This is a genomic window from Rhizobium sp. BK456 (genome assembly GCF_014194045.1).
GTDB lineage: Bacteria > Pseudomonadota > Alphaproteobacteria > Rhizobiales > Rhizobiaceae > Rhizobium > Rhizobium redzepovicii.
Window position 1 is genome coordinate 1 of sequence record NZ_JACIAO010000001.1, and the last position, 53,954, is coordinate 53,954.

The 53,954-nt window shown below is 61.9% G+C and carries 66 protein-coding genes (1 of these 66 running past the window's edge); 28 read left to right on the top strand and 38 right to left on the bottom strand.

The features are described 5' to 3' along the window. The 5 genes from ccmI to FHX03_RS00025 form a co-directional block, all read right to left on the bottom strand. Window positions 1-997: c-type cytochrome biogenesis protein CcmI (ccmI, locus tag FHX03_RS00005; RefSeq protein ID WP_183851886.1), on the bottom strand; the 997-nt coding region annotated here is incomplete at its 3' end. Between the two features lie 90 nt (window positions 998-1,087). Then, the gene (locus FHX03_RS00010; RefSeq protein WP_097627748.1) at window positions 1,088-1,513 is read right to left on the bottom strand and encodes a hypothetical protein; all 426 of its coding nucleotides are present in this window, start codon (window positions 1,511-1,513) and stop codon (window positions 1,088-1,090) included. Between the two features lie 118 nt (window positions 1,514-1,631). Beyond that, window positions 1,632-3,035: a sensor histidine kinase gene (locus FHX03_RS00015; protein WP_097627747.1), complete on the bottom strand. Its 1,404-nt coding sequence runs from the start codon at window positions 3,033-3,035 to the stop codon at window positions 1,632-1,634. Beyond that, on the bottom strand, window positions 3,025-3,696 hold the full coding sequence (locus FHX03_RS00020; RefSeq protein ID WP_003569356.1) for a response regulator transcription factor: 672 nt from the start codon (window positions 3,694-3,696) through the stop codon (window positions 3,025-3,027). Before FHX03_RS00020 ends, FHX03_RS00015 begins: the two co-directional genes overlap by 11 nt. A 53-nt stretch (window positions 3,697-3,749) precedes the next feature. Continuing rightward, window positions 3,750-3,998: a hypothetical protein gene (locus FHX03_RS00025; protein WP_003587696.1), complete on the bottom strand. Its 249-nt coding sequence runs from the start codon at window positions 3,996-3,998 to the stop codon at window positions 3,750-3,752. A 318-nt stretch (window positions 3,999-4,316) separates the two neighbouring features. Here FHX03_RS00025 and FHX03_RS00030 point away from each other — a divergent pair, with 318 nt between their 5' ends. Next, entirely contained in the window at window positions 4,317-5,540 is a 1,224-nt protein-coding gene (locus tag FHX03_RS00030; RefSeq protein WP_183851889.1) for an MFS transporter, read from the top strand. Between the two features lie 291 nt (window positions 5,541-5,831). Here the strand turns inward: FHX03_RS00030 and FHX03_RS00035 are convergent, their stop codons facing one another. Together FHX03_RS00035 and FHX03_RS00040 are read right to left on the bottom strand one after the other, a co-directional pair. Then, entirely contained in the window at window positions 5,832-6,137 is a 306-nt protein-coding gene (locus tag FHX03_RS00035) for a Dabb family protein (RefSeq protein WP_097627741.1), read from the bottom strand. Between the two features lie 19 nt (window positions 6,138-6,156). Next, complete coding sequence (locus FHX03_RS00040) at window positions 6,157-6,843, bottom strand: hypothetical protein (protein ID WP_183851891.1); 687 nt, start codon at window positions 6,841-6,843, stop codon at window positions 6,157-6,159. Window positions 6,844-7,000: 157 nt separating this feature from the next. Here FHX03_RS00040 and FHX03_RS34875 point away from each other — a divergent pair, with 157 nt between their 5' ends. After that, window positions 7,001-7,132, top strand: coding sequence for a hypothetical protein (locus tag FHX03_RS34875; RefSeq protein ID WP_003587702.1), 132 nt, complete (start codon window positions 7,001-7,003; stop codon window positions 7,130-7,132). Window positions 7,133-7,170: 38 nt separating this feature from the next. On the opposite strand, the gene FHX03_RS00045 is transcribed toward FHX03_RS34875, so the two are convergent. The 4 genes from FHX03_RS00045 to FHX03_RS00060 form a co-directional block, all read right to left on the bottom strand. Then, on the bottom strand, window positions 7,171-7,731 hold the full coding sequence (locus FHX03_RS00045) for a TetR/AcrR family transcriptional regulator (RefSeq protein ID WP_183851893.1): 561 nt from the start codon (window positions 7,729-7,731) through the stop codon (window positions 7,171-7,173). Window positions 7,732-7,759: 28 nt separating this feature from the next. Further along, window positions 7,760-8,221: a DUF1348 family protein gene (locus tag FHX03_RS00050; RefSeq protein ID WP_183851894.1), complete on the bottom strand. Its 462-nt coding sequence runs from the start codon at window positions 8,219-8,221 to the stop codon at window positions 7,760-7,762. Window positions 8,222-8,304: 83 nt separating this feature from the next. Continuing rightward, on the bottom strand, window positions 8,305-9,258 hold the full coding sequence (locus FHX03_RS00055) for a pyridoxamine 5'-phosphate oxidase family protein (RefSeq protein ID WP_183851896.1): 954 nt from the start codon (window positions 9,256-9,258) through the stop codon (window positions 8,305-8,307). A gap of 60 nt (window positions 9,259-9,318) precedes the next feature. After that, on the bottom strand, window positions 9,319-9,930 hold the full coding sequence (locus tag FHX03_RS00060; RefSeq protein ID WP_097627735.1) for a glutathione S-transferase family protein: 612 nt from the start codon (window positions 9,928-9,930) through the stop codon (window positions 9,319-9,321). 142 nt (window positions 9,931-10,072) lie between these two features. Between FHX03_RS00060 and FHX03_RS00065 the strand changes: the two genes are divergently transcribed. Beyond that, window positions 10,073-10,999 carry a LysR family transcriptional regulator gene (locus tag FHX03_RS00065; RefSeq protein ID WP_183851898.1) on the top strand — a complete coding sequence of 309 codons (927 nt, stop codon included), beginning with the start codon at window positions 10,073-10,075 and terminating at the stop codon, window positions 10,997-10,999. Here the strand turns inward: FHX03_RS00065 and FHX03_RS00070 are convergent. Beyond that, window positions 10,969-11,337, bottom strand: a complete 369-nt coding sequence (locus FHX03_RS00070; protein WP_097627773.1) for a DUF983 domain-containing protein — start codon at window positions 11,335-11,337, stop codon at window positions 10,969-10,971. The two genes, FHX03_RS00065 and FHX03_RS00070, sit on opposite strands and share 31 nt — an antisense overlap. Before the next feature lie 173 nt (window positions 11,338-11,510). Beyond that, window positions 11,511-12,914, bottom strand: a complete 1,404-nt coding sequence (locus FHX03_RS00075; protein ID WP_183851900.1) for a PLP-dependent aminotransferase family protein — start codon at window positions 12,912-12,914, stop codon at window positions 11,511-11,513. Window positions 12,915-13,155: 241 nt separating this feature from the next. On the opposite strand from FHX03_RS00075, the gene FHX03_RS00080 reads away from it, so the two are divergent. Continuing rightward, a complete protein-coding gene (locus tag FHX03_RS00080) occupies window positions 13,156-14,061 on the top strand; it encodes a S1C family serine protease (protein ID WP_097627729.1) in 906 nt (301 codons plus the stop codon). A gap of 42 nt (window positions 14,062-14,103) precedes the next feature. Here FHX03_RS00080 and FHX03_RS34960 read toward each other — a convergent pair whose 3' ends face one another. Beyond that, window positions 14,104-14,991 carry a LysR family transcriptional regulator gene (locus FHX03_RS34960; RefSeq protein ID WP_097627727.1) on the bottom strand — a complete coding sequence of 296 codons (888 nt, stop codon included), beginning with the start codon at window positions 14,989-14,991 and terminating at the stop codon, window positions 14,104-14,106. A 102-nt stretch (window positions 14,992-15,093) separates the two neighbouring features. On the opposite strand from FHX03_RS34960, the gene FHX03_RS00090 reads away from it, so the two are divergent. Next, entirely contained in the window at window positions 15,094-15,711 is a 618-nt protein-coding gene (locus FHX03_RS00090) for an NADPH-dependent F420 reductase (RefSeq protein WP_097627772.1), read from the top strand. A gap of 276 nt (window positions 15,712-15,987) precedes the next feature. Here FHX03_RS00090 and FHX03_RS00095 read toward each other — a convergent pair whose 3' ends face one another. From FHX03_RS00095 to groES, 4 genes are all read right to left on the bottom strand, one after another. Continuing rightward, a complete protein-coding gene (locus FHX03_RS00095) occupies window positions 15,988-16,167 on the bottom strand; it encodes a hypothetical protein (RefSeq protein ID WP_097627725.1) in 180 nt (59 codons plus the stop codon). A 65-nt stretch (window positions 16,168-16,232) separates the two neighbouring features. Further along, window positions 16,233-16,625 (bottom strand): hypothetical protein, encoded by a 393-nt coding sequence (locus tag FHX03_RS00100; protein ID WP_097627723.1) that lies wholly within the window; start codon window positions 16,623-16,625, stop codon window positions 16,233-16,235. A gap of 66 nt (window positions 16,626-16,691) precedes the next feature. Further along, window positions 16,692-18,326, bottom strand: a complete 1,635-nt coding sequence (groL, locus tag FHX03_RS00105; protein ID WP_183851902.1) for a chaperonin GroEL — start codon at window positions 18,324-18,326, stop codon at window positions 16,692-16,694. A 49-nt stretch (window positions 18,327-18,375) separates the two neighbouring features. Then, the gene (gene groES / locus FHX03_RS00110; protein ID WP_064654061.1) at window positions 18,376-18,693 is read right to left on the bottom strand and encodes a co-chaperone GroES; all 318 of its coding nucleotides are present in this window, start codon (window positions 18,691-18,693) and stop codon (window positions 18,376-18,378) included. 511 nt (window positions 18,694-19,204) lie between these two features. Between groES and FHX03_RS00115 the strand changes: the two genes are divergently transcribed. From FHX03_RS00115 to FHX03_RS00135, 6 genes are all read left to right on the top strand, one after another. Then, window positions 19,205-19,468, top strand: coding sequence for a hypothetical protein (locus FHX03_RS00115; RefSeq protein WP_097627771.1), 264 nt, complete (start codon window positions 19,205-19,207; stop codon window positions 19,466-19,468). Next, entirely contained in the window at window positions 19,465-19,800 is a 336-nt protein-coding gene (locus FHX03_RS00120; RefSeq protein WP_097627717.1) for a hypothetical protein, read from the top strand. Before FHX03_RS00115 ends, FHX03_RS00120 begins: the two co-directional genes overlap by 4 nt. Further along, complete coding sequence (locus tag FHX03_RS34965) at window positions 19,797-20,093, top strand: hypothetical protein (protein WP_097627716.1); 297 nt, start codon at window positions 19,797-19,799, stop codon at window positions 20,091-20,093. The genes FHX03_RS00120 and FHX03_RS34965 overlap by 4 nt, the downstream gene beginning before the upstream one ends. Next, the gene (locus FHX03_RS00125; RefSeq protein ID WP_097627714.1) at window positions 20,084-20,359 is read left to right on the top strand and encodes a DUF1488 domain-containing protein; all 276 of its coding nucleotides are present in this window, start codon (window positions 20,084-20,086) and stop codon (window positions 20,357-20,359) included. Before FHX03_RS34965 ends, FHX03_RS00125 begins: the two co-directional genes overlap by 10 nt. A gap of 27 nt (window positions 20,360-20,386) precedes the next feature. After that, window positions 20,387-21,229, top strand: a complete 843-nt coding sequence (locus FHX03_RS00130; protein ID WP_183851904.1) for a transglutaminase-like domain-containing protein — start codon at window positions 20,387-20,389, stop codon at window positions 21,227-21,229. 230 nt (window positions 21,230-21,459) lie between these two features. After that, window positions 21,460-21,840 (top strand): VOC family protein, encoded by a 381-nt coding sequence (locus FHX03_RS00135; RefSeq protein ID WP_183851906.1) that lies wholly within the window; start codon window positions 21,460-21,462, stop codon window positions 21,838-21,840. 62 nt (window positions 21,841-21,902) lie between these two features. Here the strand turns inward: FHX03_RS00135 and FHX03_RS00140 are convergent, their stop codons facing one another. Further along, window positions 21,903-22,865: a LysR family transcriptional regulator gene (locus FHX03_RS00140; protein WP_097627770.1), complete on the bottom strand. Its 963-nt coding sequence runs from the start codon at window positions 22,863-22,865 to the stop codon at window positions 21,903-21,905. Window positions 22,866-22,988: 123 nt separating this feature from the next. On the opposite strand from FHX03_RS00140, the gene FHX03_RS00145 reads away from it, so the two are divergent. From FHX03_RS00145 to FHX03_RS00165, 5 genes are all read left to right on the top strand, one after another. Further along, on the top strand, window positions 22,989-24,389 hold the full coding sequence (locus FHX03_RS00145) for an MFS transporter (protein ID WP_183851908.1): 1,401 nt from the start codon (window positions 22,989-22,991) through the stop codon (window positions 24,387-24,389). Between the two features lie 174 nt (window positions 24,390-24,563). Beyond that, on the top strand, window positions 24,564-24,860 hold the full coding sequence (locus tag FHX03_RS00150; RefSeq protein WP_097627706.1) for a hypothetical protein: 297 nt from the start codon (window positions 24,564-24,566) through the stop codon (window positions 24,858-24,860). A gap of 48 nt (window positions 24,861-24,908) precedes the next feature. After that, window positions 24,909-25,244 (top strand): hypothetical protein, encoded by a 336-nt coding sequence (locus tag FHX03_RS00155; RefSeq protein ID WP_097627769.1) that lies wholly within the window; start codon window positions 24,909-24,911, stop codon window positions 25,242-25,244. A gap of 371 nt (window positions 25,245-25,615) precedes the next feature. Further along, the gene (locus FHX03_RS00160) at window positions 25,616-25,759 is read left to right on the top strand and encodes a hypothetical protein (protein ID WP_003587729.1); all 144 of its coding nucleotides are present in this window, start codon (window positions 25,616-25,618) and stop codon (window positions 25,757-25,759) included. A 328-nt stretch (window positions 25,760-26,087) separates the two neighbouring features. Then, window positions 26,088-27,149 carry a fatty acid desaturase gene (locus FHX03_RS00165; protein WP_183777468.1) on the top strand — a complete coding sequence of 354 codons (1,062 nt, stop codon included), beginning with the start codon at window positions 26,088-26,090 and terminating at the stop codon, window positions 27,147-27,149. A 93-nt stretch (window positions 27,150-27,242) separates the two neighbouring features. Here the strand turns inward: FHX03_RS00165 and FHX03_RS00170 are convergent, their stop codons facing one another. After that, a complete protein-coding gene (locus FHX03_RS00170) occupies window positions 27,243-28,157 on the bottom strand; it encodes an SDR family oxidoreductase (RefSeq protein WP_183777467.1) in 915 nt (304 codons plus the stop codon). Between the two features lie 90 nt (window positions 28,158-28,247). On the opposite strand from FHX03_RS00170, the gene FHX03_RS00175 reads away from it, so the two are divergent. After that, window positions 28,248-28,808, top strand: coding sequence for a TetR family transcriptional regulator (locus FHX03_RS00175; RefSeq protein WP_097627700.1), 561 nt, complete (start codon window positions 28,248-28,250; stop codon window positions 28,806-28,808). Between the two features lie 5 nt (window positions 28,809-28,813). Here the strand turns inward: FHX03_RS00175 and FHX03_RS00180 are convergent, their stop codons facing one another. Beyond that, a complete protein-coding gene (locus tag FHX03_RS00180; protein ID WP_012557045.1) occupies window positions 28,814-29,296 on the bottom strand; it encodes a YcgN family cysteine cluster protein in 483 nt (160 codons plus the stop codon). 195 nt (window positions 29,297-29,491) lie between these two features. On the opposite strand from FHX03_RS00180, the gene FHX03_RS00185 reads away from it, so the two are divergent. The 3 genes from FHX03_RS00185 (at window position 29,492) to FHX03_RS00195 (ending at window position 33,001) form a co-directional block, all read left to right on the top strand. Further along, entirely contained in the window at window positions 29,492-31,678 is a 2,187-nt protein-coding gene (locus FHX03_RS00185) for a transglycosylase domain-containing protein (protein ID WP_183851910.1), read from the top strand. 194 nt (window positions 31,679-31,872) lie between these two features. Beyond that, window positions 31,873-32,460 carry a DUF1214 domain-containing protein gene (locus FHX03_RS00190; protein ID WP_097627696.1) on the top strand — a complete coding sequence of 196 codons (588 nt, stop codon included), beginning with the start codon at window positions 31,873-31,875 and terminating at the stop codon, window positions 32,458-32,460. Then, a complete protein-coding gene (locus FHX03_RS00195) occupies window positions 32,453-33,001 on the top strand; it encodes a membrane protein (RefSeq protein WP_003587740.1) in 549 nt (182 codons plus the stop codon). The genes FHX03_RS00190 and FHX03_RS00195 overlap by 8 nt, the downstream gene beginning before the upstream one ends. 13 nt (window positions 33,002-33,014) lie before the next feature. Here the strand turns inward: FHX03_RS00195 and FHX03_RS00200 are convergent, their stop codons facing one another. Then, window positions 33,015-33,182 carry a hypothetical protein gene (locus FHX03_RS00200; RefSeq protein WP_165503950.1) on the bottom strand — a complete coding sequence of 56 codons (168 nt, stop codon included), beginning with the start codon at window positions 33,180-33,182 and terminating at the stop codon, window positions 33,015-33,017. A gap of 539 nt (window positions 33,183-33,721) precedes the next feature. Here FHX03_RS00200 and FHX03_RS00205 point away from each other — a divergent pair. Together FHX03_RS00205 and FHX03_RS00210 are read left to right on the top strand one after the other, a co-directional pair. Further along, a complete protein-coding gene (locus FHX03_RS00205) occupies window positions 33,722-33,928 on the top strand; it encodes a hypothetical protein (RefSeq protein ID WP_183851912.1) in 207 nt (68 codons plus the stop codon). Window positions 33,929-34,177: 249 nt separating this feature from the next. After that, complete coding sequence (locus FHX03_RS00210; protein WP_097627692.1) at window positions 34,178-35,227, top strand: DUF2336 domain-containing protein; 1,050 nt, start codon at window positions 34,178-34,180, stop codon at window positions 35,225-35,227. 21 nt (window positions 35,228-35,248) lie between these two features. Here the strand turns inward: FHX03_RS00210 and FHX03_RS00215 are convergent, their stop codons facing one another. The 3 genes from FHX03_RS00215 to FHX03_RS00225 form a co-directional block, all read right to left on the bottom strand. Then, complete coding sequence (locus FHX03_RS00215) at window positions 35,249-35,593, bottom strand: DUF1491 family protein (protein ID WP_183851914.1); 345 nt, start codon at window positions 35,591-35,593, stop codon at window positions 35,249-35,251. 176 nt (window positions 35,594-35,769) lie between these two features. Next, window positions 35,770-36,693, bottom strand: a complete 924-nt coding sequence (locus FHX03_RS00220; RefSeq protein ID WP_183851916.1) for a peptidoglycan-binding protein — start codon at window positions 36,691-36,693, stop codon at window positions 35,770-35,772. Next, window positions 36,665-38,206, bottom strand: a complete 1,542-nt coding sequence (locus tag FHX03_RS00225; protein ID WP_097627685.1) for a sensor histidine kinase — start codon at window positions 38,204-38,206, stop codon at window positions 36,665-36,667. Before FHX03_RS00225 ends, FHX03_RS00220 begins: the two co-directional genes overlap by 29 nt. 452 nt (window positions 38,207-38,658) lie before the next feature. Between FHX03_RS00225 and FHX03_RS00230 the strand changes: the two genes are divergently transcribed. Together FHX03_RS00230 and FHX03_RS00235 are read left to right on the top strand one after the other, a co-directional pair. Next, window positions 38,659-39,153: a DUF5330 domain-containing protein gene (locus FHX03_RS00230; protein ID WP_097627683.1), complete on the top strand. Its 495-nt coding sequence runs from the start codon at window positions 38,659-38,661 to the stop codon at window positions 39,151-39,153. Window positions 39,154-39,442: 289 nt separating this feature from the next. After that, a complete protein-coding gene (locus FHX03_RS00235; protein WP_003587751.1) occupies window positions 39,443-39,865 on the top strand; it encodes a SufE family protein in 423 nt (140 codons plus the stop codon). A gap of 213 nt (window positions 39,866-40,078) precedes the next feature. On the opposite strand, the gene FHX03_RS00240 is transcribed toward FHX03_RS00235, so the two are convergent. The 9 genes from FHX03_RS00240 to FHX03_RS00280 form a co-directional block, all read right to left on the bottom strand. Continuing rightward, window positions 40,079-40,510, bottom strand: a complete 432-nt coding sequence (locus tag FHX03_RS00240; protein WP_003569414.1) for a MucR family transcriptional regulator — start codon at window positions 40,508-40,510, stop codon at window positions 40,079-40,081. Window positions 40,511-40,950: 440 nt separating this feature from the next. Then, entirely contained in the window at window positions 40,951-41,283 is a 333-nt protein-coding gene (mnhG, locus tag FHX03_RS00245; protein WP_097627681.1) for a monovalent cation/H(+) antiporter subunit G, read from the bottom strand. Continuing rightward, complete coding sequence (locus FHX03_RS00250) at window positions 41,280-41,630, bottom strand: cation:proton antiporter (protein WP_097627679.1); 351 nt, start codon at window positions 41,628-41,630, stop codon at window positions 41,280-41,282. Before FHX03_RS00250 ends, mnhG begins: the two co-directional genes overlap by 4 nt. Beyond that, window positions 41,627-42,100, bottom strand: coding sequence for a Na+/H+ antiporter subunit E (locus FHX03_RS00255; protein ID WP_131711496.1), 474 nt, complete (start codon window positions 42,098-42,100; stop codon window positions 41,627-41,629). The genes FHX03_RS00250 and FHX03_RS00255 overlap by 4 nt, the downstream gene beginning before the upstream one ends. Beyond that, complete coding sequence (locus tag FHX03_RS00260; protein ID WP_183851918.1) at window positions 42,097-43,650, bottom strand: Na+/H+ antiporter subunit D; 1,554 nt, start codon at window positions 43,648-43,650, stop codon at window positions 42,097-42,099. Before FHX03_RS00260 ends, FHX03_RS00255 begins: the two co-directional genes overlap by 4 nt. A 250-nt stretch (window positions 43,651-43,900) precedes the next feature. Next, on the bottom strand, window positions 43,901-44,278 hold the full coding sequence (locus FHX03_RS00265; RefSeq protein ID WP_097627671.1) for a Na+/H+ antiporter subunit C: 378 nt from the start codon (window positions 44,276-44,278) through the stop codon (window positions 43,901-43,903). Beyond that, window positions 44,278-44,697, bottom strand: coding sequence for a Na(+)/H(+) antiporter subunit B (locus FHX03_RS00270; RefSeq protein ID WP_097627669.1), 420 nt, complete (start codon window positions 44,695-44,697; stop codon window positions 44,278-44,280). The genes FHX03_RS00265 and FHX03_RS00270 overlap by 1 nt, the downstream gene beginning before the upstream one ends. Beyond that, complete coding sequence (locus FHX03_RS00275) at window positions 44,697-47,057, bottom strand: putative monovalent cation/H+ antiporter subunit A (RefSeq protein ID WP_183851919.1); 2,361 nt, start codon at window positions 47,055-47,057, stop codon at window positions 44,697-44,699. Before FHX03_RS00275 ends, FHX03_RS00270 begins: the two co-directional genes overlap by 1 nt. A 115-nt stretch (window positions 47,058-47,172) precedes the next feature. After that, complete coding sequence (locus FHX03_RS00280; protein WP_097627665.1) at window positions 47,173-47,388, bottom strand: hypothetical protein; 216 nt, start codon at window positions 47,386-47,388, stop codon at window positions 47,173-47,175. Window positions 47,389-47,577: 189 nt separating this feature from the next. Here FHX03_RS00280 and msrB point away from each other — a divergent pair, with 189 nt between their 5' ends. Further along, window positions 47,578-47,991, top strand: coding sequence for a peptide-methionine (R)-S-oxide reductase MsrB (msrB, locus tag FHX03_RS00285; RefSeq protein WP_097627663.1), 414 nt, complete (start codon window positions 47,578-47,580; stop codon window positions 47,989-47,991). A 184-nt stretch (window positions 47,992-48,175) separates the two neighbouring features. Here msrB and FHX03_RS00290 read toward each other — a convergent pair whose 3' ends face one another. The 4 genes from FHX03_RS00290 to FHX03_RS00305 all read right to left on the bottom strand — a co-directional run bounded on the left by FHX03_RS00290 (window position 48,176) and on the right by FHX03_RS00305 (window position 50,840). Then, on the bottom strand, window positions 48,176-48,877 hold the full coding sequence (locus tag FHX03_RS00290) for a pentapeptide repeat-containing protein (RefSeq protein WP_183851921.1): 702 nt from the start codon (window positions 48,875-48,877) through the stop codon (window positions 48,176-48,178). A 139-nt stretch (window positions 48,878-49,016) separates the two neighbouring features. Then, window positions 49,017-49,526 carry a GNAT family N-acetyltransferase gene (locus FHX03_RS00295; RefSeq protein WP_183851923.1) on the bottom strand — a complete coding sequence of 170 codons (510 nt, stop codon included), beginning with the start codon at window positions 49,524-49,526 and terminating at the stop codon, window positions 49,017-49,019. A 99-nt stretch (window positions 49,527-49,625) separates the two neighbouring features. Beyond that, window positions 49,626-50,294, bottom strand: coding sequence for a PAQR family membrane homeostasis protein TrhA (gene trhA, locus FHX03_RS00300; protein WP_183851925.1), 669 nt, complete (start codon window positions 50,292-50,294; stop codon window positions 49,626-49,628). A gap of 126 nt (window positions 50,295-50,420) precedes the next feature. Continuing rightward, complete coding sequence (locus FHX03_RS00305; RefSeq protein ID WP_097627655.1) at window positions 50,421-50,840, bottom strand: universal stress protein; 420 nt, start codon at window positions 50,838-50,840, stop codon at window positions 50,421-50,423. Between the two features lie 293 nt (window positions 50,841-51,133). Between FHX03_RS00305 and FHX03_RS00310 the strand changes: the two genes are divergently transcribed. From FHX03_RS00310 to FHX03_RS00320, 3 genes are all read left to right on the top strand, one after another. Continuing rightward, the gene (locus FHX03_RS00310; RefSeq protein ID WP_183851927.1) at window positions 51,134-51,994 is read left to right on the top strand and encodes a VOC family protein; all 861 of its coding nucleotides are present in this window, start codon (window positions 51,134-51,136) and stop codon (window positions 51,992-51,994) included. 175 nt (window positions 51,995-52,169) lie between these two features. Continuing rightward, window positions 52,170-53,336, top strand: coding sequence for an AI-2E family transporter (locus FHX03_RS00315; RefSeq protein WP_183851929.1), 1,167 nt, complete (start codon window positions 52,170-52,172; stop codon window positions 53,334-53,336). An 18-nt stretch (window positions 53,337-53,354) separates the two neighbouring features. Continuing rightward, window positions 53,355-53,954, top strand: partial view of an NAD(P)/FAD-dependent oxidoreductase gene (locus tag FHX03_RS00320; RefSeq protein ID WP_183851931.1) — the 5' portion only. It continues 693 nt past the right edge of the window; only the first 600 of its 1,293 coding nucleotides appear in the window; its start codon is at window positions 53,355-53,357; its stop codon lies beyond the right edge, outside the window.

Consider the following 53,954-nt stretch of genomic DNA (forward strand, 5'->3'; position numbering starts at 1 on the left):
CCCATCCCTCGAAATTGTTCGGATCGGCGCTGAGCTTGGCGTCGAGGCTCGCGACCATGCCGCGGATCATCTGCTGACGGTCGCCGGCATTCATGTTTTCGGCCGCCGCCACATCCTGCTGCGTGGGATTGCCGGGGGCAGCCTGATTGGCGCCCGGGGGAGCCTGATCGGCGCCTCCCGGCGCACTGCCATTCATGGCGATATGCTGGTTGACCAGCGGCAGCCAGGGCGCATCGGCCGGAGATTGTTTCGCCAGCGCTTCGAAGGCCTGGCGCGCCTCGTCGCGTCGTCCTGCCTGCTCCATGCTGAGGGCGACGTAGAAGCGAGCGCGCGGATTGTCGGGTTCCAGCGTCAGCGACTGTTCCAGCACCTGCCGCGTCTCCTCCGTCACCACGCCGTCGGAGACCGCCATCAGCGTTTCGGCAAGGCCGTCGAGCCGAGCCGGGCTTGGGCCGAGCAGCCGGATGGCATTGCGGTAGGCCAGTTGCGCGTCGTTCACCCGCATGGTGCGCAGATAGATCGGCGCCAGCACGTCCCAGCCCTTGCCGTCATCGGGGCTCTCGGCCAGGTGCCGTTCCGCCTTGACGATCAGCACCGCCATGTCGTTGCCGGGATTTTCCAGCCGCGCTTCCAGCGGCTGCGAGGGCAGGTCCGGCCTGCCCGTCGTCAAGTAAAGACAGAGGCCGAGAAGCGGCAGCACCAGCAGCACGAAGGCCTCAGTGAAACGGTGATGCCGTGCAGGTTTCGGCGCCTCTTCCGGCCCGCAGGCGGAAACGGCGATCAGCCGACGGCCGATTTCGGCCCTGGCATAATCGGCTTCCTCAGGCGTGATCAGCCCGCCGTTGAGATCGCGGTCGAGTTCGCGCAGCTGGTCGCGATAGACCGCCGCCTCACCCGCACGGATATTCTCCGCCGCCTTCGCACCGCGCAGAAGGGGGTAGAGCAGGACGGCAGCGACGACTGCCGTCAGAACGGCAACGAGAATCCAGAACAGCATATCGGCCCAAATACGTGAAGCCGGCCGCCATTCCAACTGCCAAAGCCGGAATGACGAAGATTTGAGGCTATAAGCCGCAATTCACCTGATTTAGCCGAGCGGGGACCAGCTGCCATCCTCGTTGCGGCAGGCGGCACCCCGCACCACGGTGTCCTTGCCGTCGACGGTCAGTGTATGGGTATATTGCCGGCAGTTTTGCGAACCGACCTGATAGGGTGCGGCGGCGACCACCTTGCCGGTGACGTCCTTGCCGGTCCACAGCATCGGCTGCCCGACGGCAGCACCCTCCAGCGCCCGATATTCGGCCTCGAGTGCCCGCTGCTTGTCGCTATCACCAAGCGTCACGCCGCTGCGGCCGACAAGGCCGCCCTGCAGCGCGGTGAGGAAGGCGGCCGAGGCCGAGGGCTTGCTCGAAAAAATGCCGCGTGAAGCAGCACCCTTCGTCGTCGTGCAGCCGGTGAGCGCGACGGCGACGAGAAGAGCAGAAGCGATCATGCCTTGCGAGCGTAAAATCATTGCGTCGAACCACGATCAGGGGTCAATTTCAGCCGATCGAAGTGCAGCGTCCCCGTGTCAGCATTAAGGCAAAGCATGCTATACATTTGCCAGTATCTTTGTGACATCAAGCAGTTGCTCATGCAACATCCTTTGTGATGCCGGGCAGGATAAGCTTTGCCTTGAGCCCGCCCCATTCGCCGCGGGAAAGCTCGAGCCGTCCTTGATACTCACTTGATATCTCGGTGACGATCGACAGGCCAAGCCCGGTTCCGGGCTTGCTCTCATCGAGCCTGCGGCCGCGCTTCAGTGCCTCGCGGATCTGATCGGGCTCCAGGCCCGGCCCGTCATCCTCGACGGCGAGTTCCACCCAGTGGCGGCGGGCGCTTGCCTCGGCGCCCCTGACGTCCTCGCCGGCCTCGACGGCGGAAAGCCGGACCTTGCTCTTGGCAAAACGGGCCGCATTCTCCAGGAGGTTGCCGACGGTCTCCTCGAGATCCTGCTGCTCCATGGCGACGGCCAGGTGCGGTGGCGAGACGACGAGATCGAATTCGGTATCGACGTTCAGCCGGCGCATGACGCGCACCAGCCGCTCCAGCGCCGGCTCGGCATCGGTGCGGGCGAGCACGGATTCGCGCTGCGCGGCGATGCGGGCCCGGTTGAGATAGGACTGCACCTGGCCCTGCATCGATTCCGCCTGGCTGCGCACCAGTTCGCCGTGGGATTTTTCGAGCACGCGCGCCTCATTGAGGAGAACGGCGATCGGCGTCTTCAGCGAATGGGCGAGATTGCCGACCTGCATGCGGGCCCGCTCGACGATGCGGCGGTTGCTGTCGATCAGCGCGTTGACCTCATTGGCAAGCGGCAGAATCTCGCGCGGGAAGTCACCCTTCAGCTGCTCGCTCTCGCCGGCGCGGATGCGCTCCAAGGCGGCACGCGCCTTGTCGAGCGGCTTCAGGCCATAGAGAATCGCCAGCGCATTGACGATCAGGCTGCCGACGCCGAAGCCGGCAAGCGCCAGATAGAGGCTGTGGGAAAAGGTACGCACGTCGTCCTCGACGACATCGACATTGCCGGTGACGCGGACGCGCGCCGCGCGCCCGTCGGTGTCGAGCACGACTTCGGTTTCGGCCACCTGCACGCGGTTCCCGGAGGCATCCGTCACCTGGTAGTAGCGTTCGTAATTCTTGTCGAAGGGCGCCTCGACGACCGAGGGCACCGGAATGAGCGCCGAGCCGAGCGAGGGCGACACCAGCGGCGCTGTCGTATAGGTGCCGAGCGGCTCCACCACCCAATACCAACCGGTCTTCGGCTGGGCAAAACGCAGGTCGCCGAGCTGCGGGCTGCCGCTGAGCGCGCCCTGATCGCCTATCGTCACCGAGTTGATGACGTTATAGAGCTGCGCCCGCAAGAGATCCTGGAAACCGCGCTCGGCGCTCTTGCGGTAAAGCGTGGAGATCAACAGGCCGATCACGACAAGCGCCACCGTCGACCAGACCGTGGTCAGCAGCAAGACACGTGCGGTGAGCGACTTAATTCGCATGTTTCGGCGCTTGAATGCGGTAACCGAGACCGCGCACCGTTTCGATCAGATCGACGCCCATCTTCTTGCGCAAACGGCCGACAAAGACCTCGATCGTGTTGGAATCGCGGTCGAAATCCTGGTCGTACATGTGCTCGACCAGTTCGGTGCGCGAGACGACCTCGCCCATGTGGTGCATGAGATAGGCAAGCAGGCGGTATTCGTGCGAGGTCAGCTTCAGCGTCGTACCGTTGACCGTCGCCTTCGAGGATTTTGTATCGAGCCGCACCGGGCCGCAGATGATCTCGGAAGAGGAATGCCCGGCCGCACGCCGGATCAGCGCCCGAATGCGCGCCAGCACTTCCTCGACATGGAAGGGTTTGGTGACGTAGTCGTCGGCGCCTGCGTCGATGCCGGCGACCTTGTCGCTCCAGCGGTCGCGCGCCGTCAGAATCAGCACCGGCACGCCGCGCCCGGCGCCGCGCCATTTTTCAAGAACGGTCACTCCATCCAACTCCGGCAGGCCGATATCGAGAATGATGGCGTCATAAGGTTCGGTATCGCCGAGGAAATGGCCTTCCTCGCCGTCGAACGCCTGGTCGACGACATAGCCCGCCTCCTTCAGCGTGTCGGCCAGCTGCCGGTTCAGATTGACGTCGTCTTCGACTACCAGAATACGCATCGGTCCGCCTTCGTCCGCTTCAAATCGATCTGTCCTGAATAGACCGATTCCGCCTACATCGGAACCTTTACCGTCACCTTGCGTGGACGCTGTCCGTTGCCCGATACCAGAACGGTGATGATGCAGGTATCGCCCACCGGCTGCACGGAGAGAAGCTGGCCGCCCGTCTGCTCGACGACCTGGGCTGCCGCGGCGCTGCAATCGCCTGCTACGCTATGAACGAGGGTGCCCGCGCCATCCGGTGAAGGCGCCGATACCACCAATCCGGCGGCCAATGCTGCGACGCTCAGAGGAAAGGCCATGTGCTATGCTTTCAAGGTAATGCCAACGTGGCCCGAATATGTACTCACGCGACCTGAATGGCAAATGAATGCGCTGTAATGCAGGGCATTTAGAACCATTCTCGACTGCTGGCGGCAGCGGCTGAAACCCGCCGCCGCGCCCGGCTTCGGCAGCCTACTTCGCGTGGGAAAAGTCTGCAGCGCTAGGCACGCACGGAGTGCCGAGCGTGGACAAATAGCTGGGCGCCGCGGACCGCCGGGATTGCGATCGCAGCTTTTGCCGACCGGTCGAAGCTGTTATGTCCTTGCTGTTTCCGCATTCAGGTCATTTCAGCACCAATGCCAAATTCTTTCCGCTTCCGCTCGGCGCAGACGGTCACCGTGCTTGCCATCACCCAGGTGATCGGCTGGGGCACGACGTTCGATATGCTCGGGGTGATGGGCCGCATCGTGGCGCCCGCTCTCGGTCTGCCGAACGAGGTGGTGTTTGCCGGCCTGACCATCATGATGATGATCAGCGCTTTCGTTGGTCCCGCGACCGGACGCTGGCTCGCCCGCTATGGCGCCGCCCGTGTGCTTTCGGCCTCATCGCTCATCTTTGCGCTCGGCTTGCTTCTGCTTTCAGCCGCAAACGGCATCATGCTTTATGCCGCCGCCTGGGTCGTCATCGGCATCGGCGGCGCCTGCGGCCTTTCGGCACCGGCCTATACGGCCGTCGTCGAGCGCGAAGGGGCGAACGGCAAACGCGTCATTGCCATCCTCATGCTGTTCACCGGGCTGTCGAGCACCGTCTTCTGGCCGATCCTCAGCCTGCTGAACGAAACCGTGGGATGGCGCATCACCTTCCTCATCTGTGCCGGCCTACAATTCTTCGTCTGCCTGCCGCTGCATCTTTTCGCCCTGCCGAAACCGATCGTAACGCATATCGAAAGCGGCGCGGCAGACATTGGCCCGGTTGCGCTGTCGAAGGCGGGACGGCGCAAAGCCTTCCTGCTGATTGCGGCGGCGACGACGATCTCGACCTTCATTACCTTCGGCATCTCGCCATCGCTGCTCGAAATCTTCCGCCAGTCCGGCCCTTCGCCGGCCTTCGCGCTGCAGCTCGGCGCTGCACGCGGCGTGCTCGGCATCTCGGCGCGTTTCCTCGACATGCTGCTCGGCCGGCGCGGCAACCCCATGCTGAGCGCGGTCATGGGCATCGGCTTGATGATGGTCAGTTTCCCGATCATGCTGGTCGCCGGTTCGTCGACACCGCTGCTCGTCACCTTCGTTCTGCTCTACGGCTTCGGCGCCGGCGTCATGACCGTCGCCCGCGCGCTTCTGCCGCTGGCCTTGTTTTCACCTGCCGAATACGGCCTGCAATCGGCCCGGCTGTCGCTGCCGCAAAACCTCGCCAACGCCATCGCTCCAGTCATCTTCACCGCCATCCTCGACCGCGCCGGCGCCGGGCCGGCCCTCATCGCCTGCGCCGTTCTCGCAGCCTTGTCGCTGACCTTCGTGCTGATATTGATGGCGATGGTGCGCGGCGCCCACGCATCGCAGCCGAGCCCCGTCGTTTCATAAGAGCCCGGCCAGCCTGCGGCGTTCTCTGTCAGCCATTCTTAAGGTGCCTTGCTTATCATCTATCCCTAGGCGGGCACGCCTTCGCGTCTAAGCGCGCCGCCACCAAGGCCGGAAGACGATCAATGAGCAGCCGTTTTTGGCGAATCTTTTGAATCGCTTGCAGCTTCTTTTTCGAAGGTTGAGTCCGGCGGCTCAGAAGTTGAGTCAGCTTTCGCGCGGTATCACCGCGGCAGATCACTTATCCATTTGAACTATGCAGAAATGTTGCTCGGCATCCCCAAGGCTTTAAGCTCACAGGGGCCGTTTCACTGCCGTGCGGCTGTCGTAGTCGGCGGCGATGCGCTTTTCACGAAGCGGCCGCACCCGCTCGATCGAGAGCTGATAATCCGGATGGGCCTTGTAGGCGGCAAGTGCTGCCTCGTCGTCAAATTCGCCGTAGACCACGAGGTCGATCTCGGTGCCCAGCTGATCGGTCTTCACATTGGTGCCGATTTCCAGGAGCCGCGCATGCGGAATGGCGGTCAGAATCGAAAGCCCGGCCCTCACCTCCTGCAAATGCTCCTCCTGCACTGTGAAGAAGACGATATGGCGGATCACGCGAAGCTCCTGTCAAGTTTCAGAGGGTCAGCCGCGCGATAACACGCAAGCCCCAGGCCTTCAACCGCGCGATCACGCCATGCGCAGCATTGGGACGCATCGCCGCATGGAAGGCCATGGCGTAACCCGCGAGCTTTTCCGCCCGGTCGGTGCCATTGACGATGCGCCGCGCGTTCACCCAGTCCTCGGTCGCCCCGTTCAGGTGATCGGCAAGCTTGTGGCCGGTAAAGCTGCCCTGCAGCATACCGTCGATCAGGATGGTCACCGCCGCATCCATCTCCATCGCCCGGTCGGGATCGGCAACGAGGTCGATACCCGTCAGCACGCTCATCGCCTCATAGTTCCGCTTGTGGGTGAGCTGCACCAGGCCGCGCCCGAGCCAGCTGCGGCCATCTTCATCGGGCCGCCAGTAGGGCGTCTTTACCCAGGAAAGCCGGCCTGCGGCAAAGGCCGTTTCCAGGATCTCGACGGCGCGGGCATCGCTTTGCGCCAGCGTCTCGCGAACCGGCTGCATCGTATAGGCGGTCTCATGATAGGCGGTGGCGAGGATATAGGCGAGCCACCGCCGGTCGGCATGCGGAAACCGCTCTTCCCAGGCGTCGAGAATCGCCGTGATGCCCACTACCTGAGGATGCGTCAGCTCTCCCTTGAAGAGTTCGCTCTTCACCGCATCGAAAAATAAACTTCGGTCCATGTGGACGACCATTCCGCGCTTCCCAGAAAACATCGTGGTTAAAACCGCCTTAATCGATTAAAATCCATTTAATCGTTTAAAGTCTTTAAGCCACTGATTTACACACCTTTTATCTTGTGCAATGCATCTTCTTGCCCTGAAGCCTTGCCGCGAAAAGAGGAGACTTCCGATGCAGACGCCTGCCACTCCGCAAACCACCATTCCCCAGCACCTCGTAGACCAGATGGAAAACGAATGGCGCCAGATTCGCCTTGAACGGGAAAATCCGCGCCCGGCCCAGCAGCCTCAACAGCAACGCTGAGAGATACAGGCAAAGCGGCGCGGATGTAAGGCCAGCCCTCATCGCGTCGCAGCCTCAAACCGCTTCGCCAGCGTTTCCAGCGAGCGGATAAAGATCCTTTCGTCTCCCAGCGCCCGCGCCAACACCAGCGCGCCTTGAATGCCGGCGACGCCCTCCTCGGCGAGCGCTTGCGCCTCGTCGTCAGAATAGCCTGCCCGGCTCAACGCCGAACGCAAGGCGCCGATCCAGCGGATGAAATAGTCGCCGATCGCCGCCGAAAACCGTTCCCTCGTGTCGTCAAGGGCGAAGGCGCCGACGAGGCAGATGCGGCGGCCGGATCTGAAGTAATCATTCACATTGACCCACATCGCCGCGATCGCCTGACGGGCGTCATCCTGTCTCAGCGGCCGATAGATCGCCTGCTCGAACCAGGCGTCGATTTCGGCAAGCACGGCGTTAGCCATCTCCTCCTTGCCGCCGGGAAAGAAGTGGTAAAGGCTCCCCTTGCCGAGGCCGGTGCGTTCGGTGATGCGGCTGAGAGACGTCCCCTCATAGCCGAGTTCGCGGAAGATTTCCGCCAGCAGCGGCACGATGTCGGCGCGTTCGTAGACGGTCTTCACCGGCGGAGTTTCCTTGGCCTCGCTTGCGTCAAAGGCCAAGCTCGGTCAGGCCGGGATGATCGTCCGGCCGCCGGCCGAGTGGCCAGTGGTACTTGCGCTCCGATTCTCGGATCGGCAGGTCGTTGATGCAGGCGAAGCGGCGCTGCATCAGGCCGGCGGCATCGAATTCCCAGTTCTCATTGCCATAGGAGCGGAACCAGTTGCCGCTGTCATCGTGCCATTCATAGGCGAAGCGCACGGCGATGCGATCGTCGGTGAAGGCCCAGATCTCCTTGATCAGCCGGTAATCCAACTCCTTCGCCCATTTGCGGGTGAGAAAGGCAGCGATCTCGGCGCGGCCGTTGACGAATTCGGCGCGGTTCCGCCAGCGGCTGTCCGGCGTGTAAACGAGCGAGACGCGCTCAGGATCGCGGCTGTTCCAGCCGTCCTCGGCAAGGCGGACTTTCCGGGTGGCGGTCTCAAGGGTGAAAGGCGGGACGAGGCTGGACATAGGCGCTCCTGTACTGAACGGCAATGATTGTACCGATTGGTACAATGATATGCAAGACGGCCGGGGCAGCGTTTTGCAGCTCCTCACCCGCGGGAGCGCCGCAGCAGATCGGCGCTCTCCTTTTTCCATCGCAGCGGCAAGGCATCCGGGCGCAGCACGATCTGTTCCGGCGTGAACCGCCACAGCCGTTCCGCCCGTTCAAAGCTGGCGACTTCGGGCGAATCCAGCAGCACCTCGACCTTTCCCGCCAGTTGCAGCATGTCGCCGGTTTCAAAATCGACGAAGACCAGCCCGGCCTTCGGGTTGACCAGAAAATTGCCGAGGGTGTTGAAGAACCGATTGCCGGAAAAATCGGGAACGGTCAGCACCCCATCGGCACCGACATGTACGAAGCCGACGTCGCCGCCGCGATGGGAAACGTCAACCTGCCGCTCGCCATTGTCGCGCTCGACATAGGAGGCGACGAAGAAGGTATCGGCGCCCTCGATCATCCCGCGCATGCGATGGTCGAGTTGACCGGGATGCAGCGGCACCACCTCTGTCGGCCTATCGGGATCGCGGACAAAGACGGAAGAGCGAGGCTGGATATATTGCGGGCAATTGCCGAAGCTCTGGCCGACGCGCAGGCGGAAGGCTTCGGCATCCGTTCGGCGAATGACGCCGTTCAGCCGGTTGCGCCGCCGGGTCTCGAGCTGGATGCCGAGCATGGCGATCGCGTCGCCATCCTCCATGCCGGCATCGACCGGATCGGCCGGATCGCGCGGCAGGTCGACATCGAGGCTCTCCGGATCCGGAGAGGACATGAAACCCGGTCGCGCAGCCCGCACCGTTGCCCAGACATCGCCTTTGGCATCGACAGCGCCGAGCACTATGAAGGGCAGCATCGGAAAAAATGCGCGGTGCTGTTCGGGCATCGCCTTGCGGACGAAATTCCGGCCGGGTCCATCCATGCGTTCGACGACCCCGACGCTGCGCTGCATGGCGAGTTCGCCCCGATGCCAGGGTGACGTCGCGTCGTCTCTTGTCTGCTCCAGCATGACGGCCTCCTTGCGGGCATAATTTGGGAAACCGGGACGGTGATCCGTCCCGGCGCAGTCTCACGCGGCAAGGCCGATCTTCGTCTTGCGAAAGCCGACGAAACCGGGCAGCGCCTCGATGCGGGCAAGCCAAGCGCGAACGCTTGGATAGGCCGAGATGTCGACATTGCCTTCTGGCGCATTGGCGATGTAGCTGTAGAGCGCGACGTCGGCGATGACAGGATTGTCGCCAAGCAGGAAAGTGCGGGCGGCGAGCTCTGCCTCGATCAGCGCCAGAATGCGATGCGCCCGGGCGATCACTTCATCGGTGCGGAAATCGGCGCCGAAAACGGTCACCAGGCGGGCGGCGCACGGTCCATAGGCGATCTCACCCGCAGCAACCGAGAGCCATTTCTGTATTCGCGCCGCGGCCAATGCCTGTTCCGGCAACCAGTCGGTGCGGCCATATTTGCGCGCGAGATAGACGAGGATGGCAGAGGAGTCGGCAATGACCGCTCCATCGTCGTCGAGGACCGGCACCTGGCCAAAGGGATTGAGCTTCAGAAATTCGGGCGCCTTGTGGGCGCCCGCCGCCAAGTCGACCTCGACCAGCTCGTAGGGCACGCCAAGCAGCGACAGAAAAAGGTGAACCCGGTGCGAATGGCCGGAAAGCGGGTGGTGGTAGAGTTTCATGATGGTTTCCTTTGGTCTTCCCCATCGACGGGGATTGAGGATGGCCGCCTGCGAACCATCTGCGGGGGAATGTATTGCCTTCCATTTGATTGCAGTAGAATGCTAATCTGGAAGGCATATTCCCAGTTTTCGGAAGGATAAAATGGACCGCCTCGACGCCATGACCGTGCTTCTCGCCGTTGTCGAACAGGGCAGCCTATCCGCCGCCGCCCGGCATTTGCGGTCGCCGCTCGCCACCGTCAGCCGCAAAATTTCCGAGCTGGAAGCCCATCTGAACGCCCAGTTGCTGCAGAGAAGCAACCGGAAGATCACGCTAACGGAGGCCGGCCGCTCCTATATGGAGGCGGCGCGGGAAATTCTCGATCGGGTGGAAGAGGCGGAACGGACGGCGGCGGGCGAATACAGCGTGCCGAAGGGCGAGTTGACGATGACCGCACCGATCGTCTTCGGGCGGCTGCATGTCCTGCCCGTGGTGGTGGACTTCCTCAAAGCCTATCCCGATATCAATCTGCGGCTGATGCTTGGCGACCGGCTGTCGAACCTCGTCGAGGATCACATCGATGTGGCGCTCCGGATCGGCAACCTGCCAGACAGCAACCTGATCGCCACTAGGCTCGGCGCGATGCGCCGGACGGTCTATGCCAGCCCGGATTATCTCGCACGGCAGGTCACACCTCGGCATCCGGGCGATCTCGCCGCGCATCACTGCATCACCTTCGACGGCATGGCCTCGACGCTGAACTGGACATTCACGGAGGGAAAACGCGATCTTACCGTGCCGATCCGCTCACGGCTTGCCGTCAACACCGCCGAGGCTGCGGTCGATGCGGCGGTCGCCGGCCTCGGGATCACCCGGGTCCTGTCCTATCAAGCCGCACGCGCTGAGACGGCCGGCCTGCTTACGCCACTGCTTGCCGATTTCGAACCGCCGCCGGCACCGGTGCATCTCGTCTATCCCGCGCAGGGATTGGTGCCCCTGAAATTGCGGGCGCTCATCGATTTCGCCACGCCGCGCCTGCGCGCCACGCTCAACAGATCTCAGGCTAGTTTACCCTCTTCCGCCTTGTAGAAATACTGGCTGGCGACCAGCCAGCCCTTCAGCGGCCGCAATGGCGGAATGCAGGTGGCGAGCATGAAGGGGCCGGTGACCAGAAGCTGCACCCAGATCGGCGCGGCAAACGCCACCTCCAGCCAGACGCCGAGCAGCACGCTCGGGATGCAGGCAAAGCAGATGACGAAAAAAGCCGGACCATCGGCCGGATCAGCAAAGGAATAATCGAGGCCGCAAGCCTCGCATTCCGGCTGCAGCGTCAGGAAGCCGTTGAACATATGGCCCTGGCCGCAGCGCGGGCAACGCCCCCTGATGCCGGTCTGCAGCGGAGGAAGCGGGGGATATTCGGTTTCCATGACGATCACACCTTGTTCTGCGCCGGCATCAAGCCAATCAATGCCGATAAATGTATGCATTCAATATAAATACATTTTTCGGACATTGCCAGTCAACTCGTCAGAATGTCGCAGAGTTCCGCAGGCCGGGCCGACCGCGTTTGTCTGAAGGGCTTAGCTGCGGCGTTTGCGGCTCAGAAGAACGAAGCCGCCATTTCCGGCGGCCCCTCCAACGCATGGGCCATGAAATCCAGTGCGCCTTGCAGCTTCTCCCGGCTGATCGGGCCGCCGAGGCAGACACGCACGGCCTCGGGCGCGGCGCCCTCGACCGTAAAGGCGTCGCTTGCCACGACGCCGATGCCGGCGGAGCGCATGTGGCTGCCGAAGGTGGAGCGGGTCCAGCCGTTGGAGAGCGGCAGCCAGATGTTGAAACTGAGCGGATCGGCGCGGTAGCTGCCTTCAGGCAGGAGGGCGGCGACCATCTGCTGACGGGCGGCGGCTTCCGTGCGGATGAAGCGCAGGATCGCATCGGCCGTGCCGTCTTCGATCCAGCGGGTGGCGAGCGCCAAGGTCAGCGGCGAGGCCATGACATTGTTGGCGCGCATGGCGCTGACGAAGGGCCACACGGCCTTGCTATCAGGCGCCACGACATAGGCAAGACGCAGGCCGGCACCGATGCATTTCGCCAGCCCGCCGATATGCCAGGTGAGATCTGGCGCCGTTGCCGCAAGCGGCGACGGACCTTCCAGCGGATTGAAGCCGTAGGCATCGTCTTCGACGATCGGCACGTGATATCTGCGGGCAACCGTAGCGATTTCTTCGCGGCGCCTAGCGGGGATGGTCAGCGTCGTCGGGTTTTGCAGCGTCGGATTGAGATAAAGCGCCTTCGGCTGCGACCGCTCGCAGGCTCTCGCAAAGGCGTCCGGCAGGATGCCGTCCTCGTCCATCGGCAGGCCGGTCAGATTGAGCCGCAGCTGGGCGGCGATCGAGCGCATGCCGGGATAGGTGATGATTTCCGAGAGCACGGTCTCGCCCGGTTTTGCCAGCAGGCCGAAGATCGCCAACAGGGCCGGATGGGCGCCAGGCGTGACGAAGATGCGCTCCTGCGAGGGCACCAGCCCGCGACGGCTGAGCCAGGAGGCAGCAGCCTCCTTGTCCATGCCGGAGCCGCCGAAACCCTGGTAGCGCAGGAGCGGAATGAGGTTCGCCGTCACCGCCGACATGCCCTCGCGCATGCGGGCGATCAGCTCGGGATCATCCGGTTCCGGCGGCATGTTCATCGAGAAATCGACGATGGAGGCGCGGCGAGGATCGGGCGCGGCGTCGGGCGCGAATCCCTGGCGCTCCTTGTCCGCGCCACCGGTGACGAAGGTGCCTCGGCCGACATGCGAATCGACAAGCCCGCGCTTCTGCGCCTCGACATACCCTCTCGCCACCGTGGTGAAATCGACATTCAGCCGCTTGGCGAGTTCGCGTTGCGGCGGCAGCCGGTCGCCGGCCACAAGGTGGCCGCTGCGCAGATCCATTTCGATCACATCGGCGATCGCCATATAACGCGGGCTGCTGCTTCGCCCGAGATCGGGATGCCAGTCTTTCATGTCGTCATCCGTGCAGCTTGAGTCTTGATGGGATTGACTGTATATTGTTGCACGATGACGCTGTCACGAAAAATGTCGTATGCAAGACTTCGGTACGGCGATGAATGGCGTGGCGCAGTCCCCAGGGGTTGGAAATTCCATCGGCCATAGCCTTGCCTCCGCCCGCCCATCTTCTTACCTATTCAAGACAGAGTGCGCGAGATTTCGGCCTTTCGCGCCGGCGCTCTGTCAGGATGAAAGCATGAATATCGATCCAATTTTGCGGTCACTCGTGGCCGTTCGTTCTTCCATCCCGGAAGATGCCTTCACAGCAGAGACGCTGGGCACTGTCCGGGAGGGCAGTGGCGTGGTCATTCGCGACAATGGGCTGGTGCTGACCATCGGTTATCTCATCACCGAGGCCGAAGAGGTCTGGCTGACCACCAATGACGGGCGTGTCGTTCCCGCTCATGCACTTGCTTACGATCAGGAAACCGGCTTCGGCCTGGTGCAGGCTCTCGGGGCTCTCAATGCGCCGGCGGTGGATCTCGGCGACGCGGCAAACGCCAAGGCCGGCGATGCCGTCGTGCTTGCCGACGGCATCGGAGAATTCGTCGAGGCAAACATCGTCGCCCGGCAGGAATTCGCCGGCTACTGGGAATATCTGCTTGATGAGGCGATTTTCACGGCGCCGGCACATCCCTCATGGGGCGGTGCGGCGCTGATCGGTTCGGACGGCAAGCTTCTAGGCATCGGTTCGCTTCGCCTGCAAATGAGCCAGGGCGACGAGGTCGCCGATATCAACATGATCGTGCCGATCGACCTTTTGACTCCGATCCTCGACGATCTGTTGAACCGCGGAAGCGTCAACAAACCGCCGCGGCCCTGGCTCGGCGCATTCTCCGCCGAGAGCAATGGCGGCGTGGTGGTGATGAGCGTTGCCGAAGGCGGCCCGGCCGCCCAGGCGGGCCTGCGGCAAGGCGATATCATCTCGGAGATCCGCGACGAAGAGGTCGATGGCCTGGCCGATTTCTACCGCAAGGTCTGGAGCAGCGGCCCGGCCGGCGCCGAGATTCCGATGCGGATTCTCAGGAACGGCCGGGAAGCCTGGCTGCGCATCAAGTCCGCCGACCGCAACAATTTCCTCAAGAAGCCGCAGCTGCAGTAGGTCGCCGACCGCCGCCAAATGCGCTTTCCGCTTGCGCGAATTCTACCGGCGGAGATCTCCGGTGATCCAGCCGATCGCGGCCTTCACCCGTCGCGGCACGAATTGCCGCGACGGGTGAACCGCATGGATCGGCAGGCTGTATTTTTCCCAATCGGCAAGCACTTCGGTCAGCCGCCCGGCGGCGATGTCTTCCTCTACCAGCACCAGCGGCGCATAGACGAGGCCGGCGTCTTCCACCGCGGCAACGCGCATGGCTTCGCCATTGTCGATACCGATATTGCTGTTGATCTTTGCCGCCAGTACCCGTCCATTTTGATCTTCGAAATGCCATTGATCGCGCGGGACGAGGTTGAGGCTTAGGATGCAGCGGTGCTCTTGCAACTGCTCGGGATGGGTCGGGGTGCCGTTCTTGCCGAGATAACCTGGAGAGGCGCAGCAGACGAAGCGATAGGTGCCGATCCTTCTTGCGATCAACGAAGATGGCCGCAGATGCGCCACTCGAATGGCAAGGTCATAGCCTTCGGCGATCAGATCGACGTTCCGGTCGGTCAGATTAAGCTCCAGACTGACCGCGGCATGCTGATTGGCAAAGCGAGCAATGGACGATGCCAAGCGCTTCACGCCGAGCGTCGTCGGTCCGCTGATGCGGAGGTGGCCGGATATTTCATGGTTGTCGGGGCCGGCAATATCGTTCAGCTGCTCCAACTCATCGATGACCCTGCTTGCTCTCTCCAGAAATCTCAGGCCGATCTCGGTGAGCCTCTGGGTTCGCGTGGTGCGCTCGATCAGCTTGACACCATAATCTGTTTCCAAAGCCTGAATGCGCCGGCCCACCATGGCGGGCGAAAGGTTGAGCCTGGCGGCAGCTTTGGCGAAACTGCCAGCCGTCGCCACGGCTACAAAGGTCTTCAAATTGGTGAGATCTGTCATTCGATACTTTTATGCAATTATATTCCGCCATTCAATGCCATTTATGATGTGATCGCGGTCGGATATATCGACGTCATTCAACTCGATGAAGGAACCGACCATATGAAAACCGCTATTATCGGAACTGGAAACATGGGTGCCGGCTTGGCGCGTCGCCTGGCAGGCAAGCGCGAGCTCATCCTCGCATCGCGCAATGAGGCCGCGGCAAAGTCGCTTTCCGAGGAGATCGGCGCGACGAGCGCATCGATCTCTTCCGCCGTGGCCGAAGCCGATGTTCTGGTCGTCGCGCTGCCTTATGCCGCGGCGCTCGAATTTGCCGAAACCGCAGCATTGCAGGGCAAGATCGTCATCGACATTACCAATCCGCTCAAGCCTGATTTCTCCGGCCTGCTGTTCGGTCACGACACGTCTGCAGCCGAAGAAATCCAGCACAGGGCCAAAGGCGCCAAGGTCGTGAAGGCCTTCAATACCATCTTTGCCGAGCTGTTTGCGGCTTCCCCAAAGCACAGCTCCACGATACCGGTCTTCCTGGCCGGGGACGACAATGCTGTCGAAACCGCCGCAGCGCTGGTGAAGGATGCCGACTTTGCTGTCGAGAAAACCGGCTCGCTCGATGCCGCTCGCCTGCTCGAACCCTTGGGGATGCTGAATATCCGCCTTGGTTACGGCCTGGGCCGCGGTACCGGGATCGCCCCGAAATGGGTCGCCATCGACGGCTGAGATCACGGCTGGTCTCCGCCCATGCGGGGCCAGTCATTCCTGCTTCCTGATTGAACGGCTGACCGAGTCGCTGAAAGGATCGCCTAAATCATTGAGCTGCCAAACCATATCGGCTAGACCCGTTCCTGACGTGAGACGGCGGTTGAAAGATGGTGGCGTCGTTCGAAGCCTGGGCAAACCTCTGTCGTCTGATTGGCTTCGCCATCGACAAACAGCGCGGCCTCGCCGCGGAAGATCGCGCCCTCTCCAGGCTGCGCCGGCGGCCTCTTTAGATCGTCAATGCACTGAGATAAGCGGATCGCCATCTGCCGCCTCCCGCGACGCGCGAGGACGCGTGCTGTCGTTGGCGACCTTCCTGTGCCCGTCGGCTGCAGCCTCGCGGATTTTCTGGAAGCGGTTGTCGCCAGCGTCTTCTGCGGCTGGCTGCGGGTCGCTCTTTTTTTTGAAACGGATCATCGATCATTCCTGCGTCAACAGAGGGAGCGCCCCGCACAGGTGGCGGAGCGCTCTCGAAAACAGTGTCAGGCGGCAAGCGTGGTGGCGCAGGCTTGAACACTCCGGCTGTCGGGTGAGGTCTGCCCAGGCATGGTGGCCCAGCCGCCGGCCTCAACGAACTGACGCTGCTTGTAGCCGTCGGTGATCGCCTTGAACTCGGTAAGCTTGGCGGCCGCATCCGGCGCTGCTTTGAACCGCTCGACGCAAATGGCCGACGCTAGATCTCCGCGTGCAACGTCGCCGGCGGCGGCTGCCGCTTTGCTTGACGTGCCGCCTGTTACCCAACCGCCCCAGCTGAAGCCGATAATCATCGTGGCGATCGCCGTGACGACGCAGGCCCAGACGAGAAGCGTCTTGGATGGCTGGTAACTGTCGAAACGCTGGGTGATCGATGTTTTACTGCTGCTCTGCACGGACATTGGAATTCTCCCCGTCTGTTGTTCAAGTTGCGCCGTCCGGCGATGCCGGACCGGTTCAGGCTGTTCTCAGTATCCCATATCGCCCATGCCGCCATTTCCGGCTGCAGGGGCGGAGTCTCTTGCGGGAATGTCGGCGATCATCACCTCGGCGGTGATCAGCAGCGCCGCAATCGAACCGGCGTCCTGCAGAGCAGTGCGCACGACCTTGGCAGGATCGACGATGCCGGCCTCGATCATATCGACATAGGTCTCCGTTTGGGCGTCGAAGCCCTGATTGTCATTATTACTGCCCGCGAGTTTGCCGACGACGATTGAGCCCTCGAACCCGGCATTGTCGGCGATCTGTCGGATCGGGGCTTCGAGCGCCCTGAGCACGATCGAGATGCCCGCCGTCACGTCGGCGTTCTCCCCGGTCAGGCCCGTCAGGGCCGACTTGGCGCGCAACAATGCCACGCCACCGCCGGGCACGATGCCCTCTTCGACCGCCGCACGGGTGGCGTTCAGCGCATCGTCGATGCGGTCCTTCTTTTCCTTGACCTCCGTCTCGGTCGCGCCGCCGACGCGGATGACCGCGACGCCGCCGGCGAGTTTCGCCAGGCGCTCCTGCAGCTTTTCCCTGTCGTAATCGGAAGTGGTCTCCTCGATCTGCGCCTTGATCTGCTGGATACGCGCATGGATGGCCGCTTTCTCGCCGGAGCCGTCGATGATCGTGGTGCTGTCTTTCTCGATCAGCACGCGCTTGGCGTGGCCGAGCATATCGAGCGTGACGTTGTCGAGCTTGATGCCGAGATCCTCGGAAATCATCTGGCCCGCCGTGAGCACGGCAATGTCTTCCAGCATTGCCTTACGGCGATCACCGAAACCCGGCGCCTTGACGGCTGCGACCTTCAGGCCGCCGCGCAGCTTGTTGACGACAAGCGTCGCCAGCGCTTCACCCTCGACGTCCTCCGAGATGAGGAGCAGCGGTTTGCCGGTCTGTACGACCGCTTCCAGGATCGGCAACATCGCCTGCAGGCTGCCGAGTTTCTTCTCGTGAATGAGGATATAGGGATCCTCCAGTTCCGCGCGCATCTTCTCGGCATTGGTGACGAAATATGGCGAGAGATAGCCGCGGTCGAACTGCATACCCTCGACGACATCGAGTTCGGTCTCGGCGGTTCGTGCCTCTTCGACCGTTATGACGCCCTCATTGCCGACCTTGTCCATCGCCTTGGCGATCATCTCGCCAATGGCGGCGTCGCCATTGGCGGCAATGGTGCCGACCTGGGCGATCTCGCCTGACGACTTGACCTTCATCGCCCGCGCCTTGATTTCCTTGACGACGGCGATAACGCCGAGATCGATGCCGCGCCTCAGATCCATCGGGTTCATCCCGGCAGCGACGAGCTTTGCGCCTTCGCGGAAAATGGAGGCGGCGAGAACAGTTGCCGTCGTCGTGCCGTCGCCGGCAAGATCATTGGTCTTCGAAGCCACCTCGCGCACCATTTGCGCGCCCATGTTCTCGAACTTGTCGGCGAGCTCGATCTCCTTGGCGACGCTAACGCCGTCTTTGGTGATGCGCGGTGCGCCATAGGCCTTGTCGATGACGACGTTGCGGCCCTTCGGGCCAAGCGTCACCTTGACGGCGTTGTTGAGCAATTCGACGCCGCGCAGCAGGCGGTCGCGCGCGTCGGTGGAGAACCTGATTTCCTTGGCAGACATGATATTTCTTCCCAGTTCGGTCTTGAGATGCTGGTCACAAATTCGACGCTCAGGCGGCTTTGTCGGCAGCCGCTTGGGTCTTTTCGACGATGCCCATGATGTCGGTCTCCTTCATGATCAGAAGGGTTTCGCCATCGATCGTGACCTCTGTCCCCGACCATTTTCCAAACAGGATGAGATCACCGACCTTGACATCAAGCGGGACCAGATTGCCGCTTTTGTCGCGGAGACCCGGGCCGACTGCGACCACTTCGCCTTGCTGGGGCTTCTCCTTGGCGGTGTCTGGAATGATGATCCCGCCCTTGGATTTGACATCGCCTTCCGCACGTCGGATGACGACGCGGTCGTGAAGTGAACGGAATTTCATAGAGGTCTTTCTGCTGCCGGCGCGTAGGGCGGCTGCAACTCATAAATAGCACTCGTGGCACTCGATTGATAGGAGTGCCAAGAAATATTATTCACGCAGGAATTTTTTTGAGATATTCAGGAAATCAATCCGACCGAATATTTTGTAATAATCGGGAAGTGAATAGAATTTTTTGCGCCATCGCGTCCGATTTTATTTGAATGAACAAAGAGTTAATTTGGCATTTTTCATAGAAAAATCAGATTTTATCTTGATTTAAACGCAATCGAGGCGCAATGATAGGTCTCGTCGATTTAGCCGACCTGGCTTCGCGGTGTCAGAGACCTACGACCCGCCATCACCACTGAATTCTCGACAGCGATCCATAACGTCGTTCCGGCGTTGAGTTCGCCTGTTCCGATCCGGAATGAGCTTGGCGCTGACCGCGGATGTACCGGCAGCCTCGAGTTCGTCCGGTTCGGATCTCAATGATACAGGAAACATATCGGTGTATCCTGCGGAGGCCTGAGCCGTGACAAGTCGCACCACACAAACCGTCGTCCGCTTTTCATCCCCATTCCGCCTGCCCGGTTTCGACAGAGCGCAGCCAGCCGGAGAATACCGCGTCGATTATGACGAGGAATTGATCGATGGCGTCTCCAGGCTTGCCTGGCGACGGGTCGGCGCCTTCATCCACCTGCCGGCGATAGCCGCCCAGAGTTCGACGCAGCAAATGATGCCTATCCACTTGTCAGATCTCGAAACCGTGCTCGAAAAGGACCAAAAACCGTCATGACCGCTACGCGCATCCCGCAACGCAATGGACGCTCCATCCGGCGCGAGGCAGCAACACATATCTTCACGGTGGGGCAGACCGTCCGGGTGAAGGACGGGTTCTTCGTCGTTCCCTCCAAGCTCCCCGAAACATACCGTGTTACCGCCACGCTGCCTCTCAGAGGAAATGTGCTGCAATACCGCATCCGCAGTGACGATGAACGTCATGAGCGGGTCGTGACGGAAGATAGCCTGGAATCGGTAAACCTATCGCCCGCCGGCAGCGGCGCAACACTGATCGAGAGGACGTTTGGCCAAGGCCGCGGCCCGAATGACGAAAGGTTGACATCGTGAACAGCCATGGAGACGAAGCCGAACGAAGACGGAATGCCTTTGCCGTCCACACATGGGAAGCGCCCGGCCGCTACTCCATGGAGACCAAACACGACGGCCGGATCGAATCCGCCCGTTCGTGGACCGTCTATCGTGTTTCTGCAAGCGTTCCCGTGCACGCCGGCCATACGGAAGCCGGGGAAGACATGATGTCCTTCAATCTCCTCAACATAGGATATCGGAAGGAATGGCTCAGGCTGTCGGGCACCGCTCGGAGTGCTCGGAAGAGCCCGCCGGTCCAACCATGGCGCTAGCTTTTCTGAACCTAAGCCGTAGCTTCGATCCGGCGAGAAATGCTGTGCGCTTCGTGGGCCATGACGGCATGTTCCAGGTGTTGTTCTTCATCGAGGTTGGCGCGCTGGCGAAATCCGACGCCGCATTGCAAAGAACCGAGCCTTCGGTAACGAGGTGGCTATCCTCCTTCGACGCCCTGCGCAACTCCATTCAGGAGGTGGCGCACAAAGCCTACTCCTACCGCCGCCGCGCCTTTTATACTCTAACTGCGGCGGATTTCCGCTAGACGGATCCGGACGCGCGAGAACGCTCCATGTTGATCCGTTACGGCTATGAAATGACGCTGACCTGCCCGCAGCCGACCGCATTGGTATGTCTGTTGTCGGTGCATGAGGATCGTGCGGCCGACATCAGAGTTCCGGAAACGGTATTCACCACGCCCAATGTTCCCACTTCGACTTATCGCGACCTCTTCGGCAACCGCTGCCTTCGGCTGGTCGCCCCGACGGGCGACCTGACCATATGGGGCGATGCGACGATCGAAGACGACGGCAAACCGGACAGGTCGCTGCCAGGCGCCAGGGAATTCCCGGTTTCGGAGTTGCCAGACGATTGCCTCGTCTACCTGATGGGCAGCCGCTATTGCGAAACGGATCGTCTCAGTCAGATTGCGTGGGATATGTTCGGCACCGTCGCACCCGGCTGGAGCCGCGTTCAGGCGATCTGCGACTTCGTTCACGGCCATATCCAATTCGACTACATGCAGGCGCGATCGACGCGGACAGCCTTCGAGGCGTTCCACGAACGCGTCGGCGTCTGTCGCGACTTTGCGCATCTGGCGGTGGCGTTGTGCCGTTGCCTCAACATTCCTGCCCGATATATCAATGGTCATCTCGGCGACATCGGCATTCCCGTCGTTGATCCAATGGACTTCAGCGCCTGGATCGAGGTCTTCCTTGACGGTGCATGGCATGCATTCGATCCGCGCAACAACACACCGCGGATCGGTCGCATCGTCGTCGCCCGCGGGCGCGACGCTGCCGACATACCGCTCATCAATTCCTTCGGACCGCATGTGCTGAAGGCGTTTCGAGTCTGGACCTATGAGATGACGGACCTGCAGCAGATGCAAAGCGTCTCCGAGGGCGCTGTTTAGAACGGATGCGGCAGCAGCCTCACCGCCCCGGAGCCGGACTCTGCCCTCCCCAAAACCACGTGACAGCGGCTGGGGAGAATCACCGGCCATGAATGAGCAGGCAAGCTGCGATGACGATGCAAGCCCATTCGTTGACTCGGGACGGCGGTTGAAAGATGTTGGCATCGTGCCATCTTGGGGATGAGCAATCCTTCGGGGATTGGCGAAAAAGGGAGGGAGTTTTGCGGCCCATGTTCGATCATGTCTCCATCGGCGTCAAAGACCTCGAAAGAGCCCGCCATTTCTATGATGCGGCGCTGGCGCCGCTCGGATATGAGCGCCTGTCCAATTCCGACACCATGATCGGCTATGGCCCGGAACGGGTCGGGCTCTGGGTGATGCAGGTCGAGCAGCCGGTTCTTGCCGATCTGCGATCCGGGCTGCATTTCTGCTTCGTCGCGCCTGATGAAGCCGCCGTCGATGCCTTTCACGCGGCAGCGGTCGCCTCCGGCGGCACTGATAATGGCGAACCCGGCATTCGGCCGAATTACGGGCAGTTCTATTATGCAGCCTTTATCATCGACCCGGACGGCTACCGTCTCGAAGCCTATTTCCATAAAGGCGAACTGTAATAGGCGCTAGCTCTGACGCAATTCCGGGCGGAAAATCGCTTCATACTTTTCCTGGAATTGCTCTACGCCGCAGCTCTCGATATCGAGACGCGGCAGCCGGAGGCGACGAGCGCCTCGCCGGCGACGTCGAGGAACAGGCGGCGGAACCAGCGCGCCCGGCCATCGGCCTGGTCGACGCGGCGATAGAGCATGGTTACCGGATCGGCCGGCAGCGAAAGCGGCGGCGCTGAGATCGTCAGTCCGTGCAATTGCGCCATGCAGCGTCCGATCGATTCCGGCACGATTGATATGGCCGGCATCGCCCGCAACGCCGTTGGCAGGGCGGAAAAGCGCGGCACCGTTGCCACCACACGCCTGACATGGCCGGTGCGGCTCAGCGCGGTGTCGATGCTGGTCGAGGCGTTGCCCTCGAACGAGACAGTGACATGGGCGACATCGGCGAAATCCTCAAGGCTCAGTGGCGCCTTCAGCTTGAGTTGAGCCTCATCGTAAATGCAGATCGATGCCTGATTGAACAGCGGCGCTCGGATGTGCCAGGAGGCTGGTTCGTCATGCACGGATACGCTGAAATCGAAGCCCCCCTCGTCCAGCCGGCGGGCGGCATCGCGCTTTTCGGAAGCGATGCCGATCAGCCGGGCGCCGGGTGAAAGCTGCAGCAGTCGGGCGGCAAGCGGGCCAAAAAAGGCCGATTCGAGATTGTCGCACATGCCGATGCGGAACTCGCCCTGCCAGCTTCCCGGATCGAAGTCGGCCTGCGGGCGAATAGCGCGCTCGATGCCCGAGAGCGCATCCTCGATTGCCGGAGCAATGGAAAGGGCGCGGGGCGTCGGCTGCAGGCCGCGACCGACACGCACGAACAGTTCGTCATCAAGTGTCTCGCGCAGCCGTCGCAAAGCGGCCGACAGGCCCGGCTGGCCGAGCAGCAACCGCTCGGCGGCGCGGCTGACATTGCGCTCCTGCATCAGCACCGAAAAGGCCAGCAGAAGGTTCAGGTCGATTTTGCGAAGTGTGGCATCATTCATCATCATGAGTAATACCTGGCATGGCTACTATCAATTTGCAATGAGGTAGGAAGATGTACATTTTTTCGTTCCCTGCCGTCCGCGCAACCTCCCTCGACGAGGCGGCAGCAAAAAAGGAACGTATCGATGACACTTTCCAAATCGAAAAGCGGAGCGGGGCTGGCATTGCTGCTGCTCTGCGCCGCCAATTTTCTCGACGCCATGGACGTCTCCACCATCGGTGTCGCGCTGCCCGCCATCCAGGCTGAACTGGGCATGGAAGCGACGTCGCTGCAATGGGCCGTCAGCGCTTATGTGCTCGGCTATGGCGGCTTTCTGCTGCTCGGCGGCCGGGTCGCCGACGTCTTTGGCCACCGCCGCGTCTTCCTCTGGTCGCTGGCGATTTTTGCCGCCGCCAGCATCGCCGGCGGCTTCGTCGACAGCGGCCCGACTCTGATCGCCGCCCGATTGATCAAGGGCATTGCGGCGGCCTTCACCGCGCCGGCAGCGCTTGCGCTGCTGCTCTCCGTCTTTGGCGAAGGAACTGCACGGGCAAAGGCGCTCGGCGTCTTCGCCTCGACCGGCGCCACAGGGTTCGTGCTCGGCATGGTGCTCGGCGGTGCTGCGACCATCTTCAACTGGCGGGCAACGCTGGTCGTGGGTGCGCCGGTCGCCATCCTGACGCTCTTTCTTGCGCCGCTGGCGCTGCCGGCAGACCCGAAAAGGACGGGGCCGCGGCCCGCTTTCGACTGGACCGGCGCGCTGACGATCACCCCCGGGCTGCTGCTCTTTGTTTTCGGCATCACCAATGCCGCGGCCGCCGGCTGGCAGGCTTTTGCGACCTGGGGCTCGCTGCTGGCATCGCTGGCGCTGATCCTGCTCTTCCTCGCAGTCGAAGCGCGCCACCCCGATCCAATGGTGCCGCTCGGCATGTTCCGCCGGGCGAAACTTCGGCACGCCAATGCGATTGCCGCCCTCTTCCAGGGCGCCTATGTCGGCTTCCAGTTCCTGGCGACGCTCTATTACCAAAACGTCCTCGGCTGGTCGGCCTTCACCACCGGCTTCTGCTTTGCGCTTGGCGGCGTCTTCGTGATGTTCCTGGCGCCCCGTTTTGCAAGCCTTGCACAAAATCGCGGCGCTACCAGGCTGATGGCGGCAGGTGTCGGCCTGCAGGCCTTCAGCTACGTCTTCTGGGTGACCGCACTCGGGCATGTCGACGCGATCCTGCTCGTGCTGTTTTCGCAGATCCCGCTCGGCCTCGGTTATGCACTGACCTACCCTTCGGTGCAGGTCGCAGCCCTTTCTGACGTCGAGGATGACAAATCGGGGCTCGCTTCCGGACTGCTCTTCGCCTCCTTCCAGATCGGCGGCGGCATTGTGCTCGCAGCCGCTTCGGCAGTATTCGGCGCCGCACCGCATTTCGGCTGGGATCCTTATGTCGCCGGTATCGCCTTCGTGGCGCTGCTTGCGGTCGCGATCACCCTGCTTGCCGCCGCCGGTCCGCGGACATCGGCCGCCCGGACTTCGGCCTATCAGGCCGCGGAATGACCGTTGCGCCCGCACCCTGACCGGTGCGGGCGCTTCATAAGATAAAGCGAATATTAGCAACAGAATCCCATTGCCTTGCCTCGGCGAAAGGCGCATGGTCTCGCCTTCGGCAGCCATTGTACGGGCGCTGCCGACTGAGGGTTTCATCCCCTCGCCCCGACGAAAGGAGGGCCTATGTCTTCCACTTCCGAAAAGCCGCATCTGACCTCGTCCGATCTCGACATGCTTCAAGGCGTGCTCGACGACGCCGGCTACGACGCCAGAATCCTGATCGATGACCAACGCGTGTTCAACGTCGCGGCCGTGTTGCTGATCAGGCTGTTCCAGGAGGGCGTCACCTCGCCTGCCATGCTCTCAAAGGCTCTCGAATACCATTTCGGCAAGCCGAAGGAACCGCCAAAACCGATCACCCCCATCTTCAACCGATATGCGATACAGGGATTGCCGCGCGAAAGACGGGCCGCTGGCTGATGCGCTGCGCATCTTTCAGATTCGCCAAAGGAGCCAATCACTTTGAAGCTGCGGAAAACCCTGTGTCTCTGTATCGGCGTCGCAGTGGCGGGTTATCTTGGATGGGTGCAGTTCGGCGCTTATCAGCAACGGCAGCATGCCAAGGATCTTGCTGCGATTGACAGGGAGCGCCGGGTGGCGCTCCTCGAAGCGGACGGCTGCCAGGCAAGGGTGGACCTGCTTCTCACGATGACCGACCGCCTGCTCAAGGCCGGAGGGATGCGGGTCCCGTTCGACATCGGGCGGGATATAGATCTTTGCCTGGCGCGCGGCATCATGTCGGCATCCGGGCGAGCGGAAATGGAAAGAACCAAACTGATCCGCCTGTTTCCCATCAATGATTAAGCCCCTCTGAAAATATGGCTTTGTTGCGGCAACGGCCTTAATGGCACCGCAATTTCATTGTAAGAGAAGGGCTCGCTGATTTGGCCGATGCGGCATCTGCGGTGACCGGAATCCGGCCCGCCATTTTCCCGATCGCGAAAACATGGTGACGTCCCGCCTCAACGTCGGGTTTGGCTTTTGGTGACATCTGAGGTCATCCGCCTCCAGACTTCGATGCGGTTTCAGCAGGCATCATTTCATTCAATTCCTGCGGCCCGGCGTTGTCGGGTCGTCCTCACGACGATCCCGCGATCTCCGGTCGCGGTCGACAAGCGGGCGAACACCGCGCAGGCTACGGCTTTTCAGTTTTCGATCAAACGGGAGATTTATTCATGGCAAAAGGACAGGTTAGAAGCAATCGTGAGGTCCGGAAGCCGAAGAAGGACAAGCAGGCGGCGAAGGTGGAAAGCACGTTCGCCAATCAGATGAAGACGGCGACCACGACCGCCCCGCATGGCAGTGCTCCAAAGAAATAAAAGATCTTATCGAGCCCCCGCCTCTTCGCAGAGATAGCGCAATTCACGATCGATTTGCGCATAAGAATCATGTGTCAACTGAAGTGATTGCGCGTCCGGTCGGCCGCGCTACGCTCCTGCGTGACATTATCACCCATTGACATGTTTCCACAAAAACAGGAAGTGCTGCAGCCATGGTCTCTCTTCACACAATGTACCGTTTCGACTATCCGCTCTTTCTCATTCGCTCGGCTGTAGTGATCGCACTCGGCCTTTCGAGTATCGCGGCCTTTCATGGCGCTATTCTGTGATCGAATCCGCGCGCCGCAACGAGATTAAGGAAATCCAAGTGGTCCCTTTGGGCGAACCCGCCGCAAACTCGGAGTCTTCCGGGGGGCACAACGCGCTTTTCGCTGAGAAGCGCTGGTTGAAGATTCTTGCCGGATACCGTCAGCCGAGAGCCGGCCGAAGCGCTTTTGAGCTTGCCGTCACGGTCGTCCCGTTCGCTCTGTTCTGGGCTGCCGCATGGGCCGCGGTTCATTACAGCTTCTGGCCTGGCCTCATCCTCGTCGTTCCCGCCGCCGCTTTCCTGTTACGGCTGTTCATGATCCAACACGATTGCGGCCATGGCTCGTTTTTCGCACGCCGCGGCGTCGACGACTGGGTTGGGCGAACGATCGGCATCCTGACGCTGACGCCATACGACTATTGGCGCCGGGCACACGCGGAGCACCACGCCTCGGCAGGGAACCTGGACGAACGCGGCGTCGGCGACATCGAAACGCTGACGATCGCCGAATACAATGCGCTGTCGCGCTGGGGCCGGCTTGGTTACCGGCTCTACCGGCACCCGGCCGTGATGTTCGGGATCGGGCCGGCATGGCTGTTCATCTTCAAGCAGCGCCTGCCCTTCGGCATGATGCGCTCCGGCGCCTTGCCCTGGATCTCCACAATGGCGACCAATCTTGCCATCGCGGCGGTCGCGGCACTGCTGATCTGGGCAGTCGGGATCGTCCCCTTCCTGCTGGTGCATCTGCCGACCGTGCTTCTGGCCGGTGCTGCCGGTGTCTGGCTGTTTTACGTCCAGCACCAGTTTGAGGAAACGCATTGGTCGAAGGAGCCGGACTGGCAGTTCCAGCATGCAGCCCTTCACGGCGCTTCGCATTACGACCTGCCGCCGGTGCTGCGCTGGATCACCGGCAATATCGGCATCCACCATGTCCATCATCTGTCGAGCCGGGTGCCCTATTACCGGCTGCCGGAGGTGCTGCGAGACCATCCTGAGCTTGCCGACCTCGGCCGCATCACGCTCATGGAAAGCCTGCGCTGCGTCAAGCTGGTGCTGTGGGACGAACAGACGAAACGGCTGGTGTCGTTTCGCGATGCGGCGCGGCTCGCAGCCGCGCAGTAAGCAGAGGCCTCAAAGCGCGTCGCCCCGATCTGATTGATGCGGCGCGCTTCGCCCTTTGTTTGGGCTGTGCCACCCCGCCCCCAGCGACGCGCTTTAGCGGTATCCCGTCACATCCGCCGGTTTGCCCGGTTCCTGCACTTCCACCATGTAGCGCCAGCAATCCGGCCGCGAACCGTCGATGTCATCGAACCCGTAAACCTTGGCAAGCCCACCGCTCGACAGCGACTGGCCGTTCCAGCGGGCGCGGTCGGGATCGGCGGCAATCGCAGCGACGGCGCGGCCGACGAAGTGCGGGGTTTCGGAAATGGCGAAGTGCGGCTGCACCTTGGTTGCCTCGCGCCAATTGTCTTCGTTGACACCATAGGCATCCAGCATCATTTCGGAGCGCAGCCAGCCGGGCGTGATCGAAACGGCCGTGGCGCCATGTTTTACCAGATCCTGCGCATGCGCCCAGGCCATGCGGGTGACGCCGGTTTTGACGAGGTCGTAGAAGGGCGACAGCCGATAATGGGTGGCATTGTAGTCGGCCGTGCCGTCGGTCACCTCGACAAGCAGCCCGCCCGGTCGCTCGATCAACAGCGGCAGCGCATAATGGGCGGTGATCAGATGCGTCTCGATGCCGAGCCGCAGCAGGCGCAGGCCCTTGTCCAGCGAATGCTCCCAGACGGCCTTATCCCATTCGAACAGCTTTTCGCCGCCCCAGATGTCGTTGACGAGAATATCGAGCCGGCCAGCCTCTGCCCGGATGCGGGCGACCAGCGCCTCGACCTCAGCCTCGACGAGATGGTCTACCCTCACGGCAATACCCCTCCCGCCCGCAGCCGTGACACGTTCGGCCGTTTCCTCGATCGTTTCCGGCCTGGCATATTCGGATTGCTGTGCGCGCGTCGAGCGCCCCGTCACATAGACGGTGGCGCCGGCAGAGCCGAGTTCCACTGCAATGCCGCGGCCGGCGCCCCGCGTTGCACCCGCCACCAAAGCCACTTTCTCCCGCAGGTCCGTTGTCACTTCTCCATCCTCCACGTTAGAAAAGAAAAAACTGACATTGCATATAAACGAATGTTCGTTCATAAATAAGGCGGATACGCGAGGAAATTCATGCCGCGCCGCCGTACGCTTTCCGATGAACAGCTTCTCGCCATGGTTTTGGCGCTGATCCATGCCGAGGGGCCGGATGCGGCGACCTTTGCGGCGGTGGCCAAAGTCAGCGGCCTTTCCGGTTCGACGCTGGTGCAGCGTTTTACCACGAAGGCGGCGATGCTGCGCGCAGCGCTGCTATACGCCTGGGACAGGCTGGATGCGGAAACGGCAAGGCTTGCAGGCAGCGTGGCGATCACACCGGACGGCGCCGTCGCGCTGCTTGTCGGACTGTCGCAGGATTACGGCGACAATGCCGCCGCCTATGGCGAGGGACTGCGGGTGCTGCGCGAGGACTTCCGCGATCCGGTGTTGCGCGCCCGGGGGGCTGCCTGGGGAACGGCGCTGACCGCGGCGATCGCACGCTGTTTCGCATCGGCAGGCGCGCCGGAGACCATCGCTCGGCTGATGCTGTCGCAATGGCAGGGCTCGCTCACCTGGTGGGGCTTTGGCGCGGAAGGGCCGGTGGACAAATATGTGGAGGTGGAATTGCGCCGCTTCCTCGCAGCGGTAAAAAGCTGAGCCGCTTACGCCTCTTCCTCTTCCTCGTCCTTCTCTTCACCCACAGTCAGCGGCCAGTCGACGACGTAGTCTTCGAGGTCGTCGATATCGATCTCGTTTTCGTTGATCGTGCGGCCGCGCGCGGAAATGCCGGCGGCATGAACGGTTTCCGGATCGCCGGAGATTAGCGGGTGCCACCAGTAGAGATCACGGCCTTCATTGACCAGCCGGTAGCCGCAGGTCGGCGGCAGCCAGGCGATATCGGGCACATTCTCCTTGGTCAGCTGCACGCAATCCGGAACGAAATCCCAGCGGTTCTCATAGCTAGAGCAGCGACAGCTTTCGCCGTCGAGCAGCTTGCAGCTGACCGAGGTGAAATAGATATCGCCGCTATCCCATTCCTCGATTTTGTTGAGGCAACAGAGACCGCAGCCGTCGCAGAGGCTTTCCCATTCGGCGACGGTCATTTCGGCAAGCGTCTTGCGCTTCCAGAAGGGCAGATCGTTCATCGTCATTTCTTGCAACAGCGGCCCGCAAATTGACGTGACAGCCATCTATCTCTCTTGTTATCAGCCGCAAAATCAATCAATTCTTCAGCATGCTCCTGGTATCGGAGGGCTTTGCGGCCATATGGCGGCCTCGCGCTTTCGTCGCTTTCCGACGGCCGGAGATAAGCGAAGCGCGATCAGGCGGGAATACAGGACGTGCAGGATCCGGACAACCCCGAAAGAGGTCCCGAAGCGGGACCCAAAGAAACGGCGAATAACGCGGCGGACAAGCGGCCGGCGAAGAGCCGCCACATCCTGCTGCGCATCGATTCGTGGATCGACTCAACCGTCTGGAACGCCGGCTTCCGCGCCGCCGAGATCTGGGAAGACATCACCATCTTTTTTCGCCGCTTCCGCGTGCGCGGCTGGAAGCGCATGGTCTTCGAACTTGCCGGCGAAGGGCTGACGCTCGGGGCGGCCGGCTCGGTGCTGATGCTGCTGCTTGCCCAGCCGGCCTTCGAGGCGACCAAGGAGGACTGGCGCAACCGCGGCGATTTCGCCGTCACCTTTACTGATCGTTACGGCAACGTCATCGGCCATCGCGGCGTCATTCACCAGAACTCCGTGCCGATCGACGAGCTGCCGGATTCCCTGATCAAGTCGGTGCTCGCTACCGAAGACCGGCGCTTCTTCGACCATTTCGGCATCGACGTGATCGGCCTCTTCCGCGCCATGGTGACTAACGCCCAGGCGGGCGAAGTCGTGCAGGGCGGCTCGACGCTGACCCAGCAGCTCGCCAAGAACCTGTTTCTCTCCAACGAGCGTTCGATCGACCGCAAGATCACCGAAGCGTTCCTCGCCTTGTGGCTCGAGTCGAACCTTTCCAAGAAGGAAATCCTCTCTACCTACCTCGACCGCGCCTATATGGGCGGCGGCACCTTTGGCGCAGCCGCGGCGGCGCAGTTCTATTTCGGCAAGAATATCACCGATGTGAACCTTGCCGAATCCGCCATGCTGGCCGGCCTGTTCAAGGCGCCGGCCAAATATGCGCCGCATGTGAATCTGCCGGCGGCACGTGCGCGCGCAAATGAGGTGCTGACCAATCTCGTGCAGAGCGGGCTGATGACCGAGGGACAGGTGATCGCCGCCCGGCGCAATCCGGCAACCGTCGTCGACCGCAACGAGGTAGAATCGCCCGACTTTTTCCTCGATTGGGCTTTCGACGAGGTGCAGCGGCTGTCGCCGCGCTTCCACCAGCATTCGCTGATCGTGCGCACGACAATCGACATGGGTATCCAGCAGGCGGCTGAGGAATCGGTCGAAACGTCGCTGCGCGAATATGGCGAGGCCTATCACGCCAAGCAGGGTGCCATGGTGATGATCGAGAACGGCGGCGCGGTACGCGCCATGGTCGGCGGGCGGGACTACGGCGAAAGCCAGTTCAACCGCGCCACCAGGGCGCTGCGCCAGCCGGGATCCTCCTTCAAGGTCTATACCTATTCGGTGGCCATGGAGAGCGGGATGACGCCGCAGACGACGATCGTCGACGCACCGATCTCTTGGGGCAATTGGAGCCCGCACAATTATGCGAACCACTATGCTGGCCGCATAACCCTTGAGACGGCGATCGCCCAATCGATCAACACGGTGCCGGTGCGGCTTGCCAAGGAGAAGCTCGGCATTCAGCCGATCCGGGCCATGGCGAAGAACCTCGGCGTCGAAACGCCGATCCGCGACGACGTCACCATCCCGATCGGCACGTCCGAGGTGACGGTGCTCGATCAGGCGACGGCCTATGCCACCTTCCCGGCCGGCGGCTATCAGTCGCGCCGCCACGGCATCACCCAGGTTCTCGATTACGACGGCGACGTGCTCTATGATTTCGACCGCGACGAGCCGGCGCCTAAACGCGTACTCTCGGAACAGGCCGATGCCTATATGAACCAGATGTTGTCGCGCGTTCCCTATGTCGGCACGGCGCGCAAGGCAGCCCTTGACAACGGCATCGTGACAGCTGGCAAGACCGGCACGACCCAGGCCTACCGCGACGCCTGGTTCGTGGGTTTCACCGGCAACTACACCTGCGCCGTCTGGTTCGGCAATGACGACTATACCTCGACCAACAACATGACCGGCGGCTCGCTGCCGGCGATGACCTTCAAGCGCGCCATGGACTACGCCCATCAGGGTGTGACGCTGCGCGCCATTCCCGGCATCGAAAATCCCTTGCCCTCGGAAAAGGATCTCGCCAAGACCGTCGCCGCCAAGCCGCAGGACGGATTGCCGCAGCTCATCCGGCCGCGCATGCTCTCGGTGCCATCGACGAATATTCTCAAAGCCCTCGGCGCAAAGCTGAAAAATGCCGCCCCGCTCGCGCCGGCGAAGGTGGCGAGCGCCGAATAGACGCCGCGTGGATGCGACGAACGATTTCCGGGAGATCTGCGAGAGCGTGGCCCCTCATCCGGCTAGGTGAGGGCAAATCATAGGCGCGCACGCCCGCACCTCTGGATAGATCGCGTACATGTCGTCGCATGGCATTCCACCCCACCAGAATCAGTGGTAACCCTTTAACTCGATATGGTTTCCAAGGTCTTGACGTGTTTCGATTCCCCCTCTTCATCCTGGTCACGCTGATCGTCGCCTTCGGCGGCGGGATCATGATTTCGCTGTATGCGCTGGATGCGACACAGGGTTTCGGGGCGATCAAGCTCGGGGCGTGGGAGGCCTTTCCGGCGCTTCAGACGGTCGATGCCGATCCTTATGCCAAGTCGCATCGGGCTCGCGCCGGCAAGCTGCTCTACGGCAGCGCCGAGGGGCTGACCTTCACGGCGAGCGTCGACGACGACGGTGCGCGGCTGAATGCCGGCTGCCGCTACCGCATCAGCGGGCAAACGCCGCCTGCCCGGATCTGGACACTCTTTACCGCCGACAATGGCGGCAACCCGGCGGCAGTCAAGACCGGGCATCCCTCAGCGCTCAATTCCTGGACGGTGCTACGCCAGCCGGACAGCAGCTTCTCGATCGACATCTCAGCCGCGGCGCAGCCCGGCAACTGGCTGGCCTTGCCGGAGGCCGGCACCTTCCGGCTGGTGCTGACGCTGTTCGACACGCCGACCGCCGGCAGCTCCGGCGTGATCGACCTCGCCATGCCGAAGCTCACCAAGACCGGATGCGGCAATGCTTAGGATCTTCTTCGCCATTCTGACCGGCCTTTTCGGCGCAGCCCTGCTGCACCTCGTCATCATCCTGTCGCTGCCGCATTTCACCGGCAAGGATGCGGCGACCCGCGTGGAGGCGGAGGGCGACCTCAACAATTTCACGTTGCTCGGCGGCCAGTATGACGAAGCAGGCCTTGCCAATGGCGACCCCTTCGTGCGCACCGCCGTCTGCTCCTTCGACGTCGAGGATGCGCCGGTGCATTTCACCGCCAAGGGCAATGTGCCCTTCTGGTCGATCGCCATCTACGACAGCGCCTCCAACGAGGTCTTCAGCATGAACGACAGAACCTCGGTCGGCGGTGCGCTCGATGTGCTGGCCGGCGGCCCGATCCAGCTGACCGACCTGCGCAAGAACCTGCCGCAGGAATTGCAGCAGGCGATCCTGGTGGAAATGGCGCGGCCGGACGGCTATGCCGTGCTGCGGACGCTGGCGCCGCAGGCAAGTTTTAATGAGGCGGCGCGGAACTTCCTGACGGAAGCCGGCTGTGAGCAATTTAGCGCCCGCTAAAGTTGAACGGACGTTACTTCTTGTTGACGCGCGGCGCGGGCGCCGGACCATGTCTAGGGCTCTCGGTCAGCCGCTCGTAGCGGACGCCCGTGAACCAGAGGATCTTAGCTTCGCGGGGCTCTTTGTCCGGGCGGCGGGGCGCCCGCGGCTGCCGATCCGCCAATGCGACTACTATTGCCATTCTCGTCTCCATGCACTGCCCGAGACGGATGAACTTACGATGGATTTCACCCTGCCCGCCAATGTGCGAGCCGGCGCGTCCTGCGGTGGCGGAGTGACCGAACCGAGGGCATTCGCGCCTTTCCCACGGCACCTGGTTGAAATACCGTGATCAGGAGTCTCAACGATCCAAACACTCAAATCGCGTCGTTCCCATCCGAATTGAGACATATGACAGTTAACAGTTTACTAATATTCGGCGGAAGCCAAACACAGTTCACGTTACCTGCTCTGTAACGCGCGAAGAGTTGATTTGGTTTCACGCCGCCCGCCCAAGGCTCCGGCCCGAACTCGAAGTATAAAACAAGAAGTAAATCATATAGTTGAGAAGAGCGGAGCACGCCTACCCCGGCAGCAAAAGAGCAATGTTGCAGAAATGCTTCATGAAAATATTTAATTGCACACGACTCCGATACGCGTATGTTTGCTCCAGTCGATCAGCATTTCCGGCCCCGATCGATCGCGGATATTCACGCTCTTGCCGGAATGCGGAGGCTAGCGATGTCTTTGCTGGTGAATTCATATTTCTCGCCTGACGATCTCGACATTCTGCGCGGTGCGCTCGATGCCTGGTGCGCGGAACGGCGCGTCGACATCAAAAGCGTCGAGGCGCAGTATGCGGCATCGGCGGCACTCGACCTTTATCAGGCCGGCCACAACAGCCGCGAAAAATTGCTGGACGCGCTGCGCGATCGCAAAGCCGCCTGACCTTTTCCCTTGTGATGCCAGCGATGTGCAGTCGTTGCAGCGGCCTCTTCCACCAGACTTTTATGTTGCCGGCCAATCACGCCGCGACACGCGCCGCGTGTATATTTCTGGCGCATTTTCACAAAATCTTCAGCATGCATTAACCCTACCGGTGTAGGATTTGTTCATAACCCATGTGGCCCGGCATGCGTTCCGCCAGCGCATATCGGCCCGTGGTTCCCCTTGGTTCGGCGTTTTCGGGGTGTTCTTGTGCGTGACCGGTTTCGAGACCTAGAGGGCCCATTGGCCGTCAGGAAAAAGGACGTGGTATTGATGGCGACCGTCAGCAGTTTCGAGAACCTGTCTCATCCGACACGTTCCGAACTGCGCCAATTTGCCGAGCTTTTCATGCCGCTGTTCCAGGCCTCCTCCGACGAGGCCAAACGCCAGGCCGTCGCGGCACTCTCTCAATGCGAAAACATGCCGGCGGCCGTGGCGCTGTTCATCGGCAACCAGCCGATCGAGATCGCCGCCCCTTTTCTTGCCGCCTCCAAGGCAATTGCCGACGATACCCTGATTACCATCGCGCGCATGCAGGGTGCAGCGCATGTAAAGGCGATCGTCAGTCGCGATTCCCTCTCGCCGAAGGTCATCGATGCGCTGGTGGCGCTACGCCAGAGCCAGCCGCGGTCGGCCGCCGCATCGGCGCCCATCACAGAATCCCAGACGGTGCCGCTGTCGCCGGCGCCTGGAGAAACCTACGAGGCGGATGCGCTGCAGGAACAGCGGGTTGCCAATGAAGAGGCGCTGCGCGAGCGTATTCTCGGTCTTGCTGGCCATCTCGGCCGGGCCGACGAGGACAGGCTTGGCCTGCGCACGCTTACCGATATTCAGGAGGCGCTGCTGGTACGTTTTGCCCGCTCACGCGAGGCAATGCATTTCGCAACCGCGCTGGCCGATGCGCTGTCGGCCAGCCGCTGGCTTGCAGAACGCATCATGCTCGATCTTTCCGGCCAGCAGCTCGCGACGACGCTGACGAGCCTTGGCATGGGCTTTCTCGACGCCGTCTTCGTGCTGGAAAAGCTTTATCCGCATCTTGCCGAACAGCAGCACAATGTCACGCGCGGCTGGATGGTGCTCGATGCGCTCGATCCGGAAGAATGCCACGAACGGGTGGAAGCCTGGCGCCGCGCCGATCGCTACACCTACAAACCCGAGGCGGCCAATGCGCCTGCACCTCAGGAAACGCCGAGCCACCGCTTCCTCAATCAGGCGCCGGCGCAGCGCGACATGCGTGTCCTGGGGCGGCGATCCCGCTGAGGTCGGCAGACCCGCCGGCCCTCAGCCATCCCGCGCAAGCGGGATCATGTCGCCCAATTCCTCCGCTTCGAGCTCGACGATCCACAGATCGGGGTCGAACCGGCGTTCCCGCTCCAGCATGGCGCGCACCGCTTCAGGCTCGCTGCGCGACAGGCGGATCTCGAACAGACGGCCGCCCGCCTCACTTTCGCCGAAGGCGGTCTGCGGCGCAGGCGCATAGAGCGTTTCCAGGCCGTCGCGAAAATGCTGGCGGATGAAGATCGCACCCGCCTCCTCCGCACCCTTCTTTTCGACGGCGGCAAAATCGCCGCTGGCGAAGACGCGGCGCAGGAGGGCGGAAACGAAGATGTCGGCGCGTAATCTCATCGGCGCGGTATAGACCGGGCGGCCAGCGGCGGCAATGCGGCGATTGGCGGTGTTCCAGACGACATGGCCAGGCCGCTTGGGCTGCGAGGGTTTCCGGTTATGGTAGGGGTGTTTCTAAGGCGTTTCGCGCTGTGCGCGGGAAAAGCGCTACGCACTTTTGCGCGACAGGCTTCGGGCTAAATTGCGCCGATTTCCTTGAGTTTTTTCAGCACCGCCTGGGTCGGCTCGCCGTTTTCGGGCAGGTTGTAGTGCTTCTGGAAATGGCGGATGGCCGCGCGGGTCTGCTCGCCGGCAACACCGTCGACGCCGACATTGGCATAGGCCATGTTGGAAAGGCCCTTCTGGATCTTCAGCACCAGATCGACATTGGTGATTTCGCTTGAGGGAACCTGCTTTGCGGATGACGGAGCGGTTTTGACCGTCTTTTCGGCGCTGCGGATCGCCGCTGCGACCGGGTCTTCCGCCGCTGCCTTCGAGTTGACATCCTCGGGCGGCTTTTCCATGGGAACGGTCGAGGGGCCGGCTGAATCAGTCTTCAGCGCCGCCAGCACCTGCGGCGTCGGATCGCCGGTCTGGGCCATGCCGACGGTTTCCTCGAAGAAGAGGATGGCCGCGCTGGTACGTGGGCCGATGACGCCGTCGGGTATGCCGTTATAGAGGCCACGGCGCACCAGTTGTTGCTGGATGTCCATGACGAGCTGGCTCGGCTGCTGGCCGGGCGCGGCCGGCGCCGGCGTTGCGTTGGTGGTGGTCGCGGCATCCTCCGGCCGCTCGATGCGGAAGGTGGTGACGTCGCCCTGCTGCTCCTCGGCCGGGCGGCGGGCGCCGAGCACGTTGGAAGACTGCGGATCGCGGGTGCGGAAAATCGGGTGGGGATGCAGGCCCGGCTGATACCAGAGCGCATTGGCGGCGACGAAGGAGAAGATGACGACAAAGGTGATCGTGCCGCCGGCAACCGAGGGATTGCGGCCGATGACGCCGCCGAGCACCGAGGCGCCCTGCAGGCTGAGGCCGCCCAGGGCGGCTGCACCCGACATCAAGAGGCCCGGCTGCTGCCGTCCCCTTTTTCCCTTAGGCGATTTTCGCTTGTGCGCGGCCATCCAAACGCCCCTCCCCCAATTCTACACCTGCATTGAGCGCGCCCTTCAGCCGCGGCGGGAACTCGACAGTCGCGCCATGACCGGCGTCTTCGGCGCATATGGCGCCCGAGCCGTCCACCGCGATCTCTATGGTGATGATCGTGCCTTCGCCGGGCTGGCTGGCGATGGCGAAATGCCCGCCATGCAGCGCCACCAGCCCCTTGACCAGGGAAAGACCAAGGCCGGTGCCTTCGAAGCGACGGGTATAGTCGTTCTGGATCTGGACGAAGGGCTGACCGAGCAAGGCCAGCTTGTCGGCCGCAATACCGATGCCGGTGTCGCTGACCGTCAGCTTGAGGATGCCGTCGCGTGCCGCCGCGTCGACCGAGACGACGCCGCCGGCCTCGGTGAACTTTATGGCATTGCCGACGAGATTGATGAGGATCTGCTGGATGGCGCGCTGATCGGCGACGATCTCGCCGAGGCCGCGCTGGATCCGGCTCGTCAGCGTCAGGCCTTTGGTCTTGGCCTGCAATGCCAGCATCGATTCGCAGGATTTGACCGAACTCGCTATATCGAAAGGTTCAAGGATAAGCTCGTAGCGGCCGGCTTCGATCTTGCTCATGTCGAGCATGGTGTTGACGACGGACAGGAGATGGGCGCCGGATTCGCGCACGAGGCCGACATATTCGCGCTGACGGTCGTTTTCGAACTTGCCGAAATATTCGCCGATCAGGATATCGGAAAAACCGAGAATGGCGTTCAGCGGCGTGCGCAGTTCGTGGCTGACGGCGGCGAGGAAGCGCGACTTGGCGTCGTTTGCCGATTCGGCATCGGCAACACGGTTCTGGGCTTCGGCCCGCAGCTGCTGCTCGACGGAGACATCGCGCAGCTGAGCGATGACGGCGGCAAGTTCGCCGTCGGCGTCGCGCCGGGCCGTCATGTCCATTCTAAGATAGGCGAACTGGCGTTGATCGCGCGCGACCGAGGGGCGGTCGATGCGCAGATCGACGCACTCGGCATCCTCGCCCCGGCGCAGGCTATCGAGCGCCTGCAGGAAAAGGATGCGGTCGGAGACGTGCACCTGCTCCAGGAAGCCCCTGCCCTTGGGATCGCGCATCCAGGCGAGGAAATCGCGCCGGTCGCGGCCGCCGATCGTGGCCACACTGCCGTGCGGATCGAGGAAGAAGACGAGCCCGGGGGTGGCGTCAAGGAAGAAGTCCTCGGCCGACTGTGTCGCGATCCCGGCGGACGAGCCCTGACGGGCAAGCGCGATGCTGCCGACGGCGGAGAACAGAAAGGCGGCGCAAACCATGGCGACCCCTGCCGGCAAGGCGACGGCCGGACTGGTGACCGCCGAGAGGCCGATCGGAGCGGCAATAAGCGCAGCCGACGAGAACAGCACGAGGCGGCGCAGGATCGCAAGCTCGCGCTGGCGCACGGCTTCACCGCCGCCCGTCCGGGAGAGCCAGCTTGTCGCCGCCCGGTCTACGAGCGCCGTCACCCAGCCGCCAATGTTACTCAATACTCGCACGCAATACCCGCCCAAAAAGGCTGTCTATCGATCCGGACAATAGGCCCCGGCGGCTTAAAGAAAGGATAAGGCAAAAGCGCTGTTCACAGCCGAAAAGGCCCGAAAATCCCGTTTTGAAGCATCTGAAAGGCTCTTTGCCTTTTGTGGTTAATGGCAGGTAAGCGACGGATTTTCCTCATATTTCAGCATTGCGTTAACTCCTGTGGCAAGGCGAGCTGGCAAAAGCCCTGCAATTGCAGCGAGGTGCTGCCCTGATGCTTAACGGCGATCGCTCGCATTCGACTAAAATGTCCGTCAAATACCGTTCGCTAAAATTTGAACTAAATTTGCCGCAAATGCGCGTGAGTTTCGAAAAGCGGCATTCGCAACTTGGCGGTAGGGTGAAATCACACCGGACAACCGGCCTGATTCGGCGACAAGAACCGGACGGGAAAACAGGATGGGCAACGACAATGTGGTTTCTAATCAAAGGATCCTTCTGGTTTGGCCTTGTGCTCGTGCTCCTTTCCGTCTTTAGCACGGAGGGTTCCGACAAGTTCGCCAGCGGCCCGCAATTGCAGCTTTCCGACGCCTTTACGGCGGCAAGCGGCGCCTATGACTATCTCACCGGCATGTGCTCAGAAAAACCCGAGGTCTGCGCCAAGGGCGCCGAAACGCTCACCGCACTCGGCTACCGGGCGCGTGAAGGCGCCCACGTCGCCTATGAACTGCTCGACAGCCAGTTCAAGGACGAGACGCCGGCGACAGCAAAACATGCCGAAACGCAAATGCCGGTGGCTCTCACCATGCCTTCGCTTACGGCACCCGCCATCCAGGAAAAGGTACGCGAGGCAAAGGCCGCGCTGAACCAGCCGATGCCCTACCGCCCGCCGGTCGAAGATGACGCCTCCGCCGAGACGGTTGTCACCGGCGCGATCCCGCTGCCGACGCCGAAGCCGGCGATCTAGATTTTCCAAGCTTGCATCGGTGGCCCGCACGACGCGGAAATGCCCCATGCCTGACGTGCCTGCCCTGTTTAATTCAGCATGTTGCTGCGCCGTGAGGATGCCCATCCCTCACGGCGTTTCTTTTTCATGCATGTCACCAGGACGCGTGCCGCGGTTTAGAGATCACGACACGCATGAAAACGAGGAATTGAAGCGTGTCGCATGAATCCTGTTCGACGCGGCGCGCTTTAACGGTTCAAATCCGCCGGTCTTTCACCTATATGCAGTTTTAAGATTGAAAGGCTTTCCCATGGCATCCCTCGACCAGATCATCGACGACTTCGCCTTCTTGGACGATTGGGAAGACCGCTACCGCTATGTCATCGAACTCGGCAAGGCGCTGCCGGACCTCGCCGAGGAGAAGCGTACCTCCGAAAATAAGGTAATGGGCTGTGCCAGCCAGGTCTGGCTGGTGACGCATACAACAGGTGATCCCGACAACCCGGTCATGAGTTTCGAAGGGGATTCCGACGCCCATATCGTCCGCGGCCTCGTCGCCATCGTGCTTGCCACCTATTCCGGCAAGACGGCGTCGGAGATCGCCGGCCTTGATGCCTTCGAGATCTTCTCGAAGATCGGTCTGGTGGAGAACCTGTCATCGCAGCGTTCGAATGGACTGCGATCGATGGTCAACAGGATCCGTGAGGAAGCAAAGCTTCGCGCCGCGGCCTGAACGCGCTTGCGATAAGGGGTTCTGAGAGACGCCGCGCCCCAAGCGATTCAGGAAGCGCTACGATCAACGAATCAGTACATTAACACTTGCTGATAGTATAGGAATACATTCTACGGCTGCTCGCAAAGCATAGGTCAGAGGCGCCGCCGCAAGCACAGACAGAAAAGCCGGGCACAAGACCCGGCTTTTGTCGTTGATGGCTTTCGAAAAAGCTCAGCCGCGGCCGCGCTTGCGGCGCTGACCCAGGCCCATTTCCTTTGCCAGGCGCGAACGCGCTTCGGCATAGGCGGGCGCTACCATCGGGTAGTCGGTCGGCAGGTCCCACTTCTCGCGGTATTCTTCCGGCGAGAGGCTGTGATGCGTCATCAGGTGACGCTTGAGGGACTTGAAGTTGCCGCCGCATTCCAGACACGTGATCTGCTCGTCCTGTACGGACTTGCGGACAGAGACTGCAGGCTTCTGTTTTTCGACGATGGCCGCAGCAGGCTGCGGTACGGACGTGTTGCTCAGTGCCGAATGCACGTCGGAAATCAGATTTGCCAGGTCGCTGACCGGGACAACATGGTTGCTGACATAAGCCGCGACGATGTCGGCTGTCAGTTCCACAAGCAGCTCCGGCGCATTGCCGGTCGCCATTTCCGTCATATTTTTTCTCCTGTTAGCATGCTCAAACGGCCTTTGACTGTTACGTCAAAGACCCGCCTCGTAGAAGCGAACAGCAAAAGCACGGGAAGCGACCTTCTGTTTCGAAAAACGCGAAATCCACCCCTAGATTCCGAAGAGCGAGACCTGTTCTAATACTGCCTGGCTGCAAATCACTACGTCATGCCCCACGCGATGGCCCCAGTTTAGACATAAAAAATCAAAACTGAGAGACTTGGAAGCAGTACGATTGCGATTCACAATCAGAACTCTACTTGCATTTTCAAATACCATCGTTTGGTCGAAAGGCCAATTATTATTTGTCGTTTTTCTTGAGAAAAAATGACAGATGAAGAATTAAGGCGCGTTCTGGCAAGCTTTACTCACAGCTTCCTGTGCATAAGTTTTGCATAAATCTGGTAAAGCAGCGAAACAGCACAGGCTCAGCGCTTTCGCATATCGTCGCGGACCGAGACGGCGCCGAGCGCATATCCCGAAAGGTGGGCGGCTCTGGCCAGCAGATGGGCGGAGACCGGCGCCGTCAGCAGCAGGAAGACGAAGCCGGCAATGGCGCGGGCGAGTATCGACAGTTCCTGCGAATAGAGGCCGGCGGCAAGAAGCAGCAGACCGGAACCGACCGTCCCGACCTTCGAGGCCGCGTGCATACGCGTATAGAGGTCCGGCAGCCGGACCAGTCCGATCGCTGCCGAAAGAGCAAAGAGCGCACCCGATATCAGCAGCAAGGCAGTGGTGCCGGCCAGGATATAATCCATCATCGTTTCTTCCCTCCCGCACGCCGTTTGGCGCCGGCCTTTGCCGGAGATGCGGACGCCGGCGATTTGATGTTGCCGCGCGACAGCACGAATCGGGCGAAGGCAACCGTTGCCAGGAAACCGACGAGGCCGAGCGAAATGGCGATATCGATATAGAGCGAAAAGCCGGTTTTGACCGCGATGACGGCGATCAAACCTATGGCGATGCCGGTCAGCATATCGAGGGCGAGGATGCGATCCGGCAATGTCGGGCCGGCAACGACGCGCCAGACCGTCAGAATCAGTGCCAGGCCGAGGATGATGAGTGCAGCCGAGGATGCGGCCGCGACGATGGCGGCAGGTGTGATCACCGGAAAGCCTCCATGATCTTGCGCTCGAAACCATTGGCGATATCGCGCTTGGCTGTCTCGGGATCGGAACAATCGAGCGCATGGACATAGAGCGTGCGGCGATCTGTGGAGACATCGACCGAAAGCGTGCCGGGTGTCAGGGTGATGAGGTTTGCCAGCAGAGTGATCTCGAAATCGCTCGTCACCGTCAGGGGGAAGGCGAAGATGCCGGGCTTCAGCTTCATATCGGGCGAAAGAATGGTGAGTGTGACCCTCCAGGCCGACAGCGACAATTCCTTCAGGAACAAGAGGGCGAGCGAGAACACCAGGCTGGCGCGGCGCAGATATCCCTTGCCGCCGAAGGGTTCGCGGATGATGGCGAGCGAAAGGGCGGCAAGCAGGAAGCCAAGAACGAGATTGTGCAGCGAGGCGCTGCCGGTGACGGCGACCCAGGCAATGGCGAGCAGAAGATTGAAGAGAAATGCGATCACCTGATGCCTCCGGGAAAGACCGAATGAACATAGGCTTCCGGATCGGCAAGACCGGCGGCGGCCGATTGCGACAGCGCCAGCAGCTGTTCCGGCAGGATGCCGAAGCCGACGACCAGCGCCGTCAGCGCGGCAAGCGGGAAGCCGGTGCCCCAGAGGGCTGCGGCCGGTTTCGCGGCCATCGGCGCCGGGCGCCAATAGGCGAGCAGAAAGAGGCGGCCAAAGGCGATCGTCGTCAGAAAACCGCCAGCGAGGATCACGGCCGCCAGCCACCAGGCGCCACTATCGAGCGCGGCCTTGACGAGAATGACCTTCGGCCAGAAGCCGGAAAAGGGCGGCAGGCCGCAGGCGGCAAGGAAGAGCACCAGGGAGAGCGCGGTGAAGCCGCCGCTTTGGCGGTAGAGGCCGCCGAGCGTCGACAATAGAAAGCCGCCGCCGCGCCGGGCGATTTCACCAGCGGCAAGATAAAGCGCCGTCATCAGCACCATGGAATGAAGCGCGTAAAAGACTGCGCCGCTGATGCCGCCGCCCGTACCGCCAAGTGCGACGCCGGCAAGCATATTGCCGATGCCCGATATGACGACATAGCCGAACAGCCTGCGGATATCGTTTTCGGCAAGCGCGCCGAGCGCGCCGACGAGGATGGTCGCCGCGGCGATAAGCGCAATCAGCAGGCTCAATTCCTGGCGCTCCACCGGCAGCAGCATGACGACCACCCGGATCAATGCGTAAATGCCGACCTTGGTGAGCAGGCCGGCAAACAGCGCCGAGACCACGATGCGCGGTGTATGATAGGCTGCTGGGAGCCAGAAATTGACCGGAAAGGCGGCCGCCTTCATGGCGAAGGCGAGCAGGAAGAGACTTGCCAGCGTCATCAGCGGCGCCGTGGCGCGGAAATCCCTCGCCTTTACTGCGATATCGGCCATGTTGAGGGTGCCGAAGACGGCATAAAGGATGCCGACGCCGATCAGGAACAGCGTCGTGGCGATGAGGTTCAGCACCGCATATTTCAGCGCACCGTCGATCTGCCGACGTTCGGAGCCGAGAATGATCAGCCCGAAGGAGGAGATCAGCAGCACCTCGAACCAGACATAGAGATTGAAGATATCGCCGGTGAGAAAGGCGCCACTGACACCGGCCATCAGCAGCATGAGCAGCGGGAAAAACCCGTATCGCCGGCCGCTGTCACCGATATCGGTCAGCGCATAGATGCCGGCGGCGAGCGCAGCAAGGGCTGAAGTGAAGGCCATCAGCGCCCCGAAGAGGTCGACCGTGAAGGCGATGCCGAAGGGCGGCAGCCAGCGGCCCATCACCATGGTGAGCGGCCCTTCGGCCACGACCTTGGCCAGCAGCGCCGCATCGATCAGCGCCAGCAACACAAGGCCCAAAATGGCCAGCCAGGCCTGCAGGCGGGGGTAGGCGCGCAGCATCAGCAGGACGGCGCCGAGCGTGATGCAATGGGCGACCGGCAGAATGGCAAGCCAATGGCCGATCGGCACCGGGGCGGTGATCAGGGCGGCGGAGAGATCGACGGCGGAGGTGGGAGCGGCCATCAGGCGTGGCCTTTGGGAACGCGAGGGGCGTGCCGTGGGATGCCCCCCTCTGCCCTGCCGGGTATCTCCCCCACAGGGGGGGAGATCGGCAAGACGCGCGCCCTTGCCGATATATCAATTGCACCCCCAGCCGCTTCGTCTATCTCAGGCATCTGACGAGGGTGAGACTTCGCCCCCAGCCGATCTCCCCCCTTGTGGGGGAGATGCCCGGCAGGGCAGAGGGGTGTAACCGCCAGCACCAACATCTGCATCAATACCCCAATGGCGGCAGCGGCCGGTCGTCGGGCTCGGCGGCGCGCATTTCGCTGGTGTCGTCGGTGCCGAGATCCTGGTAGGCGCGGTAGGTCAGCACCAGCAGAAAGGCGAGGAAGGAGAAGGAGATGACGATCGCCGTCAGGATCAGTGCCTGCGGCAGCGGATTGGCGGTGCCGGCGGGCAAGGCGTCGAGACCCGCCGGGATGATTGGCGGCACCTCGCGCGTCAGCCGGCCTGATGTAAAGAGCAGCAGGTTGACGGCATTGCCGAGGATGGCGATGCCGAGCATGATGTGGATCGTGAATTTCGACAGCATCAGATAGATGGCGGCAGCGAAAAACAGGCCGACGAGGATCGCCAGAAGCGGCTCCATCATTCCACCTCCTTTTCTTCCAATGTCAGCGCGATCGAGGTGATAGCGCCGAAGACGACGAGATAGACGCCGACGTCGAAGAGCATGACGCTCGACAGTGGCACTTCGAGACCGAAAAGGTTCGGATAGACCCAGAGGCCGGTCATGAAGGGAACGGCAAAAAGGATGGAGAGAAGACCTGATAGCGTCGACAGCAGCAGGCCGAAGCCGGCGATCGACAGCGGATGGAAGAAAAGCGCGCGGCGAACGGCGGCAACACCAAGAGCAATGCCATAGATCGCCAGTCCCGAAGCGGCAATCAACCCGCCGATGAAGCCACCGCCCGGCTCGTTATGGCCGCGCAGCAGCACGAAGACGGAGAAAAGCAGCATCAGCGCGGTGAGGAACGGGGCAATGGTGCGGAAGATCAGGGTATGCATCAGCCCTCGGCCTCCACTGGATCATTGGCGGCAAGCTTGCGCTCCGTGCCGGCGCGGATGCGGATCAGCGCCAGGATGGCAAGGCCGGTGACCGCGACGACGGCGATTTCGCCGAGCGTATCAGTGCCGCGGAAGTCGACGATGATGACGTTGACGACATTGGCGCCATGGGCAATCGTTTTCGAATAGGCGTTGAAGAACACCGTCAGCGCATCGTTGAACGGCACCTGTGTTGCCCGCATCAGCATAAGCGTGAAGCCGAGGCCGCAGACGAGCGCAAGCGCGCCGTCGAAGAGCCTTCGGCCAAGCGGGCGCCGATCGTCCGGGGAGAGGCGGAGCCTGGTCATGACCAGGGCGAGGATGACCACCGACAGGGTTTCGACCATGAACTGGGTGAAGGAGAGATCCGGCGCCCCGAACAGCAGGAAGATGATAGCGACGGCAAAACCCTGAATGCCAAGCGAGACGATTGCCGTCAGCCGGTCGCGGGCGACGAGCACGGCGGCAAGGCCGACCGCAGCGATCAGCAAAACCGCCCATTCATAGAGCCGGACATCCGCCGGCCAGGCTGGAAGCTGCGGCAATTCACCAAAGACGACGGGGGGGATGATGAGGATGGCGGCGACCGAGAGGAAGGTGCAGGCGATATAGATTTGCAGCCGCCCCGGCTGCAGAATACGCATGGTGCGGGCGGCGAAGCGGACAAGGCCCGATATGGCAAGATCGAATCCGTGATCCGGCCCGCGCCCGGCGGCGCGCAGGAAGATCGCCATCGCCACGCGGGCGCGGGCGAGCTGCCAATAGACGCCGATGCCGAGAAGCACTGTCAAAGCGGAGACCGCCAAGGGCACGCCTGGATGCAGCGCCAGCGAAATGTCGATCTCAGCAGGGGTCTGGCGGATCGCGGCTGATATCGGCGACGACAGGGCAGCGTGCGTGAAGCTCGAAAAGATCGCGGCAAGCAGGCCGAGGGCAGCGAGAACGGCCGGGCCGAGCCAGAGCAGGACGGGCGCTTCGTGCGGATGTTTCTCCGTCTCCACCGGCCGGCCGAGAAAGGGTTTCAGCGCCACGGCGAAGGCGACGGCAAACATCAGCGCATTGCCGAAGACGGTGATGGTAGTGAAGGTAAGCGCGCGGACATCGCCGCCGGTGAGTGCCGTATAGATCTCCTCCTTGGCGAGGAAGCCGAAGAAGGGCGGCAGACCGGCCATGGAGAGGGCCGCCGCAAGTGCGATGACCCACGTCAGCGGCATCGCCCGCCCGAGGCCGCCGAGCCTGGTGACATCGCGCGTGCCGGTCTCGTGATCGATGATCCCGGCGACCATGAACAGCGCACCCTTGAAAAGGCAATGCGCCACCAGATAGAGCGCTGCCGCCTCCACCGCATGTTCGGAGCCGAAGCCGATCAGCATGACGAGCAGGCCGAGCGAGGAGACGGTGGTATAGGCGAGCTTGAGCTTCAGGTCGGCCTCGCCGATGGCGAGCGTGGCGCCGACCACCAGCGTCAACCCGCCGAAGAAGGGCAGAAGGATTTCCCAGGCGGGGGTCGCCCCCATGACGGGATTGAGCCGCATCAGCAGATAGACACCCGCCTTCACCATCGTGGCCGAATGCAGGTAGGCCGACACCGGCGTCGGCGCCTCCATGGCGTTCGGTAGCCAGAAATGAAAGGGAAACTGCGCCGACTTGGTGAAGGCGCCGGCAAGAACCAGGATAAGGGCAGCGAGATAGAACGGGCTTTCGCGCACGGCATCGCCAAATGCCATGAGCTGCGACAGCTGCGTGACGCCCGATATGTTCCAGAGCAGCAGCAGGCCGGCCAGCAGGCAGAGCCCTCCCCCGCCGGTGACGACAAGCGCCTGCAGGGCGGCGCGGCGCGCCGCCTCGCGCTCGTGATCGAAGCCGATCAGCAGGAAGGAGGTGATCGACGTCAGCTCCCAGAAGATGAAGAGCATCAGGAAACTGTCGGAAACGACGAGGCCGAGCATCGCCCCCATGAAGAGGAAGATAAACGAGAAGAAGCGGCCCTGATCCTTGTGTCCCTTGAGATAGCCGCCGGCATACAGCACGATCAGGGTGCCGATGCCGGTGATCAGCAGTGCAAAAGCCAGCGACAAGCCATCGAGAAACCAGGAGAAGGACAGATTGTAGCTCGGTACCCAGGCATAACCGCCGGCGACGACCTCACCGCGCGCGATCGCGGGCACGAAACGCAGGAAATGCAGAAAGGCGAGCAAGGGCGCGAGCGCCAGAAACCAGGCACCGTTGGCGCCGAAGATGCGGATGACGAGAGGAGCGGCAAGAGCGCCGACAAGCGGCAGACACAGGGCCAGAAATGTCAAAGCCGTGACATCGGCCATATCTCCTCCCCAACAGCGATAAACGACGCACCAGCGAAAACCGGCCTGTCTTCTGACTTAGGCGAAACGGGAGGGCGTCTCAAGCGATTTCGGCCGCAGGAGCTATTCGACGTAATCAGGCGGCCGATCGGGAAAGACGGGTCAGCAACCGGACAACGCAGCCGTGCAGGATAAAGACCAGAAGCGTCAGCGGCCACAGCAGGCAGGCGAAAAGCCCCGCCAGACGATGGAGCGTCAAGCCGTCATGGTTGGCCCAGCCCTCCAGGAGCGTGACCGCCATGGCGGCTGCGGCTACGAAGCCGTAGAGCAGGACGATTGCTGCTTCAAACACCAGTGATTCCCCTATACACGTAACATTAACCCTAACAGAAAACCCCTAACGGATGTAAGAGCAGGCGCCCTCCCCAAAAAGCGGTACATGGTCAATGGGGCGGGATGGTGCCCAAGTCTTGATGAACTGTCGACGGCGCACCACATTTTCTGGCAAAATGGAACCGCCCCTCGGCGAAAGGAGCATGGCATGTCCGAAACCGCAACCACCGCCAAGATCCACAAGACCGATGCGGAATGGAAAGAGCAGCTCACCCCCGAGCAATACCGCATCACCCGCCAGCACGGCACCGAGCGCGCCTTCACCGGCCCCTATTGGGATTCCTTCGAGACAGGGCTTTACCGCTGTGTCGGCTGCAACGCCCCGCTGTTCCGCTCCGACACGAAGTTCGACGCCGGCTGCGGCTGGCCGAGCTATTTCGAAGCCGTCTCGCCCGATGCGGTGACCGAGCATCGCGACACCGCCTTTGGCATGGTGCGCACCGAAATCCGCTGCGGCAGCTGCGAAGCCCATCTCGGCCACGTCTTCCCCGACGGCCCGCCGCCGACCGGCCTGCGCTACTGCATCAACGGCCATTCCATGGTGTTTGAGCCGGGGCAATAGACGTTCGGCGCAGGAGGCAACCTGCCCTTCATTCGCCTGTCGGCAACTTCTCCGTTCCACGATACGTCTCGTATCGCACGTCCCCTCGCCCCGTTTCTACGGGGAGAGGGAGAGGGTGAGGGGTAAGCTTTCGGCGCAAAACCGGGCCTACAGCGCGACGATCCGGCTGGCGAGTCTTGACTGATCACTCATGCTCGGCAGGGCATGGCCAGGTCGTCGGCGCAGAGAGGCCGGCGGGGAGCTTGGTCGAGGTGTCGCCGCAAGCAAGGTCGATCTGGGCTTGTTCGAGGCCGGATGCCGCGGAGAGGTCGAGGCCTTCGATGCGGGTGAGGAACATGAAGGCGCGCTCGAAGATCGCCGGGCCTTCCAAACTTGCGCCGGAGAGATCGGCACGGGAGAGATTGGCGAAAGAGAATTTCGTGCCGGTCAGCACCGCCTTGTCGAAATCGGCGCGACCGAGTTCGGCTTTTTCGAAGCTCGCGCCGGCAAGCCTGGCGCCGGCGAAATTGGCTCGCTGCAGCTCGGCGCCGGCGAAGGAAGCGCCTTCGGCGATGATATTGGCGAAGCTGGCGCGATAGGCTTCGATTTTGGCGAAGCTGGCGCCTTCGGCGTGTGCGCCCTCGAGCGAGGCGCGCACCAAAGTCGCCTTTTCGAGATTGGCGGATTTGACGTTGGCGCCGGCGAGATCAGTCAGCGAGAAATCCGTGCCGACGAGGTTGGCGCCTTCGAGATCACTGCCCTGCAGCATCAGGTTCTTCTTGGTGCATTCCTGCCAGTCGAGCTTCGGCGAGGCCAGGCTGCCGCAATCGGCGGCCCGGGCGGCGACCGGCGGAAATGCCAGAAGAACGAGGGCAAGGAGACCGAGCGACGATCCGTGCTTTGCCATTGAACTGTTCACCTCCATACCATTCTAAGGCCACCCTCGAAGCCGGTCGCCTCTACTTTCTTACACAGCTCTGACTACAATAAAAAGATGGAGAGCGCCGTTCACAATGGCAATGCCCGGGGGCCCGAGGGATGCCGGATTAGGCCGAAGGCAGGCGAAGCTCCATGCAGGTGAGGTCCAGCCAGCGGCCGAATTTGGTGCCGACCTCGGAAAATCTACCGGCGATGCGAAAACCGAGCTTTTCGTGCAGCCGGATCGAGGCGGTGTTCTCGGCCTCGATGCCGGCGATCATCACATGAATATTGCCCGCCGCGGCGCGGACGATCAATTCGCGCATCAGCCGCTCGCCGATGCCGGCGCCGCGGCAATCCTTGTCGACATAGACGGAATGCTCGACGGTGTGGCGGTAACCGTCGAAGGCGCGCCAGTCGCCATAGGAGGCATAGCCGGCGACCTTGCCCGACAGCTCGGCGACAATGACGGGAAAGCCGCGGGCCTTGCGCGCCTTCATCCATTCCCGCCGGTTTTCGAGATCGACTAGCGTCTCGTTCCAGATCGCCGTCGTGTGTTCGACGGCGTGACTGTAGATATCACGGATGGCGGGAAGATCGGTTTCGGTGGCGTCGCGGAGGAGGACAGTGTCTTTCATAATTGCCTGTTCGTTTTGTCTGCGACAGGCGGCATACGCCCTGCCCCAAAAGATGTAAACGGCGGATCCACCTGCGAGAGACGCCGGGCGCGATCTTTATCAGACGCCCGGCGCCGACAGGCTGAAACAGGTGAAGACGGCCGAATAGTGCACGGCCGCGGCGGTGACGACGAAACCGTGCCAGATGGCATTCTGGAAGCGCAGCTTCTCCCAGACATGAAAGATGACGCCGAGCGAATAAATGACCCCGCCGATGACGATCAGCAGCATCGAGGCGGAGGGAATGCGCGAGGCGACAGGTTCGGCCACCAGCACGCCGCTCCAGCCCATGGCGAGATAGAGCAGGATGGCGACACGGTCGTAACGGCCGGGAAAGACGCATTTCAGAATAATGCCGGCAGCAGCAAACAGCCAGATCGCCGCCAGCATGAACAGAAGCAGCGGGTCGTCTGCGCCGCGTTCGAGGAAGGGCGTGTAGGTGGCGGCGATCAACAGGAAGATCGCCGAATGATCGAAGCGGCGCAGATACCATTTGGTGCGCGAGACCGGCCACGCATTATAGGAAAAGGAAATGGCTAGCGTCAGCACCAGCCCGACGCCATAGATCCAGGCGGCGGCGAGAGCGCCGTACGAACTCCAGAGCGTGGCGTAGAAGATCAACACCGTGGCGCCGATCAGCGCCAGCACGAGACCGACGCCATGGACGATGCCGTCGGCGATCAGTTCGTATCTGTCGTAAGCCCAGCGAATGCCGTTGAACTCGGCCATGCACGCCAATCCGTTTCAGACCCAATGGCAATCGTCGCATCGAACGAACGGGCGCGCAACTGCGGCGAACCGCACAAGCGGTCAATCTTCGTAACAGGCTGTCTGGCGCCGAGACGGCTCGCGCAATCAGACCTTTTGCCGGTCGACGAGCACCGAGCATTTTGCGTGGCGCACGACCCGGTCGGCGGTAGCGCCGATGAAGTAGTTGGAAAAATCCGGAACATGCGAGGCGACGATGATGAGGTCGGCGCCGTAGCTTTCGGCGGTCGAGATGATGGCTTTGGCGGGCGGACCGTTACGGATCTCTACGGTTGCCGCAATGCCGGTTTCTGTTATTAGCGCCTTCAGCTGGTCGCGGCTGTCCTGCATGGCATCCTCGACCATATTGGCCGGCAGTTCGATCGCGACATAGGTCGGGACATCCTCGATGACGTTGAGTGCGACGATCTCGCCGCCGTCGTCGAGCAGCGATGCGGCCTTGCGAAGGATTTTTTCTCCCTTTTCGATGCCCCCGAGCGCGATCGCTACGATGATCTTCCTGTACATGGCTCCCTCCATGACTGAGATGTATAAGTATCCTCTAAAGAAGATATGGACGCATTCACCGCGATCAAGTGGGCGCAAGTCATCGTCAACACCCGCTCAACACTTCATCATCAAAAACGGGTCTTCTGTGAACAATCGCGATCCGCCATATAGAGATCAGGTACGGCGGCTGAGAGGAGACAGAGGCGAATGAACCGGCGAAACTTCCTCGGCCTGCTGCAGGCGGCACATTTGCCGCCACCGCCGGCACGCCTTCCTTTCAACAGGACAGATCACAGGCAGGAGACCAATCCATGACGACCGAAACTTCCTACGCGCTGACGCGGCCCGCCTATATCGACCAGTCGCATCTCGTCGTGAAGGACCTTGCTCTCGTGTCCGGCTTCTATCAATCGATGCTCGGCCTGAAGGTCATCGAGGAGACGGCGAGCGGCCAGGTGCTGGGTGTCGGCGATCTGCCGCTGCTGACGCTAACGACGGCCAAGGATGCCGCGATCGCGCCGCGCAACGCGGCCGGCCTTTTCCACACCGCCTTCCTAATGCCGGATCGCGCCGAACTGGCGCGCTGGCTGCGCCATGCGGCCCAGAACAATGTCGTGCTCGACGGCGCCTCGGACCATCTCGTCAGCGAGGCGATCTATCTGTCCGACCCGGAAGGCAACGGCATCGAAATCTATGCCGACCGGCCGCACGAGCAATGGAAATTCCAGCAGGACGGCATGGTGGAGATGGCGACGCTGCGCCTCGACCTGCAGGCGCTCTACGACAGCGCACCGGACGAACGCTGGGGCGGCATGGCGGCGGGAACGGCGATCGGCCACCTGCATCTGCAGGTCGGCGACATCCCGCAGGCCGACGCCTTTTATCGCGACGTGCTCGGCCTCAAGCTGATGGCGAGCCGTCCCGGTGCCAGTTTCTTTGCGACCGGCGGCTACCATCACCATCTCGCCGCCAATATCTGGAACAGCCGGGGTGCCGCCGCCCGCGCCGACAATATGACCGGACTTTCGGACTACAAGGTCCGGTTCAACGACAAGACGACGCTGGATGCGGCGATCTCCAAGCTCGATGCGCTGGAGATCAAGAGCGAGAAGCGCGATGGCGGCACCTTCCTCAAGGATCCCTGGGGTATCGGCCTGACGCTTTCGGCGTAATTTCCCAAGCGCGAATCAGCCCGAAACGGCCGAAAACATTCGCGCCATGCGGGCAAAACAATGCGTGTGAAGAGGTGCCGCGTGCGGTTTGCCGGCTAGCCCTTTGCCTCAGGGAACCGGAACCGCGTCGGCGCGTTTCGGTCACGAAGCAATGGGCTTCGGGGGACCTCACCGCATGGGCATCGCCAATGGCATCCGCAAACAAGCCAAGAAGATTGCGATCGGCGAACGCCGCACCAGCGCCTGGGCGCAGACACTGAAGGAGGCAGCCGAAGAGCTGCCGCCGGCACCGCTGCACCGGCTTGAGAAAGACGGCCTGGATATAAGCATGGCCTGGGCGATCATCGGCATCTTCGGAATTCTCTTCCTTGCCGCGGTCTATCTGATGTCGCTGATCCTCATCCCGATCACACTTGCCGTCGTCGTCGGCATGATCCTCGGCATGGCGGCGGAAAAGCTCAGCAAGATGGGAGTGCCGCGGCTTGCCAACGCCTTTATCCTGTCAAGCAGCGTGGCGCTGGTGATCTTCCTGCTCATCAACTCGCTCGCCGATCCGCTGATGACGTTTGCCAATGAGGGCCCGGCCTTCGCCGAGCGAATGATAAACCGCGTCATGCCTTATCTGGAGCGCATCAGATGGCTGCATATCACGCCGGCGACATTTGAAAGCGGGTCGATGTCGATCGGTGCGCTGCTCGAAAACACCGGCAACGTGCTGCACGTGGTGACGAGCAGCCTGACGCCGGCACTGGTGCAGGGGATGATCTTCTTTGCGGCGCTGCTGTTCTTCCTCGCGGGTCGGGTCAACCTCCGCAAGACGATCATCATGACCTTCCGCACTCGCACGCAGCGCCTGGCCGCCATCCGTGTCATCAACGCCGTCGAGCAAGTGCTCGGCTTTTATTTCGCGACGGCCTCGCTGATCTATGTCGGACTCGGCGTTGTCATGACTGTCATCGCCTATGCCGGCGGGTTGTCGGCGCCGGTGCTCTGGGGCTTCTTCGCCTTCCTGTCGAGCTTCATCCCCTATCTCGGCATCACGCTGATGACGCTGGCCGTCGCCGTCGCCGGCATCCTGACCCATGATGGCCTCCTCGTCGGCCTGATGCCGGCCGCAGCCTTCTTCACCGTGCATCTCCTGATGGAAAACCTGATCTTCCCGGCGGTGATGGGACGGCGGTTGGAAATCAATCCTTTCGTCGTCTTCCTCGCCATCCTGTTCTGGACATGGATGTGGGGTGCCGTCGGTGCCATGCTGGCGCTTCCGCTTTCGCTAATCGTCATGACTGTCATCGACGAACTACTGATCGAGGAAAAGCCGCAGCCGCAATTGCCGAAATGATCAACCGGGGAGATAGTGGTGGCGTCTGATCTCACTCTCAACGAATACGATCACGACCAGATGGTCAGCGGTCGATCGCTCTGGGGGAAAAGCGGCATTCGGCCGGAATGGCGGCCGATCGAGCAGAGCTTTTCCACCGACATCGCCGTGATCGGCGGCGGCATCACCGGCGCCCTGGTTGGCGAACATCTGACGGCGCGCGGTTTTTCCGTTGTTATCATCGACCGGGAGGAGCCCGGTTTCGGCAGCACTGCGGCGAGCACGGCGATGTTGCAATGGGAAATCGACAGCACGCTCACCGAACTTGAGGATTATTACGGCTTCGAACGCGCCGCCGGCATCTACCGCCGCAGCGGAGCAGCGGTCGCCGGCCTTTCCAAACTGATCGCCGCACACGGGATTGCCTGCGGTTTCCGGCCGCGCAACACGCTCTATCTCGCCGCCAACCAGGAAGGCGCGCGCGAGTTGCTGGAGGAGCGCCAACTTCGCCGCCGGGCCGGCCTGCCCGGCGTCTATCTCGAACATCCCGACCTCTTCACCCAGTTCGAACTCGATCGGGATGGGGCAATCTATTCGCCGGGTTCGGCCGAGGCCGATCCGCTGCTTCTGACCTGGGCA

Excerpts from the sequence above, each read along its gene's own strand:
- FHX03_RS00010 (WP_097627748.1), bottom strand. The coding sequence starts at position 1,513 with ATGATTTTACGCTCGCAAGGCATGATCGCTTCTGCTCTTCTCGTCGCC.
- FHX03_RS00015 (WP_097627747.1), bottom strand. The coding sequence starts at position 3,035 with ATGCGAATTAAGTCGCTCACCGCACGTGTCTTGCTGCTGACCACGGTC.
- FHX03_RS00020 (WP_003569356.1), bottom strand. The coding sequence starts at position 3,696 with ATGCGTATTCTGGTAGTCGAAGACGACGTCAATCTGAACCGGCAGCTG.
- FHX03_RS00025 (WP_003587696.1), bottom strand. The coding sequence starts at position 3,998 with ATGGCCTTTCCTCTGAGCGTCGCAGCATTGGCCGCCGGATTGGTGGTA.
- FHX03_RS00030 (WP_183851889.1), top strand. The coding sequence starts at position 4,317 with ATGCCAAATTCTTTCCGCTTCCGCTCGGCGCAGACGGTCACCGTGCTT.
- FHX03_RS00040 (WP_183851891.1), bottom strand. The coding sequence starts at position 6,843 with ATGGTCGTCCACATGGACCGAAGTTTATTTTTCGATGCGGTGAAGAGC.
- FHX03_RS34875 (WP_003587702.1), top strand. The coding sequence starts at position 7,001 with ATGCAGACGCCTGCCACTCCGCAAACCACCATTCCCCAGCACCTCGTA.
- FHX03_RS00050 (WP_183851894.1), bottom strand. The coding sequence starts at position 8,221 with ATGTCCAGCCTCGTCCCGCCTTTCACCCTTGAGACCGCCACCCGGAAA.
- FHX03_RS00055 (WP_183851896.1), bottom strand. The coding sequence starts at position 9,258 with ATGCTGGAGCAGACAAGAGACGACGCGACGTCACCCTGGCATCGGGGC.
- FHX03_RS00060 (WP_097627735.1), bottom strand. The coding sequence starts at position 9,930 with ATGAAACTCTACCACCACCCGCTTTCCGGCCATTCGCACCGGGTTCAC.
- FHX03_RS00065 (WP_183851898.1), top strand. The coding sequence starts at position 10,073 with ATGGACCGCCTCGACGCCATGACCGTGCTTCTCGCCGTTGTCGAACAG.
- FHX03_RS00070 (WP_097627773.1), bottom strand. The coding sequence starts at position 11,337 with ATGGAAACCGAATATCCCCCGCTTCCTCCGCTGCAGACCGGCATCAGG.
- FHX03_RS00075 (WP_183851900.1), bottom strand. The coding sequence starts at position 12,914 with ATGAAAGACTGGCATCCCGATCTCGGGCGAAGCAGCAGCCCGCGTTAT.
- FHX03_RS00080 (WP_097627729.1), top strand. The coding sequence starts at position 13,156 with ATGAATATCGATCCAATTTTGCGGTCACTCGTGGCCGTTCGTTCTTCC.
- FHX03_RS34960 (WP_097627727.1), bottom strand. The coding sequence starts at position 14,991 with ATGACAGATCTCACCAATTTGAAGACCTTTGTAGCCGTGGCGACGGCT.
- FHX03_RS00090 (WP_097627772.1), top strand. The coding sequence starts at position 15,094 with ATGAAAACCGCTATTATCGGAACTGGAAACATGGGTGCCGGCTTGGCG.
- FHX03_RS00095 (WP_097627725.1), bottom strand. The coding sequence starts at position 16,167 with ATGATCCGTTTCAAAAAAAAGAGCGACCCGCAGCCAGCCGCAGAAGAC.
- FHX03_RS00100 (WP_097627723.1), bottom strand. The coding sequence starts at position 16,625 with ATGTCCGTGCAGAGCAGCAGTAAAACATCGATCACCCAGCGTTTCGAC.
- groL (WP_183851902.1), bottom strand. The coding sequence starts at position 18,326 with ATGTCTGCCAAGGAAATCAGGTTCTCCACCGACGCGCGCGACCGCCTG.
- groES (WP_064654061.1), bottom strand. The coding sequence starts at position 18,693 with ATGAAATTCCGTTCACTTCACGACCGCGTCGTCATCCGACGTGCGGAA.
- FHX03_RS00120 (WP_097627717.1), top strand. The coding sequence starts at position 19,465 with ATGACCGCTACGCGCATCCCGCAACGCAATGGACGCTCCATCCGGCGC.
- FHX03_RS00125 (WP_097627714.1), top strand. The coding sequence starts at position 20,084 with ATGGCGCTAGCTTTTCTGAACCTAAGCCGTAGCTTCGATCCGGCGAGA.
- FHX03_RS00130 (WP_183851904.1), top strand. The coding sequence starts at position 20,387 with ATGTTGATCCGTTACGGCTATGAAATGACGCTGACCTGCCCGCAGCCG.
- FHX03_RS00135 (WP_183851906.1), top strand. The coding sequence starts at position 21,460 with ATGTTCGATCATGTCTCCATCGGCGTCAAAGACCTCGAAAGAGCCCGC.
- FHX03_RS00140 (WP_097627770.1), bottom strand. The coding sequence starts at position 22,865 with ATGATGAATGATGCCACACTTCGCAAAATCGACCTGAACCTTCTGCTG.
- FHX03_RS00145 (WP_183851908.1), top strand. The coding sequence starts at position 22,989 with ATGACACTTTCCAAATCGAAAAGCGGAGCGGGGCTGGCATTGCTGCTG.
- FHX03_RS00150 (WP_097627706.1), top strand. The coding sequence starts at position 24,564 with ATGTCTTCCACTTCCGAAAAGCCGCATCTGACCTCGTCCGATCTCGAC.
- FHX03_RS00160 (WP_003587729.1), top strand. The coding sequence starts at position 25,616 with ATGGCAAAAGGACAGGTTAGAAGCAATCGTGAGGTCCGGAAGCCGAAG.
- FHX03_RS00175 (WP_097627700.1), top strand. The coding sequence starts at position 28,248 with ATGCCGCGCCGCCGTACGCTTTCCGATGAACAGCTTCTCGCCATGGTT.
- FHX03_RS00180 (WP_012557045.1), bottom strand. The coding sequence starts at position 29,296 with ATGAACGATCTGCCCTTCTGGAAGCGCAAGACGCTTGCCGAAATGACC.
- FHX03_RS00195 (WP_003587740.1), top strand. The coding sequence starts at position 32,453 with ATGCTTAGGATCTTCTTCGCCATTCTGACCGGCCTTTTCGGCGCAGCC.
- FHX03_RS00200 (WP_165503950.1), bottom strand. The coding sequence starts at position 33,182 with ATGGCAATAGTAGTCGCATTGGCGGATCGGCAGCCGCGGGCGCCCCGC.
- FHX03_RS00205 (WP_183851912.1), top strand. The coding sequence starts at position 33,722 with ATGTCTTTGCTGGTGAATTCATATTTCTCGCCTGACGATCTCGACATT.
- FHX03_RS00215 (WP_183851914.1), bottom strand. The coding sequence starts at position 35,593 with ATGAGATTACGCGCCGACATCTTCGTTTCCGCCCTCCTGCGCCGCGTC.
- FHX03_RS00220 (WP_183851916.1), bottom strand. The coding sequence starts at position 36,693 with ATGGCCGCGCACAAGCGAAAATCGCCTAAGGGAAAAAGGGGACGGCAG.
- FHX03_RS00230 (WP_097627683.1), top strand. The coding sequence starts at position 38,659 with ATGTGGTTTCTAATCAAAGGATCCTTCTGGTTTGGCCTTGTGCTCGTG.
- FHX03_RS00235 (WP_003587751.1), top strand. The coding sequence starts at position 39,443 with ATGGCATCCCTCGACCAGATCATCGACGACTTCGCCTTCTTGGACGAT.
- FHX03_RS00240 (WP_003569414.1), bottom strand. The coding sequence starts at position 40,510 with ATGACGGAAATGGCGACCGGCAATGCGCCGGAGCTGCTTGTGGAACTG.
- mnhG (WP_097627681.1), bottom strand. The coding sequence starts at position 41,283 with ATGATGGATTATATCCTGGCCGGCACCACTGCCTTGCTGCTGATATCG.
- FHX03_RS00260 (WP_183851918.1), bottom strand. The coding sequence starts at position 43,650 with ATGGCCGCTCCCACCTCCGCCGTCGATCTCTCCGCCGCCCTGATCACC.
- FHX03_RS00265 (WP_097627671.1), bottom strand. The coding sequence starts at position 44,278 with ATGGAGCCGCTTCTGGCGATCCTCGTCGGCCTGTTTTTCGCTGCCGCC.
- FHX03_RS00270 (WP_097627669.1), bottom strand. The coding sequence starts at position 44,697 with ATGCATACCCTGATCTTCCGCACCATTGCCCCGTTCCTCACCGCGCTG.
- FHX03_RS00275 (WP_183851919.1), bottom strand. The coding sequence starts at position 47,057 with ATGGCCGATGTCACGGCTTTGACATTTCTGGCCCTGTGTCTGCCGCTT.
- msrB (WP_097627663.1), top strand. The coding sequence starts at position 47,578 with ATGTCCGAAACCGCAACCACCGCCAAGATCCACAAGACCGATGCGGAA.
- FHX03_RS00290 (WP_183851921.1), bottom strand. The coding sequence starts at position 48,877 with ATGGCAAAGCACGGATCGTCGCTCGGTCTCCTTGCCCTCGTTCTTCTG.
- FHX03_RS00295 (WP_183851923.1), bottom strand. The coding sequence starts at position 49,526 with ATGAAAGACACTGTCCTCCTCCGCGACGCCACCGAAACCGATCTTCCC.
- trhA (WP_183851925.1), bottom strand. The coding sequence starts at position 50,294 with ATGGCCGAGTTCAACGGCATTCGCTGGGCTTACGACAGATACGAACTG.
- FHX03_RS00305 (WP_097627655.1), bottom strand. The coding sequence starts at position 50,840 with ATGTACAGGAAGATCATCGTAGCGATCGCGCTCGGGGGCATCGAAAAG.
- FHX03_RS00310 (WP_183851927.1), top strand. The coding sequence starts at position 51,134 with ATGACGACCGAAACTTCCTACGCGCTGACGCGGCCCGCCTATATCGAC.
- FHX03_RS00315 (WP_183851929.1), top strand. The coding sequence starts at position 52,170 with ATGGGCATCGCCAATGGCATCCGCAAACAAGCCAAGAAGATTGCGATC.